Here is a 57,671-nt window from a genome sequence, read left to right as displayed (position 1 = left end):
TTCTTGTCGGTCGAGGCCCAATGCTCCGTAAATCTCAGCGTTATGTTGGCCAAGTTCGGGCGGCGGCATTACATCTTCACGCGGCTGCCCAGAAACCATGGGATTGCGCACCTGTTTCATTTTTGTCCCACCCTGAGTGGGAACATCTAAAAAAATCTTCCGTGCATTTGCATATTCTCCACTCAATACACTTTCCGCATCACTTATTACAGTTAGACAGCAATCCACCTTACCGGAAAATTCCTGCCATTGGGCTGTGGTCCGGGATAGGAATATATCCTTTACCTCCCTGTATACCTGATCTTCCTCTACCGCCCGCGACAAATGGCCTGTCACCAGATCATCCCGCCCAAGGCCAATGCAAAAATTCTTCCAAAATTTAGCTTCAAGGGCACCCAATGCCACATAGCCGCTGTCTTTGGTACGGTAAATGTTATAACAGGCAAGGGCACCAGACAACATCATGTCACCCCGGGCCGCCGGCGTACCTGTAGCCGCTAAATTGGCCAGGTGGATGGACATCATCGAGAACAAGCCATCGGTCATTGACACATCTAGATAATTTCCCCGACCATCCCTTTGCTTTTGCCAGAGGGCTGCCAGAATGCCGATTACGGAAAACATTCCTCCTGTTAAGTCTGCTACCTGAACTCCCGGCACTACCGGTTGGGCTCCCCTTAATCCGGTAATACCGAGAGCACCGCTAACCGACATATAATTGATGTCATGACCTGCCTTGTCCCGGTAGGGACCGTCCTGGCCGTACCCTGAGAGTGAGCAGTAGACAATACCGGGGTTAACTTTTTTCAGTTCTTGATAGCCCAACCCCAGCGCGTCCATCACGCCCGGCCTGAAACCTTCGAATATTACGTCGGTCCCTTTTACTAATGATAAGAAAATTTTTTGGCCCCGTTCTTTTTTTAAATTAAGCGTAATACTTTTTTTATTCCGGTTGACCGCTAAAAAAAACACACTGGTGTCACCAATCCGGGGCATAAATTGGCGCATATAATCTCCAGTGGCAGGTTCCTCAACTTTAATCACTTCGGCGCCAAGGTCTGCCAGCAGCATACTGGCGTATGGGCCGGGAAGAAGGCGCGTCAGGTCCAAAATACGGACATCTTTCAACATCTAGCATACCACCACCTATAGTTCTATTTCTTCTCCGGGTTTTAGAACCTCCACTTGGACTTCCGGAGCTTTTTCACCCGCAAGTTCGGCAAAGCCGGCACCATCCTGAACTAAGATGGGGAATGTCCCGTAATGGATTGGCACAACCACGCGCGGTTTTAATAAAGTCAGGCTAAAGGCGGCCTGTACCGGGTCCATGACAAACACGCTGCCAATAGGCAGCAGGGCCAGGTCGATGGGGTAAATTTTGCCGAGCAGCTCCATACTGGCAAAAATACCAGTATCACCGGCATGGTAAACAGTTTTGCCGTCTTCCAGGATTATAATATAACCAACTGCTTCTCCTGCTGTCCCCGAGTGAAAGGCCTGGGTCATGATCACTTTGAGCCCGGCTGCTTCAACCGTTCCCCCAATATTCATACCCATCCCATTAATGACATTTTCTGAACCAACCCCAGCCTTCTGCAGCGCACCGCAGAGTTCCGGCTGAGCAATTATAGTGGCACCGGTAGCTTTAACCAGATCCGGAATATCTGAGCCCATATGGTCAAAATGGTCATGGGTAACCAAAATAAGGTCCGCTTGATTTAGTTCTTCCTTCTTTACCGGGCAAGCTGGATTACCTGTAATCCAGGGATCAATAAGCACTACTTTGCCGCTTTGGGTTTTGATCATACATGCAGCGTGTCCCAACCATTTAATTTGATGAGGCATGTTATTCCCTCCCGACAGTTTTTTTAATTTTGTGCATATATTTTCTTCATTATCCAGTATAACCCTGCCGGAGCAAAAAGAAAAAACAAAATAATTATCCGGAGGGGAAGCCCCTCCGGCTTAAATATGTCGCAGTTAGCTTAAAAGTGTCTGCAGCCGCATAGCCAAAGACATGTCACCGGCTACTTTCAATTTACCGCTCATAAACGCGCCCATGCCGTCCAGCTTGCCGTCAACCATATCCTGAAAATCAGCTGCTTCCATGGAAATTGTGATACTGGGGTTGTCAGCTGTGCCTTCGTTTACTTGAGCCGCACCATTGTCGAACACAACAAAGTATTCTCCACCGCCGTCACCGGAAAGGCTAAACTGGTAAGTAGCTGTAAGGCCGGCCATCTTGGAAGGGTCAGCGTTCAGTTTTTCCTGGATTCCTGCAAAAACTTCTTTCATGCTCATTAATATAATCCTCCTTTAATATAGTCTTTATCTCGTTAACCGCCGCTAAGACTCCCGCCTCTACAGGCGGGAGTTAAGCGGCGATAAACTCGAAATAAGTGCGACTAAGGTCAGGTGGGGTCAAAACCCCGCCTGAACCAAGTCTTCTTTATCAGATCGGCGCGTTAAATGACACCGCATCTCTCACAAAAACAAATTAGTGAATGAATTTTCATTCACTAATGCTGCTATTACTTAAACAGCAATACCACGCAAGACTAAATTGATAATATGATTTAACCTTTCCTCCAATCGGACTGGTGAAACCATATCTTCCCGCCAAAGAGAATGCAATAATTCTTTTCTGGTGAGGTATACCAGGCAAAGTCCATGGATGCTAATTATCAGTTGGTTAACGTCAACATCGGGACGGATTTGCCCTTTGCTTACCCCGGCCTGAAAGATTTTGCTCAGACCGGGCATGGCGTTCTTTAGATACCCTGACAGCAGCCGTCTTGCGTGCCTACTGTCGTAGAGGTTCTCCCAGCTGAGTAAACGTATAAAATTTTCATTATTGGCCAGAAAGTAAAAATATTCCCGGATGATAATACACAGGTTATCCAGGGGATTGGCAACAGGGTCGAATACTTTTTCCCCCAAAGCATAAACCTTGCCAAAATTGTATTTTAGCACTTCAACATACAGGTTTTCTTTACTCTGGAAGTAATGGTAAATCATCCTTTTATTGACTTCCGCTTCGGCTGCTATTTCGTCCACCCGGGCACCGTCCAACCCTTTTTGGGCAAAGATTCTCTCTGCACAAAACAACAGCCGCTCTTTAGTATCTTCCTGCCTGTTACCTCTTTCCCCCATAGACACCTCACAGGTAACTGTTTAGTTACCACAAGTTTAACCTAAGATTCTTGATATTGTCAATATCCAGCTTGAATATTCTGAAAAAATAAAAGCAAAAACAAAGGGCCCCCGCGATAAGCGAAGACCCATTGAAACCGTTTTCCCCACCAAGCCGTAACCCGTAGCTTTTTATCAACCCACCTCTCCCAGGTGGGTGCCCGGCCGGTTGTTTCTGCCTTCCGCAAAGCATGGCGGTCTGACATAAGCACCCGGACCGAAACTCCCTTGTTACTTTTGTAGGTTAAAAAAACAAGGGGCTACGTACCAAGTAGGTAATATTATAATCTCATAAATTATAAGTTTTTTCAAGATTGTTTGACAATAACCTTATGGCATTAGTTGTCAATTATAAATAAACCGAAGCACGGCCGTAAGCGAGATTCTGTTTCGACAGTCATCTATCTAAGCAGACCATGGGTCTGCCTCCCCCGGACGGGGGCGCCCCTACCCGCGGCTCAAAGGCCGCCTATTTGGGTTGCACGCTGGCGGAGTTTACCCTTGCACTCACCGGTTACCCGGTGACATAGTTTCTGTGGCACTTTATGACTACTCAAAACCCGTTGGGTTTCTTTTGCCGTCGTCAGGTCGCCCTGCCCCGGCTTGCGCCGGGCACCGTACTACACCGGTCAAAGAATGCACCGGTGTGCGTGTCTCGACTTTCCTCTACCGTCCGTTTAAACGGACGGCAGCGACTGTCCGCCGTACTTCGATATATTTAAATGTTGACATTACGTAATTATAAACCATTCAGCGGTCTTATGCAAATGTAATGTATACCAACATTAATTCGTTGACTACATAGGTTTATAGTGATACATTTAAAAAAACACTCGCCAAAGGAACTGTCATTACGAGTGCAGCAAAGCAATCCCAGTATAGATTGCCACATCGTTACACTCCTTGCAATGACAGACTCCAGACTTTTCGACATTGAAAGGAGGATTTAAATGGAAGGATACTGGATGGATTTTTATATCATCATGGGTACCTTTGCAGTTGTTGGCATTGTCTCGGGGATATTTGCCAATTCGATTAAAAAAGCAATGAGTAAACTTGAATACCTGGCCAACGGCAAAGTAACCGATCATCACTCATATATCCCCTATGATTAATGAACTATTTGTTTATTAAAGATCTCCTTCAATATGCACGGAAGGAGATCTTTACGTTATGTATGGAAAAAATCCCGGTAAAATGGTATACTGTTATATATTTTCTGCTAATTAATATTAGCATTCTTAGTATTTACAAAGGAAGTGAAGTATTGCGGTTACGCTATAAAGTATTGTTCCTTTTAATTTTATCGCTAGTAATAGCCGTGGCGGGATGCAGCACCAGGGAACCTTCGGTGGTTGAGTCCGAGCAACCGGGCAATGCCAATGCGGAGCAAAAACAACAGGATGTAAACCTGGCACTTTATTTTGTTAAATTTACTGCAGATGATGCTTATTTGGTCAGAGAAGTTCGTTCCATACCTTATACTAAAGATGTAGCCACGACAGCCATGACAGAATTAATTAAGGATTCAAAGAGCATTTTTGCACCAGGAACCGAAGTGCTGGGCATAACTATTGAAAACGGTCTGGCAACGGTTAACTTCAATGATCAGGTACTGGCAGCCAACGTCGGTGCTGCCGGTGAGGAACTGGGCATTCAGAGTATCGTCAATACGCTGACTGAACTTCCCAACATTGAAAAAGTTGCTTTTCAGGTTGATGGAAAAACAGAAGGGCGCGCCATGGATTGGTGGGGACATGTAGGACTTTATGAACAGCCGTTTTCCAGGGATCTTTCCAAAGTATACGAACCTACCATCTGGGTAACCCACCCTACGCCCAACCAGGTTGCCAGTGTTCCCCTGCTGATTAAAGGCAGCGCCAGAGTATTTGAAGGAACGGTCAGCGCCAGATTGCTGGATGAGAAAGGTAATGTTCTGGCCGAAAGCAGCGCAACAGCCACGGCAGGCGCACCCGAACGAGGCAATTTTGAAATGAGCATTAAATTTGCTCCTCCGGCAGAAGGACACGGAGTCTTAGAGGTTTATTGGGCCAGCCCCAAGGACGGTAGTATGCTGGACACAGTTTCCATTCCGCTGCAATGGCCTTAATACAACAGGAGGTGTGCTTTATACCATGAGCAAGACAATTAACAACAAGCCAATAAACAGTTTTCCCACGGATAACAGAAACGCAGAAATAGTATCCAAGAGGGTAAAAAAGGATCTTGCCTGGGTTATTGTAAGCGTGGCTCTGGCATTGGCCGCAGCCGCGGCTACTTATATGTTAATAAAACCTGCCTAGCATGGCAGGTTTTTTCCTGCTAACGGTATTCAAAGTACCAAAGCACGGCTGCACCGGCCATTCCAAGTACTTTAATTAAACCAGATCTTTTATCTCCAATAATTCCCTTATACTTAAACCATTCCACCAGCCCCGTTGGAATGACAAATATTATAAACACAGCCCGGGCCAGCTGAGCTAAAGCCGGATTCCCGAGGGACAAGAACCATAGAATTAATGCCCACAGGACCATAGCCATAGTAATCCGTACCGGCTGCGAAATTCCCTTTCCTTTTTCCGTCAAAATATAACGCCCCCCTTTCCTTTGTAGTATTCATTTTTAGCCCGGTAATTCCTCCCGAATAAACAAGAAAAAAACTCCGTCCACCTGGACGGAGTAGCTGAGAGAGATTTAGGAGGCTGGTTACTGCTCACTGCAGTAATTATATTATTGCCTTGAATTTTTCTTTTTATCCCTGATTTTTTAAATCTTTTATCATATGCCTGGCTATGCCGTGAAATGACATGGCAAAAGAATTAAAATGTACTACCCATTGTTCCCCAAGAAAGGTTACGCTAAAAGGTTCAGTACTCCGCACCGTGCCGTCGGACATCGTATAAACAACCTCCACCAGAGCTTTGTCATTTCCTACCGGGCGTAGATCTTTTAACTGCCATGCAATCGGATGAAGCTGTTCCATTTCCTGCTGCAGTTCTGCCAAAGATATCTCACTACCGCTTTCATCAAGGTCAATCAGGCAGGTTTGGGCCTTACTCAAATCATTAATGATTAGGCTGTCAATTAGTATATTTAGTACTGACTTAACATCGGAAATATTTTTATTATATTGATCTGCTGTATATACCGTGCTTTCCTTTTGGCTTGGCAGAGATGTAGCCAAAGCTATATCCGAGGTTTTAGATTGGGGTTTATTTTCCTCCCCGCTTGCTGCCTGATCCACTGCAGGTTCTTTTTCCACCGCTGTTAATTTGGGCAGCGAACAACCTGCAAGAAGAATCACAAGTATCAACAAGGCCCCCAAACACCTTGGCACCATTTGCAAACTCCTTTCGGTTCCGCATCAGGTCTTATTGTTGCTGTAATTGCCAGAGCAATCCAGAAGCCGGCCCGGGTGCCCGGGTTAATAAACGGCTTCCCGGGCCAGAGTAAAATATTTATTCAATTACCTTGACTTCTGCCATCTTATCTCCTATTTCCAGTTCGTCAACCACATTCATTCCTTTAGTCACTTTGCCGAATACGGCATATTGTCCATCCAGCCAGCTGGCATCAGTTTTAAGAATATAAAATTGAGAACCAGCCGAATCGGGATTGGCAGACCTGGCCATGGCAAGCGCTCCGCGCAGGTTTTTTAAATCATTATGGGTTTCCAATTTAATCGTCCACCCTGGACCGCCTGTACCGTTCCCTTTGGGATCTCCTCCTTGAACCACCCATTGTTCTACCCGGTGAAAGGTCAGCCCGTTGTAAAAACCATCCTCTGTTAATTTTAGAAAGTTGCCAACTGTAATAGGCATCTTATCCGGGTATAATTCAAGTTCAATTTCGCCTTTGTTAGTGTTCAACATTATTTTTTTCATTTGTTCCAAGATACCAGCTCCCTGTTTCTTAAATTTAACACTCTTAGAAATAATATACCCTTTTGATGCCCGGAACAACCCTCAAAAACCACGTCATAAAAGAAGCGAACCCGGTCCATGACCGGGTTCACTCTGGCATTACGCCATTTTGGTAATGCCGTCTGATGTTTTTTGGTTAGATCCTTTGGGAACAAAAGTCTTACAGCAGGTAGCCATACAGGATTGAGCCGAAGTAGGGGTGAGTTGCTGGGCCATGGTAGCATCAATGGCGTCCGAACGGTTGTCTCCAAATTCGTCAGAGGCAACCAGAATCTCATTAGCGGAACACTTATTACCATTCACCCAATAGTGGCAGTTGTTAATAATGCAGTGAATGTGCTGGTTCAAACGCTAACCCCCCTTATTGGATTTTATCGTTCCCCAATTTATTATCCTTCAAAACGTTGTTTTTATGTACGTTTACATTAATCCATAAATATTAAAATTTTGTCATTCGCCTGACAGAGTTTTACTAAATAAAATGATAGTTTATAGGTATCCCATAAGAAATAAATCCTCTATCCCCAGAATCTCAAAAAAGCCCCTTTCGGGGCTTTTTGCCTTAAGTTGATTATATACAACACTTTATTCCGACAAAGCAAAAAAAATAATCGCTAAAATAAAGATTGCAACGATACCAAAAACAAAGTATAGCAACAGAGACATAATCGAAGACCACCTTAAAATATGGTTTTGACTAGGTTATCCCCGAATGTCCTCTTTTATATGTTTTATTTACACCGGATTTGATTAATGTAACAACATTTGTGGCAATATAGTGGCGATTTGTGGAAATATAATTAAAATAGTCAGGCAAATAAATAAAGCGAGCAAAAATGGCCAAATACCTTTAAAAATCACTTCCAGGGGTATGTCCGGGGCAACTCCCTTAATCACATAAACATTCATACCCACCGGCGGCGTAATGACTCCCATGGCAACTACCAATACGATAATTACCCCGAACCAAATCGGGTCATAATCCAAGATATTGACGGCGACCGGGTAAAAAATAGGAATGGTTAATAAAACCAACGCCAGCGCGTCAATAAAACAGCCTAAAACAAGGTAAATAAGTAATATTACAGCCATAACTACAAAGGGCGGAAACGGCAAGGCACCTGCCCAGTTGGCCAGTTCAAAGGGAACCCTGCTAACCGCCATAAAACGTCCGAAAATCACTGCTCCCGCCACCATTAGCATAATCATAGCCGTAGTTCTGGTGGTATCAAAAAGGGATTTTTTTAAGCCCTCCCAGCTGATGCGTTTTTCCAGAAGGGCAACTGCCAGTATTCCGGCGGCACCCACAGCCCCCGCTTCGGTGGGGGTAAACCAGCCGGCGAAAAGGCCGCCTATTGACAGGCAAAAAACCACCAATACTTCACCCAATCCACCACGCAGAGCAGAAATCCTTTCTTTCCAACTTGCTTTCGGTCCGGCAGGACCAAGCTGAGGATTTCGGGCAACTAAAAAAAAGATAACCGACATGTAAAGCAGCATCAACAGTATACCCGGTAAAATACCGGCCATAAATAATTCACCAATAGACTGTTCGGTAGACATCCCGTAAACAATAAAAATAACACTGGGGGGTATCAGCACCCCCAAAACCCCACCGGCCGCCACACTGGCGGTAGCCAGTGAAGTGTCGTACTTATATTTTTTCATTTCCGGCAGGGCAATAGCGCCCATGGTGGCAGCCGTAGCGGTATTGGAGCCGCATATTGCCCCAAACACCGCGCAGGCGGCCTGGGTTGCGATAGCCAGGCCGCCCGGTAAATGTCCGATCATTTTATAGGCAAAAACATATAATTTTGAGCCTATTCCCGAGTAATAAGCCAGAAATCCCATCCAAACAAACATGGCAATTACGCTAAGGGTATATGATGAAAAAGTCAAATATGTTTCTTTGGCCACCATACTAAAAGCCGCAGTCGTAGAAGTTAACATACTGAAACCGGCAAAGCCTACCAGTGCCATAGCAAAGGCGATCGGCATCCTTAATATGAGCAACGCAAAGAAAGCACAGATACCAATCAAACCAAGTGTTTCAGGGCTCATTTATTAATAGCCGCCTTTCTGATTGACTCAAGTAGTCTTAAAAGAAGCACCAGGCACAGGGCCAACAGCCCAAATGACACCATATAGATAAAGGGGTAAAAAGGTATCTGCGAGGTTGGCGATACTACTCCATTGGCATTCATGCTGCCTGCGTATTTAGCGATGTACCAGGCCGCTACCCCCCAGAAGGAAATAGCCAGTACATTAGTAAAAACATCAACGCAGGCCTGCAATCTCCTGGAAAATTTATCAACTACAAAGCTAACCGCGATATGGCCGTTTTGCAGGGCACATGAAGCCAGGGCCAGGCCGATCAATCCGGCGGTCAAATAACCCACGAACTCATAGGTGCCCAGGATAGGCCGGCCGGCCGCCGCACGCATGATAATATTAACAACAGCCAGCACCATTACCGCTACCGTGCAAAATGCGGCTATCGCATCCAATAATTTACTGAACCCGGCAACCATGCCCGACAATTTTTTCATGACTCTAACGACCTCCAAATTTACTTGAATTGTTGATTATACTTATCAGCCAAACTTTTAACCGTATCTAAAATTTCCTCACCGTTAAACCCTTTTTCATTCATATTAGCCACAAAATCATCTTGAATCGGTTTAACCAGGCTGATCCATTTGTCTTTTTCGTCACCCGGCAGTGTTATGACTTCCATACCCTTTTCATCAACCGCCCACTTAAGCGCCGGTTCGTTTTGTTGATCCCACAGTCCGGCACCAACTTCATTAAAGAACTTATTATTTACTTCTTCTATGGCCTTTTGATTTTCCGGACTCAAAGAATTCCATTTATCCAGATTCATCGTCACAAAGAATAAAGTGTTGTAAAGGAAAGGGGTCTGGGTCAAATAATTGGTCACCTCGGCCTGCTTCCAGCCTTTCAATACCTCAACAGGCCCCAGGTTGCCTTTAACAACCCCTTTGGATAATGCTTCATAGGCCTCTGATTGGGGCATCGCTACCGGGGTGGCCCCCAGCAATTCCAGCGTTTTGGCGCTAAGTCCGGTTGCCCGCACTTCCAGTCCCTTAAGATCGTTTAAAGTACGCACCGGAACCTTGGTATATAAGTCGCCAGGGCCGGTGGTAATCACCATCATCAACTTGGTATCCTGGACCTCTTGCGGATTTAATTCTTGAATACCCTCCCAGGCAACATTGCTGGCAACCTTGGAATTATTATAGGTAATGCCGGGTAATTCAAATGCTTCGAGAATCGGGAAACGGCCCCTGGTATAAGAGAAGCATGAGAGCCCCATGTCGGCAATACCATTAACTACACCGTCATAAACAGCATCTGCCTTAAGCAGTGTCTCACCGGGGTAACTTGTAATTTTAACCTGTCCGTTGGTTGCTTCCTCAATAGCCTTGGACCAGGGCTGGATTAAATCAGTCTCTGCAGGATGTGTGCTGGGGAAAAAGTGAGCCAGTTTGAGTTCCACAACTTGCTGTTCACCCTGTTCCGCCGGAGCATTGGCAGAGGAACAACCCGTTACAACAACCAATAGTGCCGCCGCTAAAAAAACCAGTAATGACAATAGCCGCCGTTTCTGCAACAAATTAAACACCTTTAACCATCCTCCCGTAAAATAATTATAAAGCAATAAAAAAAACCCCCGTAGGAGTTAAAAAGAACCGTCCCTGTAGCCGGGCATATTACATCAATAACATGCCGGAAAACAAGCATCCCTTTTTCCTACCGTTCTAGCCATCCTACCATTTAAAACCAACTACCCTAACCGTACTGCCTAACCTCACATAAGCCGGACTCACTAATTCCGGCAAGTGTCCTGCTTAAAGATTCCATACTGCATATAAATATCTTATTCAGCGAAAAAATAAAGTTTCCTGCAACATTAGTAATTTTTTTAGCTAAATTTTATATTTTTATACTATTCTTAAATACTATACCTTAAATTTTTTTACAAGGGCAGTCAGATCCGCTGCTAAATTATTTAATGATTCAGCAGAAGCTGATACTTCTTCCATCGAGGCTGTTTGCTCCTCAGTGGAAGCGACAGCCACCTGTATTCCGGAAGCCATTTGGCCCGCTGCGGTAGCTACTTCACTGATTTGCCCATTTAGTCCCTGCACCGCACCAATAATATCTTTAAAGTTTTGTCCGACCTCCTGTACAACCTTATCGCCTTCTGCTACGTTTTTACCACCTTGTGCCATTATATCTACAGCTTTTTGCGACTCTAACTGTATGGCGTTAACCAAGCCGTAAATCTCTTTAGCGGCATCGGCCGACTGTTCAGCCAATTTTCGGACCTCTTCCGCCACCACGGCAAACCCGCGCCCTTGCTCCCCTGCCCGGGCAGCTTCTATGGCAGCGTTAAGTGCCAGCAGATTTGTCTGCTCCGCAATATCGGTGATCAATTCAACTATCTGCCCAATCTCCCGGGACTTTACACTAAAACCATCAATTACCGCCGCTGCCTCGCCGGCTGAACCGGCAATGATTTGCATTTGACCGGTAAACCTGGAAATCCCTTCCGCTCCCTTAGCGGCAAAACCTGATGCCGAATCGGATGCTGCCTTTATTTGATTAATATTAGCAGAAACACGTTCCACAGTTGAAGATATTTGACTCATAGCGGCAGAAGATTCGTTGGCGCCGGCGGCTGTTTGCTGGGCACTGGCTGTCAACTGCCCGGCCGAACCGGCTACGGTATGAGCTTTCTCCATTATCTGGCCAACCAGGTCGCGCACCTGCACTACCATTTTTCTAAATGATTCAGCCAGTATGCCAACTTCATCCCTGCTTTTAACCGGAATATCCACGGTTAGATCACCGGAAGAAGCAAGATCAGCCGCACGGGCAAGCTGAGAAACCGGATGGCTGATACTGCGAGCAAAAATAAACGCAATGACTATCCCGATTAATATAATTACTCCCGCTACGCCAAACATAGTGTTACGGGCTTCATAAAAATTTTTGGCTTGTTGTGCATATTGCTCCTGAATATTTTTTTCTTCAATCCCAACTAATATTTCCAATTAATCCTGGATTTTTGTCATTAAAGGTTTTGACTGGGAGTTAAGTAATATTGTGCCTTGCTCAACATCGCCGGCCAAACCAAGCTGAGTAATTTTATTGTTATAGTCCACAGCCTTCTCCAGGTTATTTGCTATTAATGTGAGCAGCGCCAAACCTTCTTTATTTTCTTCCAGTTCTTTTAACTGATTAAAATATTTATGATACTCAGAGCGCGCTATTTCTATTTTATTAACATAATCAAGCTTCAGGGATTGGTCCTCCTCCAGCAGTACATCGCGCGTCAGCAAATCAATGGTTTGTATATCGGCAAGCATATGATAGGCCAGGTTAATCTTGTTGCTATTCAATTTATATGCATCATTGAGATCACTATTTAACCGTTCCATGATCCGAAAACCTGTAACCAGCAATCCAATTAACAGCACAAAAACAAGGACGAAACCCAGCCCCAGGCGCCCCGCAATTTTTAAACTTGCCATTATTGCCTCACCTTTCCAAGTTTATGGAATTAAATTCATAAAACAAATTTTCAACCAAGACTCCCAAAAACCTTTTGGCTTTTGTGTATTTTTTAATACTATTTAGATTATTTTAACAATTTCCAGGGAAGAAAACGTTCAGTAACTATTCTCTGGCAGTGAATTCAAATTTCACTTTACCGTTTTGAAGCACTAACATGGCCTCGAAGCTTTTGCCGGTTTTAGACTTGAATCATTATACTGTAAAATTCAAAACAAAAAGACGCTTTAAGCGCCTTTTTATTGGTTATTTCATAGTTCATTACAGCATTTTTTTGATATAATTATTTTTTTCCCTCCCTCTAAGATTTCACCTTTTAGCACGCCTGCGGCAAATTCCGCCTCCAACCAGGGTGGAACGTGGCTGCAGATTACTTCCAGTTCAAAAAAATTCTCCCGGCGCAGAAACGGCTGCAGTACCTGTTTGGAGGTAATGCCACCGCCGTCGTCCTGGATTTCTTTGATGGAAACGAGATAACGCCCTTCACCGATCTCCGCCGGCACCGGAATAACAACGGCGGTGCTTTTTTCAGCCAAGCTTTGCTCATTATCTTCACAGGATAGAATATAATCCAAAAAATCACCGGGTTTTCCCTGCATCTCCCAAACCGTACAATCGGATTTTTCCAATTCAAAATAGGGTATCCCGGTAACTGTATGCCCCACAAATATTTTGCAGCTGCCCATTACATCAGTCATTTCGTCCATCATCCGGCGCAGTCCGACCATTCCCTCAGCAGAATTTGGATTAAACCTTTTCTCCCGGCAAGTCTTCCAACTGCCTTGTCTTTTACGGTATACCACCAATTTACCCGGGACGTTTAAAGCTGCTGTTTCGCCATTCTCATTCTCGTAAACCGCTATATCAAAACCCATTATGAATCACCTCCGGGGTAGAACCTTTAACTATCCTGAAAAATTTTCACGTTACTTGTATCTGGCGCTCCGGCGGTTCCCTCCGTGCGCTACGCAATTTTCCTGGTATCTTTTATAGCTTCCAAATGAAGGTTACTTTAGGAGTAACCGCTCTACAACATTGCCACCCAAGATGTGCTCCTCCATGATTTCCTCCACATCGTCCGGAGTTACACCACCGTACCAGACATTATCCGGGTAAATTATCACCACGGGGCCGTGCTCACAGAGGCCCAGGCAACCGGTATTGGAGATAAAAATCTCCCCGGATAATCCCTGGTCTTCAATTTCTTCCAAAAAAGAGGCCAATATCTCTACGGAAGACTTGCCGTGACACAGGCCCTTTGGTTGGCTGCCGGTCCTGGTGCTGGTGCAAACGAATATATGGTGTTTCGGTTTATTCATCTAACTCCCCCCATCGCCACTTTTTGTTCCTGGCCACAGCCGCCGCAATTAGTATTAAGCTTTTTACCCGCAGTGCTGAATTCCCGGGACCGGTCTTCGTCCAGCAGTCCGATGGCGTCGGCCCGGCATTGCTTACAATGGCGCATCTGTCGCATATCTTGGCCGCAAATATCACGCATCCGGTTAAGTTCGGCCACATCAGTGGGCGCGAAATTCTCAAAGGCACTGCCCGGAGCGGGCACCAGCGGCATGATGTTGGTTATGAACGCGCCGAGGCCTTTTACCAACCGCACCACCTCGGGAATTCTTTCATCATTGATGCCCTTGACCATCACGATGTTAATTTTTACCAGCACCCCCTGCCGGGCCAGAAACTCAATACCCTTCTGCTGGTTTTGCAATAGTATTGCCGCCCCCGCCGCACCGCGGTAAACCCGGCCCTGATAATTCACGTGCTTATAAATCAACGACCCGGTATCAGGCTCAATGCAGTTAACGGTTACGGTTACATGCTTGACGCCCAGCTGCACGATCTCCCGGGCATAATCCGGCAACCTCAGGCCGTTGGTGGACAGGCAGAAAATAACTTCCCGGTCAACTTCCTTGATTAGTTTAATGGTTCTGCTGACACTGCCCCAGTTGGCCAGAGCGTCTCCCGGACCGGCTATGCCAACCACGCTAAGGTTGGCAACCTTATCCCGCACCAGCAGGTATTTATCCCTGGCGGCTTCCGGAGTCAACACCTCGCTGGTCACCCCGGGTCTGCTCTCATTAACACAGTCATACTTGCGATTACAGTAGTTGCAGCTAATATTGCACCGTGGCGCTACAGGCAGGTGCATCCGCGCGTAAGTCCGATGTGCTTTGAAAGAATAGCAGGGATGCCGGTCTGTCATTTCCAGGGTGCCGGCCTCTACCTGCGTCGCATGAGAATTGCTCGCACAGTTAAAGTTCAATGTATTCACTCACCTCTTTAGCGCAGTTCGTTCTGAGATTGTTTTCCGGTAAAATTTCCGGTACATGACGGCGCGGTAGTTTTTGTGTTTGTGTTCCAAAATGGTATTGGTAACCCGGTCCAGAAACATAGTGGTGCCGGTATAACCTACTGATAACAACCGCTGGCCACCCACCTGGTCGTGAATGGGAAAGCCTAGCCTGACCAGAGGTATACCTTCTTTTTCCGTCAGGAACTTACCGTCGGAATGCCCGATGGCTATATTCACCCCGGTCTCCCGGCATGCTTCTCGGATTTGTGTAAAATCAGTTTCCTTGAGCAAGCGCGCTTGCTGTGGACTGTCCGCCAGGACAGGCCCAAGCATTTTTTCCAGATTGGCAGTCCCGCTGCCGGTGGCCACCACCGCCGGGTACAAACCGTTTTCCGCACAAGTTCGCGCCGCGGCATAAACCAATTCCGGATCGCCAAAAACGGCTCCGCAGCCCTGGGCATTGTATTTATGCGAGTCCACCATGCAGTCCAGCAGGCGGCCTCTCTCCATATTCAGCGACTGGGGCGCGTTGTTTCCACTTAATTGCGCCAGCAGGTTTATCAAGCTATCCGTGGCCTCAACACCCATGGGCACCGGCAGGTTATATAGGGGCACCCCAAATTCTGTTTGCAAATAGTGGCCTGGAGATAATTTTTCCTCTACCGTCACGCCAAATTGAACGGTGGCCACTGCGCCGGGCATACGGCGAATGGACTCAATGGAAGTACCTCCCGGGGGAATTTTGGTGTAAGGTCTGGCAATGGGCCGGTCCAAAGTATCGGATATATCCGGCAACAGTGTATACCGGACTCCCATCAACTTCAGGATACGCTTGATTTCCCGGATATCGGCAGGACTGAGGTTGGGTACAATGACATTTATGCCGTCATGTTTTTCCGTATTCTCAGCCAGACCGGCCACAATTTTTTTCACCGCCAGCCAGTATCCCTCACTGTGAGTACCACCGTAGCCGGGAGTGGAAACGGCAATCAGGGAGATTCCCTCCAGATCCCGCTGTTTCAAATAAAACCGGGTGATCCCCTCCACATCCTCCCCAATGGTTTCCGCCAGGCAGGAGGTGAGTATACCGATTAGCCGGGGCTGGTAGACCTTACGGATATTGTCCAGAGCCTGAAACAGATTCTGGGCCCCACCGTAAATAGTTCCTTTTTCATTGATGGAGGAGGAACCCACATCGATGGGTTCATTATAGTGCTCGGCGATGTGCCGCCGCATATAGGTGCTGCAGCCCTGGGAGCCGTGGATGATCACCATGGCCTCCTCAATACCCTTGAAAGGCAGGATGCCACCCATGGGCATGCACATATTGCAGGGATTTTCATTAACCGATCGGTATGCTGTTGTTTCCCGCGTCATAGATTCCACCCCCTATTCCCCGGGCATATTTCCAAACCGGCGAACAAACCGTGGAATACACCTCCCGGGCAAAATTCACAGCACCCACATAACCGCTCAAAGGATGCTTGCGGTTGTGGTTATGGTCGATGAAGGCCACTCCTAATTTATAGGCCAAAGGCCTTTCTTTAACTCCGCCTACCAGCAGGTGAGCCCCTTTTTCAATCATAAAACGCTCCAGTTCGGAAGGGTTGGCATCATCCAGGATGACTGTCCCGTCATCGGCCAGATCATGTAGCGTCCGGTAATCTTCCTCCCTGCCGGTTTGGGTACCGACCATAACCACATCAATACCTATTTCCCTGAACTGTTTAATTAACGAAATGGCCTTAAAGCCGCCGCCCACGTAAACAGCCGCCTTTTTACCGCTAAGTATTTCCCGGTAACGCTCAATCTGCGGCCTGACCGCAGCGGTTTCCCGCTCTATCAGCTTCTCCGTCAGCTTCATCATCCCGGCATCATTGAAGAAAGCGGCAATTTTACGCAAAGACGCCGAGGTATCTTCCAGCCCCAGGAACGAGACCTGCAGGGAAGGTATGCCGTAAAGCTCCTCCATCCGCCGGGCCAGGTAAGCCATGGAACCGGCGCACTGGATGATATTCAGCGAGGCCTCGGGGGCTTTTTTCAAATTATGATAGTTACTGTCCCCAGTGAAAGCCACATTTACTTCCACGCCGATTTGCCTCAGGTAATCGGTGATAATCCAGGCCTCGCCGGCCAGATTAAAGTCTCCCAGATAATTAAGGGTTTTTTTGCGGCTTTTAACTCCACCCGGCGGCTCGATGAGTCGCAGCAGCGCATCGCAGGCCGCCCGGTAACCAGCTGATTTATTACCGATGAAACCACTGGATTGAACAGGTATAACTCTGATGCCGTGCTTGATAGCCGCGTTTTTACAAACTGCTTCCAGATCGTCACCAATTACTCCCACCACACAGGTGGCATATACAAAAACCAGTTCGGCCCGGTACTTTTGTACCAGTTCATCAATAGCCCTGGCCAGTTTTTTTTCACTGCCAAAGATGACATCGTTTTCTTTAAGATCAGTCGAAAAGCTGTTGCGGTAAAGTTCCGAACCACTGCTGAGGCTGCCCCGGATGTCCCAGGTATAACTGGCACAGCCGATGGGGCCGTGCACCAGGTGGATAGCGTCGGTAACCGGGTTCAAGACAACCCTGGCCCCGCAGTAAACGCAGGCCCGCTGGCTGACACAACCGGCAATACTGTCCGCATCGCACTTAAGCCGGTTTTTCCTCTGCCGCCCCTTTACCAGAATGGACGATTCCCTTTCCACGATTAAATTTTCATTTGATACAGCCCCCGCCATTTTTATCACCTCAACTTCAATATAGGAATTCAGAATTCAGGAGTCAGGAGTCAGAATTCAGAATAAAACAAGAAAAAAGAATTATCATTCTTCCTGACTCTCAGCACCTGGTCCCTGTCCCAAATTTTTAATTAGCTCTTTCCGCTGGCTCCTGTCTTCTGACTACTGTCTCCTGACTCCTGATTACTTAATCAAAGTACCAGTTCAAAGTCCTCATCCGCCGCATCACGGTCCTGGCGGTCCAACAGGGCATTGCCGATCATCTCCACCAGCCGCATAGCGCCCCGGTAACCAACGATGGGCTGATAAGGATGAACGCCCCGGTCCAGTATGGGGAACCCCACCCGCACGAAAGGAATGTCTTCCGCCCGTGCGATAAATTTGCCGTAAGTGTTGCCCATCAAAAGATCCACGGGCTCGTTTTTAATCCACTGGTGCAGTTCAAACAGGTCCCCGGGAGCCTTAACCCGTCCCTCCAGGCCAGCCGCCGCCAGCATGGCCTTAATTTCCTTCTCAAATATACCCGATTCGGTCAGAGTGCCACTGGGGGTACCGGTAAGCACGTACAGCGGCTGCATCCCCAGGCTTAAAACGAATTCCGTCAACCCGGTGAGGATATCGGGATCGCCGAAAATTGCCACTTTCTTTCCGTAAAAATGATGGTGGTTGTCGGTCATTACATCAACCAACTGGCCGCGCTCTTCCTCCAGTTCATAAGGTATTTCACGGACAAATTTGCCCCGTAGAGTCATTAGTAAATCATCGGTGGCCTTAATCCCAATCGGTGTTTTCAAGGTCAGGGCCGGCACCCGGCAGTTCCGCTCCAGCAGGTGGGCCGCAGAGCTGGAAGCATAATCACCGAGGGCAATGGTAAGCCTGGAATTGCCCGCATCTCTGATATCGTCCACCCGTGCTCCACCGGCAGGAAACATATGAAACTTACCCGTCATGGGCGAGTCCAAAACCCCGGAAGTATCCGGAAACATGATTAGCTTGACACCCATTTTCCCCACCAGCCGCTTAATTTCGCGCATGTCTCCCGGATTTACGAAACCGGGGATGATATTCACCTGCTCCTTTTTTTCGTCCGTATCAGCCTGGGCCAAGTAAGCCACCATGCCTTTAACCATGTTGGCAAAACCGGTAATATGTGAGCCCTGGTAACTTGGCGTATTGGCGTGAATTACTATCTTGCCTTCGGGAACCTCGGCGGTTTTAATAATCGTCGGAATGTCATCACCGATGGTCTCCGACAGGCAGGTAGTGTGCACCGCCATTACATCAGGATTATAGATGGAAAAAACGTTTTTAATGGCGGTTTTCAGGTTCCCGCCGCCCCCGAATACCGAGGCGCCCTCGGTAAAAGAGCTGGTGGTGGCCATTACCGGTTCTCTGAAGTGCCTGGTCAGGTGCGAGCGGTGATAAGCGCAGCAGCCCTGGGAACCGTGGCTGTGGGGCATGCAATTGTGAATGCCCAGGGCGGCGTACATAGCCCCGATGGGCTGGCAGGTCTTCGCAGGGTTAATCACCCCGCCTTTGCGTTTAATTAATTCCTTGGGCGTGCAGTCCAACATTTTATGTCGCTACCTCCTCAACGCATGTATTAGCCGTACAATTCTCTATGGTACCCTCCAGCAGCGGCTGATCTTTCCAGGGCGGAACGATAAAGTTCCACGTTGGAGTGGCGAATCCCATAGCTATGTCACGGGCGAAATTTACCGCACCCCGAAAACCTGCATAAGGACCGCTGTAATCATAATTGTGCAGCTGTTTGGTGGGGATGCCCATTTTTTGGGGAATATATTTATCCTTGATCCCCGAGGAGAAGATATCCGGCTTAAAGATTTTAATAAACTCCTCGGTCTCATAATGGTTCAAATCGTCAACTACAATGCTGCCGTCCGCCATGTCGTCAATCATGCCCTTATAGTTGTTTAACGGAATGTCTTGCTTAAGTTCCTCCATTCTCTCCACCGGTATTTTCAACCGGTAGCGCCGCTCGTCCGGGGCTACATGCAAGTCGGGAATATTTTTGCTGTCTGCGTCGGCTTTTATGTTGGGCAATATATCCCGGCCCTCGTAATCGTCCCGGTGGGCGAATTCGTAACCCGCCAGCACAGTGGTCACACCCAGTTCCTCGTATAAGCCCTGGTAATGGTGACCGCGCGAACCTCCAACGAAACAAAAGGCGGTTTTATTGGCGCAGATTTTCCGGTAAGGCTCCAGCTGCGGCTCAATCTCAGCCAGTTCCTTCTCAATTACTTCTTCGGTACGTTTGATCAGAGCCTCGTCCCCAAAGTACCGGGCCATGTTGCGCAGCGTTTCAATGGTGGCCCGAATGCCGATAAAGTTAACCTTCAGCCAGGGAGTACCATACTTGGTTTCCAGCATGGTGGCGATGTAGTTGATTGACCGATGGCACTGCACCAGATTCAGCTGCGCCACGTGGGCGTTTTTAAGTTTTTCATAAGAGCCGTTGCCGGTCATTACCACCTGGATTTCGTAGCCGATCTCGTTTAAAATCCGTTCAACTTCCCAGCTGTCGCCGCCGATATTGTATTCGCCCAGAATATTGATGGTATATTTGCTGGGCGGCTCCTCCCAGTCGCCCTCGCCGATAATATTCTCCATCAGCCCGTTATTGGCAATGTGGTGGCCGGCAGACTGGCTGACCCCTTTATACCCCTCACAACTGTAAGCCGTGATATTCAGGCCGTGTTTGGCCCGGGCCGCTCTGGCCACCGCCTGAATGTCATCGCCGATAAGGCCCACCGGACAGGTGGCGGAAATAGTGATAGCATTGGGCTTGAATATTTCCACCACTTCGTCGATCATACGAGCCAATTTCTTTTCGCCGCCGAAAACGATGTCGCTTTCCTGCATATCCGTTGATACACAGTAAGCCAGGAAATTTTGTTTCGGTTCATCAGCCCTGGCTTTGTTGCGCCGGGTCAGCCAACTATAGTAAGCGCAGCCGATGGGGCCGTGTACGATATGCACCATGTCTTTGAGCGGTCCCAGCACCACGCCCTTGCAGCCGGCGAAGGCACAGCCGCGGTTGGTGATGATCCCCGGAATGGTTCTGGTGTTGGCTTCTATCTCCTGAATTTCCTGGGCAGAGTCCCTGATCAAGATATGTTTTTTACGATTGCGCTTCACCTTGGCGGGATATTTATTGAGAATCTCTTCCAGCATTTTTTCATTGATAGCCAAAATTATCCACCTCACTTATTTGGAGACATTCCCCAACCCCACAGCCGGGCCTCACAAGGGAGGTATGTCCCCTTTCCTTTATATTGCCGCCTCGCCCCGTTCGCCGGTCCTAACCCGCGCGGCATCCAGAACGGGACAGATAAATATCTTGCCGTCACCCTTATTGCCTTCTTTGTTGACGTTTATGATGTTGTCTACAACTTTATCAACCTCGTTATCCTGAACCAGTATACTAAGCATACGTTTGGGAATCAGCCGGCTGCCTTTGGACAGGCTTTCGCTGACAATACCGGCTATTTCCTCGGTGGCGCCCATATCGCTCAATACCGACAGGTCCACGTGAATCTTACCCCGGCCCATTACCTTCATGGCGTGCAATCCGCAGACCCCGTTATCAGCCAGGGCTTTTTTGGTGACATTAACCTTGTTCATCCTGATAATAGCAATAATCTCTTTCATGACCATCCTCCTTTAATTGGGAACATACCTCAGACCCCGAAGCCCGACCCCAAAGGGGAGGCGTGTCCCCTTTGCTATAATCCCTTGGTGCCGCTGCTGATGGTATAAGCCTCATCAACCGGGGTAACAAAAATTTTACCGTCACCAAAGGCACCCTTTTCACCGGTCTTGGCGTATTTGGAAACGATGCTGATCACATCTTCCTTGTCCTTCTCGTCCTGTACCACCAGCATCAACATATCCTTGGGTATCTCGTCGTAAACCACTTCACCCACTTTCACACCCCGCTGCTTGCCGCGGCCCACCACGTCAATCCTGGTTACTGCGGGAAATCCGGCGCTGTTTAATTCGGCCAGGATGGTATTAGTTTTTTCAGGTCGTACAATGGCTCTGATCATAAACATTGGTGATCACTCCTATCAAAAGTATTATTTAGAGATGTGTCCCCTATCCGCTTAATCCATAATGCCGAATTCCATTAGCAATTCTTCCAGCCGGTCCGTGGTCATCGGTCTGGGAATGACAAACATATCGTTGCCGTCAATGTTCCGGGCCAGGGTCCGGTACTCGTCGGCCTGGGACTCTGTGGGATCATAATCAATAACGGTTTTCTTGTTGATTTCGGCCCGTTGCACGATGTTGTCCCGGGGCACGAAGTGGATTAGCTGTGAACCAAGTTCCTCGGCGAAAGCCTTTAACAGTTCATGCTCGTTATCCACCTTACGGCTGTTGCAGATGATCCCGCCCAGACGCACGACACCGGAATCAGCAAATTTTTTAATCCCTTTGGAAATGTTGTTGGCGGCGTACATGGCCATCATCTCACCCGAGGCCACGATGTAAATTTCCCGGGCCTTGCCTTCCCGGATGGGCATGGCAAAGCCGCCGCAAACCACGTCACCCAGCACGTCATAGAACACGTAATCCAGGTCCGGTGTATAAGCCCCCAGCGATTCCAGCATATTGATAGAGGTAATGATACCCCTGCCGGCGCAGCCCACGCCCGGCTCGGGACCGCCGGATTCCACGCACTTGCTGCTTCCGTAACCTTCACGCATGATATCTTCAAGGTCGATGTCTTCGCCTTCGTCCCGCAAGGTATCCAAAACGGTTTTCTGGTTCAGGCCGTGGAGCAGCAGCCTGGTGGAGTCAGCCTTGGGGTCGCAACCTACTACCAAAACCTTTTTGCCCAACTCGGCCAGGGCAGCCACGGTATTCTGAGTGGTGGTGGACTTGCCTATGCCACCCTTTCCGTAAATAGCAATTTGTCTCATTTTTTCATCCCCCCATCTTGTTATAAAAAAAGAGACACTTACAGCCAAAATGACTGTAAATGCCTCAATGCATAGTTTACCGCAATGTTAATTCAGGGAAAACGGCCAACAAAATATGAGGAATTTCCCCTAAAATGTTAAGGCGCCGGTAATTATACCGGCGCCATCGCCTAATCCCTTTCGGCACAACAACGTACCGCATATTGTTGTTATAGAATCAAATTTTGTGGATACTCCTCCACCACCTGTTTAGGGAAAATGTATCCCCTTTCAACAAAATAATAAAACACCGGTATCATTACCGGCGTCTTTGCCATCCATTTAATGTAGTACAACAACGTACCTTATTACATTAGTTATAATAACATTAAATCAAGCTAAAATCAAGTATAATTTTTAATAAACATATTTTGTTAAAATAAAAATTATCACAATATTTAACCATTAGATACACATAAAGCAATATTGCTTATTATTATAACATACTGCTAATCATTAATTTTAAATGAACGGTAAAGCATCTTTTTACCGATATTTAAAAATATCTTTTGTTACACAGTGTTTTTGGCCCTCTCCGGCCCAGATAATAACGCCGCCGGATAAAGCCGGTATGTTACAGAAGGCCTATTGGCCGCCTCTGCAACATACTTGCTCAATATTTTTAAAATACCCGGTCTGAATTCTCCATTGCGGGGACTTACGCACGCTTTAAACAACATAACCATGTCTTCAAGGCAGGTATTTCCAGCCCGCTCCCCCAACCCGCCAACAGTAGTACTGATATACTCGGCTCCCGCGGCAAAAGCAGCCATGCTGTTGGCCGTGGCCAGGCCGAAATCGTTATGCCCGTGGAATTCAACCGGAATAGCAAGTTTTTCTACCAGCATGCTTATCACCCTGCGGGTGTTAAACGGCTCCATCACGCCAACGGTATCAGCAAAGCGTAGCCTTTCCACCCCCGCTTCCTGGGCCAGCAGAGCGTATTCCAGCAAAAAACTGAAGTCAGCCCTAGAGGCGTCCTCGGCTCCCACGGAAACACGGCAGCCATAATCACGGGCATAACGTATAGCCCTTGCCAGGCAATCCATGATCCACTGCCTACTTTTGCCTAGTTTTTCTACAATGTGCAGTTCCGATACCGGCGCAGAAATATGGACATCCCGCATGCCACAGGCCAAGGAAGCCCTTAGATCCGCCAGCAAAAGCCTGTTCCATGCCGCTACACGCGCGTTTAAGTTTAGTTCGCCTATGGCCTTTATCGCTGCCTGTTCAAGGGTACCCATGGCAGGAACTCCTGCCTCAATAACCTCAACTCCAAGGAAATCCAGCAGTCTAGCTATGGTCACTTTTTCATGTAGGGTAAAGGCAACTCCCGGCGCCTGTTCGCCATCTCTAAGGGTGGTATCAACAATAGCCGGAGCTAGTTTAGAATATTGTTTCTTTATTTTATTTGGCATCTGATTACCCCCATAAAATATTAAAACCCCCGCACAGTGGTTTTATCCTCTGAACGGGGGCATCTTTGCCAAAAGGTACAACATTGTTAATATGTCTGATGTCTATGATAAAGATTATAAAGCTCAATTAATAAAAAATCAAGATGATAATTTTTTCCTAACCTTATTTTACAAAAACTTAACCCTGACTCAGCTTTGCCAATACGTCTGCGAAACTAACAATGGGCAAAGCCGGAATCCCCTCAGTCCGGCAGTATTCAAGCAGGCGTCCTTTGGCAAAGACAAGGCTGCTGTAGCCGGCGGGGCACGTATCGGAAAGGCCGTCCCCCACATAAACCGTCTGGCTGTTTGGTTCTGTTAAACGCTCGATGAGAGAACGTTTACAGGTACCGCATAAACCGCATTCCTGATTATAATAGGTACAGGTGATGCGAAACTCTTTTTCATACACCAATTTATTGGAATAATAAGGTAATTTAAAGCCGTGTTTATTTAAGATATATTCAATGCAAAAGTCATAGCCATCGCTGAGGATGTAAACAGGGTAGCCTTCTTTCTTGCAGAAATTGACGAAGGATCCGAAGGTATCGTCAATTTCTATCGTATCCAGCAGATTCCGCAGGTCATCCAAGGTGGCACGAAAGAGTTTAAAAGTCCTGTTGGCGCATTCCTCAGTTGAAATTTCCCTTTTCTCCCATAGCTCATTGATTTGCTGCCAGCCTTCGCCGGCGAAAGCCTTTACCATAGCATCACAGGTATCCCTTTTGGTAATGGTGCCATCAAAGTCAATGAAAATCGTCCTTTGCACCGGTTTCCCCCTTTCCCTAGCCCTGTTGCCAGGCCTCACACAGCTTCCGGGAAGTGCAGTCCGGGTCCAGGCTGCCGAGAATGCCTGAAACGATGGACACCCCGTCAGCGCCGGACTTTTTGACTTCCCTCACGTTGTCCAGGTTAATGCCGCCGATGCCCACAACAGGAATGGACACCGAATTCTTAATATTCCTCAGTCCTTCCACCCCCAGAGGCTGGATAGTGACAGCCTTGGTTGTGGTAGTGTAAACAGGACCCGCCCCCAGGTAATCGGCCCCGTATTTTTCCCCGTACACTGCTTCCTCAATGTTGGAAACAGAATAACCTATTATTTTTTCCGGTCCCAGGAGACACCGGGCTACCTGAAGAGGCAAATCCTCCTGCCCGATATGGATACCGTCGGCATCAACAGCCAAGGCGATATCCAGACGATCATTGATGATTAAAGGCACCTGATATTTGACGGCAAGATCTTTAAGAGCCAGGGCAATTTGATAAAAATCCCGGCTGGAGGTATCCTTCTCCCTGAGTTGCACCAGGGTTACCCCCCCGCGCAAGGCGTCCTCTACAGCTTGACCCAGGTCCCGGCCTCCAAGAATGGCCCGGTCGGTGACAAGGTATAAACTATAATCACATTTCATTGATTCCACCCCTCCCGTCACTATCCTGAAAAATTTTCTAAGTTACTTGTATCTGGCGCTCCGGTGGTTCCCTCCGTGCGCTGCGCAATTTTCACACCGGATCACCTTGCCTACGGTATCTATTTTTCATTATCTGTTGGTGTCGCGATAATATTGATAAAAATGGTGGGTAGGTCCCACCCCCCGGCCCAGCGGGAAAGAATGGGCAATCGCCCCGCCGATGTATTCCTTGGCCCTGGCCACAGCTTCTTCCACCGGACAACCCTTGGCCAGTGAGGCAGCGATTGCTGAGGAAAAAGTGCAGCCTGTACCGTGGGTGTGAGGGGTGGCTACCCTGCCGCTACCGAAATGGCGAAAAGCTTTTTCACTATAGAGAACATCAATAGCGTCGCCTTTTAGGTGCCCGCCCTTAACTACCACATTCTTCGCCCCCAGCTTATTAATAGCCACGGCTGCTTTTTCCATTTCATCCAGGGTTGCTATTTTTGTTTCGGTAATGACCTCGGCCTCAAAAAGGTTGGGAGTAACTACCTCCGCTAACGGCAAAAGCACTCTTATCAATGCTTCCCGCGCTTCCGGCTGTAAGAGGGCACAGCCGCTTTTGGAGACCATTACCGGATCAACAACGATATTTTGGGCCTTGTTTTTGAGCAAAGATTCGCCGATGGTTTCAATAATGGCGGCACTGGAAACCATGCCGATTTTAACGGCATCTACCTGAATATCTTCGAATATAGCGCTTATCTGATCCCTGATGATTTCCTGATCCAATTCCCGGACATTGAATACTCCCCTGGTGTTTTGAGCAGTCACCGCCGTAATTACACTCATACCGTAAGTGCCCAAAGCACTGAAAGTTTTCAGGTCAGCCTGAATTCCAGCTCCGCCGCAGGAATCAGAACCGGCTATGGTTAAAACCTTGATCACTATTTTCCCCCCTAATCCTATACAATAAAGAAGACTTGGTTCAGGTGGGGTTTTGACCCCACCTGAACCTTAGTCGCACTTATTTCGAGTTTATCGCCGCTTAACTCCCGCCTGTAGAGGCGGGGAGTCTTAGCGGCGGTTAACGAGATCAATATAATTCTGTTAACACCTAACCTTGAGCCAGTGCCCCGAAGAAAGCTTCCCAAAAGTGATCCACCCGGGGCGGCAGTAAGTCTTGTTCCCCGCCGTCGGCTTCAACCCAGCGCCGTCCTTCCGCTTTGGGCACCACTTTTCCGATAACGGCAGCCGGTATACCGGCTTTTTCATAAACTGTTAGTAAAGCCCCTGCCTGTTCCGGGTCGACAGTCAGTATCAGGGTGCCCTCGCTAATTACCTCGTAAGGGTTTAAATTAAAATGACCGCAGACAGCTTTTACATCTCGGGGAACCATAACTGAGGAGCGCTGAATACGCAAGCCGACGCCGGAGGCTTCAGCCACTTCCCAGAGGCCCCGGGCCAATCCGCCCTCTGTAGCATCATGCATAGCGTGAACCCCACCGCATTCAGCGGCCAAAAGAGCATCTTCCACCACAGTCATCTCCTTAATTCTACCGGAGGCCTGCGCTATCAGTTCTCCGGCAATGCCCGCCGCCCGCAGTCTGGCTCCCAGTTCACTACCCAACAGAGCCGCCGCCTCTATGGCCGCCCCCTTGGTGATGATAACCAGGTCACCTGCCCGAGCGCCGGCGGGTGTTACGTATTCCCGACCCATACCCCACACAGTGATACCGCCAATGGTCGGCACAGTAACCGCGCCGTAAAAACCGGTATGGCCGCCAACTATGGCAATCCCCAGTTCCCTGGCGGTCACGCTGATGCTGCGCACCAAGCGGGTTATGTATTCTTCGGAGGTTTCAGGCGGGATAAGCAACGAGTAGGTCATAAACCGGGGTTTAATACCTGTTACCGCCACATCGCTGGCACCAATATGAACGGTAATCCACCCAAAATCCTCCGGTGAGGTTGTCGGTCCGGGAAAGATAGGATCCTCGGCGATAGCCATGAACTGGTCCCCTATTTTTAAAATAGCCGCGTCCACTCCCATGCTCGGTCCGACTAGCACCTCGGGATTCAAAGCGCCAGTTTGCGGAAGAATAGCTTTTTTAAAATAATCATCATTAACCTTGCCGATCATCTTTATCACTCCTCATATGTGCTGTTTACCGGCCGTAAAAAAAATAAACACCCCTGCTCGGAGTGCACAAATAGCGTTGTTGCATTTCCCTTCGCTGGTATTACCCAGAGCAGGTTCAATGGGTTGGCACTGCCGCCTCTCAGCCTTTCGGCACCCCAAATGACTTCCTTTTATTATTTTACTGACTTAGCGTTACCCAATTATACTACTGGTGCAGCATATAATAAAGGGGGGAATGTAGTTATTTTTTTTACATCATTAAACGTGGATGGCAGAAACATACACCTTTAAATCAAGGATTAGTTGTTAAAATGTCTAATATAAGTACTATGCCTATCGCCTTAGGAGGTATAAACCTTGGCCAAAAGGATAGTGGTATACAGTTTCCTTATTGCCTTGATAGCGTCTTTTTCGTTTTTTCCCAAGCTATACAACAATGCCGAAGGCATAATGTTCAAGGAAGATATCAGCAAATTATTAAATAAGACTACCAATAAAACTGACAGCTCAATAACATTTGAAAGCCTGACTGCCAATTCAGAGACTTCAACCGATGAATATATTGATCTAGGCTATAAATGGGCCTATGGCCGCAGTGAATGGACCTATAACGCCCGTGTCTTGAAAGATCACTATGATTACTTTAAAGGCTTAAAACGGCCGGCAACCGACGACTATTCCGTGTATGTGACAAATCCGCTTAATCACCCTTATATATCAAATCTTGTTAAAACTTTTCAGGAAGGTGCCCAAAAGCATAATTATTCAGAATGGGATACAATTAATTATATAGTGGCTTTTGTGCAAAGCCTTAAATACGTCCCGGATGAAGTCAGCACCGAGTATGATGAGTACCCCAAATACCCTTTGGAAACGCTGGTTGATGGCGGAGGAGATTGTGAAGATACCAGTATTCTTATGGCTTCTATACTCCAGGAAATGGGTTATGGCGTAGTACTTCTTGGCATGCCCGATCATATGGCCATCGGGGTTAAAGGTGCTGATAATCTGCCCGGCTCTTATTACACCTATAACGGGGCACATTATTATTATCTTGAAACCACAGGTTCTAATTGGTCTATTGGAGCTTTACCCGACCAATTTAAAAATAAACAGGCTAAAATCTATCCCTTGACGCCGCGCCCTGTTATTACGCATTCCTGGCAAGCCAAAACAGTAAACGGTTTATCGACACAGATTAATGTTCAAATTAGTAATGAAGGAACGGCAACCTCTAAAAATACTGTAGTTTATGCCGCTTTCGATGCCGGAGATAATAACGTTTATGATCAGACATACTCGAAACCGTTTGATTTGGAACCCCAAACCAAAGCGGAGATTACTTTACACCTAAAATACCCGCGTAATGTCCAAAGCAGGTTAATAGTCAAGGTGATTAGTAATGATGTCTTAATGGACGAGAGCACCTCAAAATGGCAGCAGCTATAGGGCGTCCGCACTTTTAAATATAGGCTATTTTTATACCTGTTATTGAAGTTTAAATCGAACCAGGAAGGTTGTCCCGGATGAACCCGTCTCTATTTGTATGGTGGCATTTTGTCTGGCGGCAATGCTGTAACATGTTGCCAATCCCAAGCCAGTGCCCTGCTCTTTTGTTGTAAAAAAAGGCGTTCCAATCATATCCAGTACTTCCGGTTCAATCCCTTTTCCCTCATCTTGCACTGATAGAACGATATCGTCATCAGTGGCAAAAGTTTTAACAGTCAATGTTCCACCGGCTGACATTGCTTCTAGCCCGTTGCGAACAAGATTTAATATCAGCTGGCGTATTTCTTTTTCGTTAAGAGGTAAATCAGGAACTCGTTTTAATTCAAATGCAATATTATTACCGGCGTTCATGGCATCGGCTGTGATTAACGGATTCAGTGCTTTGATAATTTTGTTTAGATTTTGGTTTTTTAACTTCAGCGGCTTATTTTTAGCCAAAGATAAAAATTCTGAAATTATTGAATTTGCCCTATCCAGTTCCCCAATCATTAATTGATAATAATCTTTGTATTTCTGACACTCCGGTTTACTTTCAAGTATCTGCAGGAAACCACGTATAGAAGTCATTGGATTTCTGATTTCGTGGCCAATACCGGCAGCCATCTGCCTAACAATGTTTAACCGGTCAAGACGGGCCATCTCTTGTTCCATTTTTTTGCGTTCAGATATATCCCGAATGATTATAACGCTTAAATTCCCATTGTACCCCTTGAACATACCGAAAGAAATTTCACAGCTCAGCTTGGTACCATCTTTTTTGATCAAGGTTAGTTCACTTACCTCTTTTCCTGTGCGCGCTATTTCATCTATTCCGGCAGGCGATCCAATGTCTAAAGCATCAATAATACCATCACGGCCAATACGGCATATCTCTTCCTCCGTTCGCCCCAACATTTTGCATACTGCCGGGTTGGCAGTAAGAATAGTTCCATCCGGACGGACCATTAAAATACCATCTGCACTATTTTCAAAGATTAATCTGTATCTAGTTTCGGCCTCATGCAATTTTATCTCTGCTTTCTTCCGTTTAGTTACATCTTTTAGAGAAAAGAAAAGCAATTCCACTTCACCATTATTGTCCAACACCGGTACCAGAGTCCAGTCCCAGTAAGTTACACCCCGTTCAGGGTTTTTTGCATATACAAATGGTCTGGCAAAAACCTCATAAGGCTTTTTTGTTCTAACGACATCATTAAATATCTCCAGTGCGTCAGAGGGATAAAGTTCAAAATGATTCCGGCCGGGAAATTCTGATACATCACGATTATCTGCCTTTGCATAAGCTTCATTGACGCGTATAAAGTTGAAATTTCGATCAAGGATTGCCTGGGAAGAAAGTGTGTGTTTAAAGAATAATTCCAAAATCCTGGATTGTTCCGCCAAAATTTTTTCAGCGTTTTTATTTACTTGCTTGCGCAGCTTATCAATTTCTGCTATAAGTTGTTCTTTCGTTTTTTTATCGTCCTTCATTTTACAACCTCACAGAATATTTTTATTTTTTATAAAGAGTTATTTGACATAATCTACATCTTACCTTTGGTAGTCATTTACATAAAAATTCGATATTGACTTTTCCGGCAATATTGCAAAACTCCTTAATGGGATTCCTTAATTAGATAAAAAGGTTGACAACCGGTTTCAAATAGGCTATATTTTTTAAAAATAGACTCATATGGTATACTTTATACCTGCGGGAAGGCACAAACAATGACGCTCAATCAAGCAACGAGTTAGGCATTTCGCAGGTGGAGGAAAATAATTTTGAGACGTTAAGTAAATCCTAAGCTGCGTTGTTGTAATCAGAAAAATTTTTTTCCGCAATACTATACTTCTTTAGTGTAGTTTTTAAAATGCCGTATATCTCCAAATATTTAGTTGAAAAAGTAAATCTGTGTCATAGTCATGTCTTAAAGTATACCATTTGAGTCCATTATAAGAATTATTAACAGGAGGGAAAATAAATGAACATGTGTACTTCCGCGGACAGCAAATTAATCGATTTTATGCGTTCCAAACCCGAAGTGGAGACATCCTTCAACCGCGTGCCAGGGCAAGCCATCAAGTGCGGCTTTGGCATGCAGGGGGTTTGCTGCCGGCTGTGCTCCAACGGACCCTGCCGAATCACCCCCCAAACCCCCAAGGGTGTCTGCGGAGCCACCGCCGATACCATCGTGGCCCGGAACTTTTTACGAGCCGTGGCTGCCGGAGCGGCCTGCTACCTGCACATAGTGGAAAACACCGCCAATAACCTGCGTGCTGTCGGCCAGGGGAAAACCGGGTTGACCATTAAGGGACCGGAAACACTGCGTGAGTTGGCCGGGGTGCTGGAAATCAAGGAAACCGATCCGGCACAGCAAGCCGTCAAAGTGGCGGACCGGGTGCTGGAAGACCTGTATCTGCCCCGGGAACAGCAGATGGCCATGGTCGAAAAACTGGCTTACCAGCCAAGATTCCGGCGCTGGCAGGAACTGGGGATACTGCCAGGCGGCGCTAAATCCGAAGTGTTCGACGCCGTTGTCAAATCCAGCACCAACCTGTCCAGCGACCCGGTGGATATGCTGCTGCACGCTTTAAAACTGGGCATTGCCACGGGGTTATACGGGTTAACTTTAACCAATTATTTAAATGACATTATGTTGGGTGAACCCCAAATTGCCACCGCCAAAGTGGGTTTTTCCGTGGTGGAGCCGGATTACATCAACATTATGGTTACCGGTCACCAGCACGCTCTCATCGGGTCGCTACAGGAGCAGATAGTTACCCCCGGGGCAGTAGCTCTGGCCGGCCGGGGTGGGGCTAAAGGCTTCAAGATAGTGGGCTGCACCTGCGTGGGGCAGGACATGCAACTGCGCGGGGCGCACTGCCGGGAGGCCTTTGCCGGTCATGCCGGCAACAACTTTACCAGCGAAGCTCTGCTGGCCACCGGAGGCATCGACCTGGTAGTATCCGAGTTCAACTGCACGCTGCCAGGTATTGAGCCCATTTGCGAGCAGTTTCTGGTGAGGCAGATCTGCCTGGATGACGTGGCTAAAAAAGCCAACGCTGACTATGTACGGTTCGATAGCAGTGAGGGAGCGGCCATAGCGGAAAAAATTATGCACGCGGCCCTGGCAAGCTATACCCGGCGCCGGGACAAGGTGCAAGTGGATATACCCGTTCACGGCCACGACGACGCGGTCACCGGTATTAGTGAAAAATCATTGAAAAAATTCCTGGGCGGCAATTTTAAACCACTGATAGACCTGATTGCCAACGGTAAAATTAAGGGAGTCGCCGGCGTGGTGGGCTGCTCCAACCTCACAGCCAAGGGACATGATGTTTTTACCGTGGGGTTAACCGAAGAACTGATCAAGCGGGATATCATCGTATTATCCGCCGGCTGTACCAGCGGCGGTCTGGAAAACGCCGGTTTGACCTCCCCCGGTGCGGCGGAACTGGCCGGCGACAACCTTAAAGAGATTTGCCGGACGCTGGGTATACCGCCGGTGTTGAACTTTGGCCCCTGTCTGGCCATCGGGCGGCTGGAAATAGTGGCCGCCGAATTAGCCAACGCCCTTGATATTGACATCCCGCAGTTGCCTCTGGTTTTATCCGCTCCACAGTGGTTGGAAGAACAAGCTCTGGCTGACGGCGCATTCGGCCTGGCCCTGGGTTTGCCGCTGCACCTGGCCATCCCGCCCTTTGTTAGCGGCAGCAAGCTGGTGAGCAAAGTATTAACGGAGGATATGGAACAGCTAACCGGTGGCAAGGTCATCCTGGAAGGTGAAATCGTACCGGCGGCGGAAAAACTGGCGGAGATTATTGAACAGAAAAGAAAAGCCCTGGGATTATAAAGGGGGAATAACAGTGAAACGTATCCTCATCGACAAAGAACTTTGTCAGGGCTGCAGGAACTGCCAGCTGGCCTGCATGGCCGAGCATACTGCGGCCAAATCCGTTCTATGCCTGGACCTGGAGGACCAGGCCAACCAGGCCAGGAATTTTATCGAAGCCGACCCGCATGGGCAACCGGTACCCATCCTCTGCCGTCACTGCGATGAACCGGTCTGTGTCACCGCCTGCATGTCCGGAGCGTTAACGAAAAACCCCGTTACGGGAACCGTTGACCATGATCCGGAAAAATGCGCCGGGTGCTGGATGTGCGTGATGTCCTGTCCCTTTGGGATTATTCGCCCGGACAGCCGGGAAGGCAAGGTGGCGGTCAAGTGTGACTGCTGTCCCGACAGCCCCTTCCCCCGCTGTGTGGCAGCCTGTCCCACCGGCGCTATTACACTAATTGAGGTGGACGCGCAGGGCACAGTAAAAAAAATACATTTGTCAGGACCAGTTATGGACGAGACCGTACCGGAGGAGGGAGCGCACCAGTGAGATATCTTATTTTGGGAGCCAGTGCCACCGGAATCAATGCGGCCAAAACCATCCGCGAGTTGGATAGTGCCGGTGAGATTACCGTGATCTCCAGGGATGAGCAAATACATTCCCGCTGTATGCTGCACCATGTGATCAGCGGGGAGCGTTCCCCTGAAAAAACCAGTTTTGTGGAAGCAGATTTCTTTAAGCGCTATAACGTTCGCTGGCTGGCCGGCCGGGAAATAATCAGCCTGGATACGACAGGTAAAAAAGTCAGATTGTCCAATGGCGAAGAAGAGCGGTATGACCGTTTGTTGATTGCCACCGGCGCTTCCTCCGTGCTGCCGCCCGTAACCGGCCTGTCACGGGGCAAGCAGGTCCGGAGCCTGCGCGACCTGGCGGACGCCCGGGCCATTGCCGGGATGGCCGGAGAGACAGGAACCGCGGCAGTGATCGGCGCCGGGCTGGTGGGTATGGATGCCGCCTACGCCCTGGTCCGGTGCGGGGTCAAGGTGTCGGTTATCGAAGTGGCCGGGCAGCTTTTACCATTACAGCTGGACCAGCGGGCGGCGGAAAATTATGAGCAGCTATGCCGGCAGCATAATATGGAATTCTTTTTCAACGAGATGGTTGAATCAGTGATTTTGGACGCGCAGGACAATGTTCAGGGGCTTAAACTTAAAAGCGGTAAAACCATACCCTGTTGCATGGTTATTGTGGCGGCCGGGGTAAGGCCAAACATAGAATTCCTGGCAGGCACCCCCATTGAAACCGGGCGGGGGGTCAGGGTCAATGAATTCCAGGAAACCTCGTTGGCGGGTGTTTTCGCCGCAGGGGATGTTTGTGAATCACGGGAAACATTTACCGGCAAGGTAATGCTTACGCCAATTTGGCCGGCGGCAGTCAAACAGGGGCAGGTGGCCGGTTCTAACATGGCCGGCGTATCCAAGCGCCTGGAGGATAACTTCGCCTTCCGGAATGCCATGACCTTTTTCGGCCTTCCGACGGTATCCTTCGGCTTCATTAATCCACCGGATGAAAGTTACCGGGTGCTTATTGACGAAGATGCCAACGCTTATAAAAAAGTTATCCTTCAGGATGGGCGCATCAAGGGGGCCGTTTTACAGGGGGACATTACCGGCGCCGGTTTGCTGGCCGCCCTGATCAAAGAAGGAATAGATCTAACAAATTATCAGGAGCGGGTTTTCAGTCTTACCTATGCGGATTTCTTCGCCCAAAAAGAAAATGGGACCTTTTACTTTATCATTTAAGCTGCTAAAACTCTGCCGGATGGTCTTCTAAAATTCTAAGCTTGCGAAAAGCTAAAGAACGCAGTCGTTTTACTCCGCCGCTTCATTTTTGTCCTGGCGAATTTGAACCCCGAACCGCCATCCATCAACCTGGCGGCCGCTAATTCTAAAGATCATGGCTTTTATTTTCCATTATATACCTTATGCAAAAAATGCAATTTTTATCTCTTTCAGAAAAAACTTAACATAATATAAATAAATCAACATCACACTTCTCCCAAATTATTTAGCCCCAATCGGGGCCTTTTTTTATAAAATAGGGCCAAACTGGGGCATTTAATGCACAAATTTAAAAATTTACCATATCATGTTAATAAATGGGAGGAGGATCAATATGGCTGATGATGTGAAAAAGCAAGGTTGCATGCCTTCGTATTACCCGCCGTGTGCTACCGAACCACTTGATGTTATGTATCCGGATATCTACTACCAGGTATACCCGGTCGTTAAACAGTATTGCGAAATGTATGATAACCCCAGTAACCCAGGTTGCTACCCTTATCCTACAAGAATGACTATAGAACAAATGACTACTCAAATTTATCAAAAAGTTGTTGTAGTTACCGGTTATCAATTGGAAAGACAAGATGGCAGAGGGTTATTAAGATCTTTAGTATTAATATTGCTAATACGGGAATTATTAAGAAGAAGAGGCTCGTATTAAGCCTTATTTTCTGCAAATCATATCTGTCTAGAAAGATAATAGCACTTTCCATATCTTGGTTTAAAAAAAATAAAACCCGCAATCCTCTAATACATGAGGTATTGCGGTTTTTTCACGCAACTTATTTATTTTGCATTAACGGTATTATTCCTGCGCTCCTGGTATAAATATTCGAGATACCTTGAAAATTGTTCCCCTAGCTCAGTAGAATCAAGGGCATATTCAACAGTAGCTTTTAAATATCCAAGTTTATCCCCGGCATCATAACGTATGCCTTCAAACATACATGCATAAACAGGTTCAAGACCGGATTGAAGCCTCAATGCATCAGTTAACTGAATCTCCCCGCCGGCGCCGGTTGGAAGGTCTTCCAAACACTTAAAAATGGATGCATTTAGAACATATCGTCCCATAATAGCTAATTTGGAAGGAGCGTCTTCAAGTGTTGGTTTTTCTATTAAGTCTTCTACCCTGTAGATAGACCCTATGCCCTTTGCCGGCTTGATGATGCCATACTTACCGACATCGTTGATCGAAACTTCTCTTACACCTATTACACTGGAATTGTATTTCTCCGCGACTTTTATTAACTGTCTCAATGCCGGTACATGGGCTTTAACTATATCATCACCTAGCAAAACAGCAAATGGTTCTTCTCCAACAAAAGACTTGGCACAATAAACGGCATGCCCAAGGCCAAGGGGTTCGTTTTGTCTAATGTAGTGGATGTTGGCCAATTTAGTTAATTCAACAATGGTTTCCAGTTGTGAGGATTTTCCCTTCCCACCCAGTGCAGCTTCAAGCTCAGGGGAACGGTCAAAATAATCTACTATTGGCCACTTCCCCCTGCCGGTAATTATTAAAATGTCCTCTATACCAGAGTTTACAGCCTCTTCAATTATATATTGAATTGTAGGTTTGTCCACTATAGGCAGCATTTCTTTTGGTAAAGCTTTTGTTACCGGCAAAAATCTTGTCCCCAGACCTGCCGCCGGTATAACGGCTTTACGGACTTTCATGAAATTACCTCCCAATCACTTTCTGTACTATCCTTAATGTCGTTCCCAAATAAGTATGGCTAAATTTAATCGTCAATAATCGGTTAGTCAGTCGAGAGCTTCTATTTTGCCAATCTTAAGCGTCTTTAAAATGGCCGTTTAGCAGGTATCAGATGTCGGGATAAAATTAGTCCATCAGAAAACAAGGTTACGATTTATAACTTCCTGCGACCGCTGCCTGATGACCAGCGCCTGAATTGCATAGGAAAAGTTTTAGGCACGGCCCCCCAAATTATCTGCCCATCCATCATCCTTATATTCCTATCGCAACTTTCCGCCACCCGCTGGTCGTGGGTGGCCACCAGCACTGTTTTCCCCCGCTGGTTCAACTTCTTCAGCAAATCCATAATTCCCGCCCCGGTAGCCGAGTCCAAATTGCCCGTGGGCTCGTCAGCCAGTATCAAATCCGGATCCAGCAGAAGCGCCCGGGCAATGGCCACCCGCTGCTGCTCGCCACCGGAAAGGTCATCCGGCCTGCGTCCTTCCTTTCCCGCCAGGCCGACCTGCCCGAGCAGTTCCATTGCGCGCCTCTTGTATCCGCTCCCCAGAGGAAAAGCGGGCACCATTACATTCTTCAAAGCGCTTATAGTGGGAATCAAATGATAGGACTGAAAAATAAAGCCGATTTTCTGCCGGCGAAATCTACAAAGGAACGTCTCGCCTTGCCCGGAAATCTTTTTCCCTTCAAAAATAATATCTCCGCCGCTGGGCCTGTCCAGAGCCCCCAGGAGATTCAGCAGGGTGGTTTTACCGCAGCCGGAAGGGCCAGTCAGCGCGATCAATTCGCCCCGCCGGATTTCCAGGCTTTCCACGTCCAACACTTTAACCGCAAGCTTATGCTTCCCGTAAACTCTGGTCAGGTTTTTTACTGAAATCAACACATCAGGCTCCAAAAAACGCACCTCCGCAAGCTACATTCCCCGAAGTATCTGCGCCGGCGCCGCGCTCTTGGCGCGCCAGGCCGGATAAATACCTCCCGCTACACCGGTGAAGATACTGGCCAGGCATATATAAAACGCTGTCTGCCAGGAAAGGTTGGCAAAATCCAAAGCTATCAGATCTCTGGCCAAAACCAGGCCGGCGTAGCCCAGGGACACTCCCAGGGCAGCTCCAAGCATGCTCAAGACAAGAGACTCTACCAGCACCAGAAAAATGATATTGGCCGGGGTCCAGCCCAGCGCCTTCATGATACCGAACTCGCGCACCCGGTTGATAACGGATAAAAGCATCACCACCATGATGGTAAGCGCCCCGACCACCATAGCCACCACGGAAACCGCGATGAGAAACCTGCCAAAGAGGTCCAGTACGTCTTTAACCGGATTCAGCACTTCATTGGGCAACACTACCTGAACTTCCGGCTTTTGGCCGGACAGATCATTCCGGATGGACTGCGCTGCAGATTCCAAATTATCAATTTCATCCACTGTCACATTAATGGATGATACTTTTCCATCCGGTATATTGCCAATATCCATGGCCAGTTGTTCGGACCCGCTAAAAGCACTGTCCAAGACTTCGTTGCCGGTCTGATAAACGCCTACAACCTTCAACTCCAGCACCTTCGCCTGTCCTCGCTCCGGAACGATGAACTGATAAACATTTCCTATTGTATAAGGAGAATTAATAAACTTCATATACTTTTGGAGACTGGTCCCGATGATAATTTCATTATCAGCACCAGGAGCAGTTCCTTCTATAATTTTGTTGTGGGGTATGCCGGTAACAGTTGAAATATCTTGAGCGCCGTATCCATATAAAGGCATGTCGTATTCCATGTTAAAAGGACGCATAATCGCTGAAACCTGTGCATAGACCTTTGTCACGTGCGGTATGCCTTTTATAGTTTCCATATAAGAAGATGGTATCGGGGTTGTGCCCATACCCAGGAATAAACCACCGAAGATCGCATCTTTGCCGGAAATCATGATTTTATTTGAAAGATCACCAAGGGTACTCTCAGCCCGGTTTTCCATTCCTCCAACCAGAGATAAAAGGAAAGTCATTAGCGCGATACCAAAGGCTACTCCAAGAATGGCCAGGGCCACCACCGCTTTTTTGCGAAAGGCGTTTTGAATTGAAAAGAACAGTAAAGACAAACCCTCATCCCCATTTTTAATAACAATTATCTACATAGCATGCTCATATTTATATCCTCTTGCCATGTAATTTCCAATGGAGCTAATGCTCCCACTCAAAATCCTTCACTTCCGGGAACTCCTTCAAAGCCTCCTTCACTATGGAGCAAATGCGCTGCAGGTCTTCTTCAGCTTTTGCCTCGCAGCGGGCCACCAGCGCGGGCTGGGTGTTGGAAGCCCGCACCAGGCCCCACCCGTCGCCAAAAAGCACCCTTGCCCCGTCCACATCAACCACGGGATATTCCCGCTTAAAACGCTCAGCCAGCCTGCTAACCACCTTGAATTTATCCCGGTCCGGGCAGGGAACCCTGGTTTCAGCCGTAGAGTAATACTTGGGTATGCCTGCAAGCATTTTGGAGAGCGGCACATCGGAATTGGAGAGAATCCTCAAAAGACGGCCGGCAGCGTAAAAGGCATCGTCGAAACCGTAAAACTCGTCTGCAAAAAATATGTGCCCGGACATCTCCCCGGTGAACACCGCCCCGACTTCTTTCATCTTGGCTTTAATTAAGGAGTGACCCGTCTTATAGAAGAAAGGTTTTCCACCGAGACGCTCCACCTCGTCTACCAAAGACTGGGAACACTTCACTTCGATGATGGCCTCGGCTCCGGGATGTTTCGGCATGATTTCCCACCAGTAAAGACACATCAGCATATCTCCCCAGATAATATTCCCTGCCTCGTCCACCACTCCGATGCGGTCTGCATCGCCGTCAAAGGCTACGCCAAGATCCGCCCCCTCTTCCAACACCGCTCTTCTTAACTCCACCAAGTTGGCCGTCTTTACCGGGTCCGGCTGGTGGTTAGGGAAGGAGCCGTCGGATTCACAATATAACGGTATCACTTCGCAGCCCCAGTTCTCCAATATTTTTTCAGCAAACAAGGCGGCCGTGCCGTTGCCGCAGTCCACAGCAATCTTTAATTTTCGTGGACCTAGCTGTATTTTTTCCATGAGCATATTTAAGTACGGGGTGATGGCGTCTATCTTTTCAAAGCTTCCTGAAGCGGCTGAAAATTCCCCGGCCAGCATCAATTCCTTGAGCTCTCGAATGTCATCTCCGTAGATGGTTCCGTCGTGCAGGGCTATCTTGAATCCATTTTCATCCGGTGGATTGTGGCTGCCGGTAATCATCACCGCAGCGTTAATACCAAATTGGACTCTGGCGTAATAAAGCACCGGCGTGACTACCAGGCCTATATCCATCACGTCGCAGCCCACATACATAAGTCCCTTTACCAGGGCATCCCGCAGGCGCTCGGAGCTAAGGCGGTTGTCCCTCCCCACCACTACTTTAGATGAACCATTTTGTATAGCTACAGTTCCAAAAGCTTTACCCAATTGTGTTACAACCTCATCCGTAAGGTCCCTCTCAGCTACGCCCCGGATGTCATACTGGCGAAAAATATGTTCATTAACAGTTATCATATTGAAATGCCTCCTTTAAACTAAATCGGAAAGGGGACACACCTCTGTTTAGGGCCAGTCATTGGGGCTGAGGAATGTCCCCGATTGGAAGGGGTGAGGTATATCCCCAACGAAGTGTTTGGCATTACAGCGCTTCATCCAAGCCCTTCTCCTTTAAAGCCTGCACGACTTTTTTTATTTCCTTGGCCCGGTTCTTACGGCAAACCAGGATACTGTCGCGATCGTTTACCACGATTAGACTCTCTACTCCTATGATACCAACCGTCTTACCAGGGGAATAAATGAACGTATCACTTGTGTCCAGCAGTACTCCCCGTCCCTCAATGACATTTCCTCGCTCATCCTTTTCAGCGTAACGATCCAGGGCGGTCCAGGAACCGATGTCATCCCAACCGAAATCCCCCCGCATCACCAGAACGTTATCCTCCTTTTCCAGAATACCGTAGTCCACCGAAATCCCGGGCAGTTCCGCGTAGACTTCTTTCAGTACGGCCGGGTATTGTTCCGTCCCCATGGCCTGCCCAATTTTATTCAGACCCCGGGCAAGTTGCGGAATATATTTTTCAATAAGTTGACGAATTAAATTCACCCGCCAGATAAACATGCCGCTGTTCCACAAATAATTACCGCATGCGAGCAATCTGACAGCCTTTGCATAGCTGGGTTTCTCCAAAAACTGAAAAACTCTGTACAAGGGCACTCCGGCAATGGTATCCAGCATTTCACCCTGACAAATGTAGCCGTAGCCAGTCTCCGGCCTATGGGGGGCAATACCAATGGTAATAATCCCCTCTTCCCGCCAAGCCGCAGTCACCGCGTTCTTAAGCACTTCTTGGAAGCAGGGCACGTCGCCGATGTAATGGTCCGCCGGCAAAACAATCATAACCTCCCGGGGGTCTTTACGCTCCAAAATCAAAGTAGCCAGCCCAATGGCAGCCGCAGTATCCCGCCCGTAAGGTTCGATGATAATGTTTTCCTCCGGCAGATGCGGCACCTGCTCCATGATGATATCTTTAAAATCCAAACCGGCAACTATGTATGTGCCGGATATTCCTACCATTTCCTCCACCCGCTCCACAGTGAGCTGCAGCATGGTCTTTTCGCCGATAAGATTTAAAAATTGCTTGGGTACGGCCAGACGGCTGCGGGGCCAAAACCCCTCTCCCCTCCCGCCGGCCATAATCACTGCAAAAGGCATGTTTTCTCCATTCTCCCTCAATTATTCAAGCTCTATGCGTTAAGTACAGGATGCGTCAAAAGAACTGGTCAATTCTAATTGCTTAGTCTTAATTTCCGGCAGCAGCAACTTCTTTACATAGGAAGAACTTAGATCAGACCTGGCATCATCAGTTTCAGCCCGACCAAAGTCGTCATGAAATCTGATAATATCATCTTCCTCCAAATATTCGCCAAGCTGCACCTCGATTACTTCCAGCAAGACTTTCCCCGGGTTCTCCAACCGGTGCTTGTACCCCGATTTAACAAAGGTGCTCTCACCACTGCAGACAAAGTTTACCGAACTATTTACAGTAACCTTGGCCGTACCTTTGACTACTACCCAGTGCTCGCTGCGATGGTGGTGCAGCTGCAAGCTTAATTTCTTCCCGGGCAAAACACTGATCCGTTTTATCTTGTAAAAAAAGCCTTCCTCCAAAATAGTATAGGACCCCCACGGCCTGTAAGTGGTTAAATGAAAATCCGCCCTGGGATCGTTGTTTGACTTTAATTTATTAACCACATCCTTTACCTTTTCGGAATATCCCTTTTTACAGATAAGCAGGGCGTCTTTCTCGTCTACAACGATCAAATCCTCAGCGCCAATGACAGCCACCGCTTTATCTTGATCGGTATATAAGAGGTTATTGTCGGAGTTGATTAGCGTAACTTCATGAAAAGCTATATTTCCGTTTTCATCACCTGGAAACTCCTCATAAAAAGCATCAAAACTCCCCAGGTCACTCCATTTGATATCCACTGGAATAACAGCCGCCCTGCCGGACTTTTCCATGATGCCGTAATCAATGGAAATACTTATTGTCTTGTTGTAAACCTCATTGATATCGCTTAGCTGAAAAGCGTTGTAAACCTCGGGGCAGTGCTGTCTGACCTCTTCTATGAAAACATCCGTTTTAAACATGAACATGCCGCTGTTCCACAGGTAACCCTTTTCCACGTAAACCTGGGCAGTTTGTAAATCCGGCTTTTCTTTAAATTCCTCAACTGCATAGCCAATTGTCAAAGGTTCCTTGGGTCTGATATAACCATACCCTGTATGTGGTGTTCCGGGGTGTACGCCAAAGGTGATGATATAATCACCGGCCAGTTGCTCACCCTGTTTTATAACCCGGGTTAGCTCATCATCGTCCTCTATCAGGTGATCGGAGGGAAAGACCGCAACTATATCAGCGCCGCTTTTATGTATCTCAACTATCGCATAATATATTGCCGGCAATGTATTTTTACCTGACGGTTCCACCAGGATATGACCTTCATTAAATTTATAGCCAAGTTCCTCGATCTGCCCCAAAACCCAGAACTTATAATTAATGTTGGTTATAATATAAATTTCATCTAAACCGGTTAACTTAAGGCACCTTTCAAATGACATTTGAAATATAGACTTGTCCATATTCTTTAGTTTTAAAAATTGTTTGGGAAAGTTATCCCTACTGAGGGGCCACAACCTGGTTCCGCTACCGCCGGCCAGTATTATTGTTTTCATTATCATCACCTTACTTTTTTGTTTTAAATCTAATTAGACCAATATAAAAGGTTTTATAGGTAAACCATCTACTTAAAATCGCAGCTCCTTCAACTTCTCAACATAAGCATATGGCAATTTAATTTTTCCCATCAATATCTCACCCGTATTGCCCCCGTGGCAATCAGATCCGCCGGTAATAACCAGATTAAGACTTTCAGCAATAGCCTTGTACCGCTGCACATCTTCTTCCGTATGCTTGGTATGCCAAACCTCTACCCCCTGCAATCCCTTGCCGGCCAAGTACCTGATATCGGAATCTTCCATTTTGGCGTTTTTTTTAAAAAACCCGGGGTGAGCCAGTACGGCAACTCCACCAGCGTTTCTGATCACTTCTATAGCTTCATCGGGGCTGATCTCATACCTCTCCACGTAAGCCCTGCCGTTTTTCCCTATAAAAGCTTCGGTGAAGGCTTCCTTGATTTCACTGATGTATTTTTTACCCATAAGTACCTGCGCTATATGAAGCCTGCCTACAAAACTAGAGCCGGCGCGGCTTATTACTTCTTCCCAGGTGACATCCAAGCCCAACTTTCCCAGTTTATCCACCATCTGTCTGGCCCGTTCGATTCTGCAATCCATAATTTGTTTAAGCTTGTTGAGAAGTTTAGCGGAACGCCAGTCTATAAAGTAACCCAATATGTGGACTTCGCCGCCATTATACAGCGTGGAAAGCTCCACACACGGCAGCACCTCGACACCCTGTTCGTTGCCGGCGGCCAGGGCTTCTTCCAAGCCGCCCACACTATCATGATCGGCAAGGGCTAGGCACCGAAAACCCATTTCCTTCCCAAGTGCCACCACCTGACCGGGAGCCAGCTTCCCGTCCGAGGCGGTGGAGTGAATGTGCAAGTCGGCAAATCCTGTCAATTAAGACACCTCTTTTTTCTTTCTCAACGTCCGTTTGCAATGAATTTAACAAACTGCCGCCAGGAAACTATATTTTTTACAAAACAGAGCATGATGATGCCGCCAATCACCTCCGGTAACAAATAACGCGGCTCGGTTAATAGATTTAGCCATAGCTGAAGCCAGTTCTCCGGGTTTCCCTTTGGAAAAGCCCAGCCGTTGGCAGGCCACAGGAAAGTCCCGGGGTAAAGCCACATACCATCTAAAATATGGTGTACGATACAGCCTCCGGCTACCACCAACATACCAATCTTCCTGTATTTAGACCAAAAGTAGGCAGCCACAGCTAAAAGAAAAAGCAAAAAAAGCAACGTGTGGCTATATATACGCCCGTTTCCAATGGTTTCCTTAAAAATAACCCCGCCCAAGGGCTTGTCAATAATATCGGGAAGCATCGCCCCCAGGATAACAAGCCTGTAATCGATATTTTCAGCTAGTTCATTTCCCCGGTACTTCATTGTCTTTTTTATGCCCTTTGCTATTCCCAAGGTGATTCCAACATGAGCTAAAAGCAGCATTTTCGGCCTCTCATAACCTATTTAACTTAAATTCAATTCAATTAAAGTCACATTTAGATAATTTTTTGTTTTAATAGATACATAATTATATGATTAACTGACTCTTCAATTGTATTTTTATTTGTATCTACGGTTATTTCGGGATTTTCAGGCTCTTCATACGGCGCTGTTATTCCTGTAAATTCGGATATTTTACCTGCCCGCGCTCTTTTATATAAACCTTTGGGATCTCTTTTTTCGCATATATCCAAAGGGCACTTTGCGTATATTTCTATAAATTCTCCGCGTTCTACTAGTTGGCGAGCCATTTGCCTGTCCTCGCGGTAGGGAGAAATAAATGCGGTTATTACCATAATACCGGCATCCACAAAAAGCTTGGCCACTTCAGCTATGCGTCGTATATTTTCCCTGCGGTCCTCCGGGTTAAAACCCAAATCCTTATTCAAGCCGTGCCTTATATTGTCACCATCAAGTAGATATGTGTGTATCCCAATCTCGTGTAGCCGGCACTCCAATGCATTAGCAAGGGTAGATTTACCCGAAGCTGATAAACCGGTAATCCATAAAATGGTACTTTTATGAGTATTCAACTTACGCCTTAGCCCCTTATTTACGGTAGTTAAATGCCATACTACATTTGCCGGTTCACGAATCACAGCACACTCACCTCTTCAATATTTTTAAATTTATTGTAAACAGACAGTGAAAACAAGAAGAAACTCAAGAACAAAAATGATTATATTTTAGCTGAAGGAGCATAACTCTTTTCTTTCAGCGCAATCCATAACGGTCTAATTATGACTAAAGATAAAAACATGTGAGCGGTTAAATAAGCTATGCCTATCCCCGGCAGTCCTACACGTCCCAACAACCAGTAAGCGACACCCAGAGAAACGATTGCCAAAAAACTCGTTTGAGCAATAATCAGATACGTTTGTTTTTTGACCTGGTTTATCGTTATAAAGAGTGTGTTGATGCACTGAGGTATCATAGCAAGTACTAAATACCGCATCACGGTCGTACCGTTCTCAGCGTAGCCGGGACCGAAGAAATGAAGTAACCAACCACCGAAAAGCATCATGGAAACAACCGCCGGAATAGACATGCCCAGGGACAAGAGCAAAACCTTACGCCCGTCCCGGCCCATTTTTTTCGGGTTATGGGAACCTTCAGCCAACAGGGACTGAGAAATGCCACTGGGAATTATCGACAGCACCATGCTCATCATCCAGGCTATGTAAAAATAAGCGCTGTTCTCAGGACCCAGGATATTTAAAACCATGAGCGGATAGATATATTTAGGAGATAGGTTCAGCAGGTTTGCCGTGTAGTTAGCAAAAGAATACGGCAGGACTTTTTGCATGATATCTTTTGCAATCGCAGGCCGTGGGAAATATCCCTTATATACTTTCGGCAAAAAAAACAGCCACGCTATAAAAACACCTACAGCAATACCTGTCCCCACCCCGGCAAATATACCAAAACCCTTCAGGTGGGCAAATATTAGAATCGGCAAGGGCATCTTGAGAATGCTGGTGATCGTGTTTTTCCAAAATACATATTTTGCATCCCTTCCGGCTATTAAAGAGCCGTCGATTAGCACAGATAAAGCGTTAACCACGGTAAAAAACATGAATAGCAATAAAAACACGATATTTTCTCTGACAAACTCCAGGGCCGGTGACCAGTATTTTATTCCTGCAAGGTAGGTGATAGCCCCGATAAGAGACACCAAACCAACCAGAGTAAAAGAGGCATTAATCAAAAGCACTGCTCTTTCTCTGATTTCGGGAACAAAACGAATGAGGCCGATTCTGAGGCCCAAACCTGTCAATATACCCACAAGGCTTGAAGCTGAGACCAGAGCAGAACCGATACCCACCTGAGTCGGTACAAAAAAACGCGTCATCACGTTCCAAAAAACAAACCCAAGCAGACTAGTCGATAGGGTGTTTAACATTAAATAAAAAGCGTTATTGTATAGAGATGAATTCCTTGATTTTAGGTATATATCCAAAAATAGGCGAGAACCAGTCAAACAGGCCTCGCGAACATGGTTTGTCAACACAGATCAACCCTTTAAGAATGATTTAACTGATTAGCTTCTTGGATTTCAAGTAGCTAGCCTACCTCATCTTTTCTATTTCGGGCTTCCCCTGGCAGGCCTGCATCAGCAGCGGGATCAGATGCGTCTCCGGTTGGTTGATCCTCGCCGATGTCCCCTTCCGGGTCAGTCATGGCTGCTTTTCAATAACTCAGGGTAATGTGATGCAAAGCGGAACGCCCTATGGTACTAGCCCAGGATTTCTTCCAACATAAGCTTGGTACTGCCATACACATTTACTGGCTACGTCGGGTGCGCTACGTTAATGGGTGTGTACTCTGGATCGCCGTAAAACGCCTCCCCCCCGCTTATCCCAACCACTTTTTGGTGCTCTAATTCTATGCCCTACCCACTGAGCAAATGCAACAAAACTGACGACTGACGTAGTCATTAGCTTTCAGAGCCAGCCAATCTCAATCCCTTTGTAGTCAAAAGCCCTAGCATAGTGGTTCTCTGATAATTTTTAAAAGATGTGTTTCTGACAATATGTTCATTTCAATTTAACGCGAAGTACTTTTTCAAAGTTCATTGAGTTTTATAAGAAATATTCCTAATTCTAGTTAATCTATTAAAAATGTAATCATCTATTTTGTAAAGATTATTAATTTGTTCAATGTTACTAATCAATACTTGTTCCAACAGTCTTCGACTATTTACATCAAATATTCGTATCATATTTGGCGATTGGTTAGATTTTGGTATAACACTAAGATAACGTTTTCTCGTAGCAGATATCCCGGCATAAAAGTATACATCATTACAACAAGCTCCTCGCCCAAAACCACTAGTTTGCATCTTGTTCACTAAATTCCATCTTAAGTCATATACATTAATAAATGCATTGCAACTATCAAAAACCCAATAATGATCATTAACCTTTCTTACCGAATGAGGTGCTTTTAAATTAAGATTAATTACTTGACCTTTTTGAATATCTATAACCCCACCATCACCTTGCTTTTTAATTCCACTTTTAACTAAATAAAAAAGTTGTTTTCCATAAACATGATGTACCAAACACCAAGGTTTTCCATTATAATCAAAAAATATTTGATTGCAATGGAATCTATCAGTGTTGCCAATATAAATACCACTATTATTATCCTTTATAACTTCTGATATTTTGACTCTTTTTTCAACTTCTTGTTTTTCTACACAAAAAACTATAATTTCATCATAACCCGTATTGGATATCCATAATTTATCAGCCTCAAAATGCATTTCATGTATATCCTTAAGATTATCAACATCTAACTTGTCAAGGATATTACGTGCAATATCATACTTCCATAAGCTATTTCCAGGTGCTGGAGAAATATATATATCCTCCGGTCTATCTTCACGCCACGCAATTGAACTAATTCCTAACTCACCAAAACATTGAAAACAATCTACATTAAAGATCTGATTTCCGTTTAAGATTTGCATGGGATGTACCTGATCCCGTTCCAAGAATCGATCTTCTTTTTTGTGGTTCAATGAGCCAAGAATCATTATTTTTGACATATATAGAAAACCTCCCTTTATAATTCCTTATCATTAAATCAATATTATTATTGCTAAAATTTAATTTCCATAGAACTTCCTTAATGGAAACTATTTTAGGGAAAACTACGGTCTCTATATCCATACAAATACTATATGAGTTTTTGTTTAGTGAATTAGCAGGACTAGAAATATAATAGCAATGAAAGTACCTGAAAACGACTAAATACTCCGGGCAAAAAAGGAAGGCTCGAAAAGCAATAAACGCCTAATCTGATAAGCCAGATTATTCGATATAAAAATATCTTCATTTTTCTTTCGCAGTGAGGCTAAATTTTACTCATATGTATCGGACCATAAAAGTGGATTGTTTAAAATTGCTCTTAAGTTTGTAATTTCCTTTACATAAATATTATAAAGAAATTCTTTTGCTGACTTTTCCAGTTCAGGCTTACTTGCTTCACGATAGATTATCGTATTTATTATATTTTTACTCCATTGTGGCAATAATTTCATTGCAGGGTTAACAAGTGAAGAAATACTTAATAATCCACCTATAATTTTCCCCCTTGGTAAAGAAAATGTATTATGTTTTGTTTGAAAATCAATGTCCTCTAACGGCAATAGGCTAACATCAAGAAAGGTAAATACTTTTTTTAACACTTTTTTCGTATCATTCTTTAACTCTTCAAAATATAATATTAGAATTTGACTGGAACTAAAAACATCTAAGTAACGAGCTATTTGCTCATAATATAAACCTAACTCTACATATAAATGTGAAACACCCCATTCCTTGCTTCTAAGTGCATAATCCTCAGCCAAAGCATCAGCAAAACTTTTTCTCTGAATACCTGCCCGAACATCCATCAAATAATGAGAGAATGCACGTTCAATGGGCTCACGTAGTAAAATTATTATCCTCGCTTTAGGGTTGGCTTCCTTTATTCGATGAGGAGAATTTTTATCCCATAAATAAGATGGACTGGCTTCCCCAACTATTGAGTAATCACGCGCACCTTTAAAAAGTGCATAATAACGGCTTTCATCCCAAACAACTTGCCTCCTCGATCGAGCCTGTGAAAAGAAATTGGGTTCCTTAATACGTGACATATAAACACCCGGATGTTGGCTTAAATATTTATATAAAGAAGTTGTACCTGCTTTTGCCGCTCCAACAATAAATAAATTAGGCATTATTTTTGGTAACAATCTTATTCATCTCCTTTAATGAGACAATAAGCATTTAGTTTTAATAAAAGCTATGCTTGAAGCTGAAATACCCTATGCGTGTTCCTTCCAATGCCAAAGCATTTAAACCCTATCTCTTTAATTAACCTTGGTTGTAATACATTACGCCCGTCAATAATGATATGAGGCGATTGAGTATACTTAAATACCTCAAACCAATCTAAATTAACAAATTCATCCCATTCAGTAGTAAGAATTATGGCATGTGCTTCATGTATGGCTTCCCATATATTTTTTGTAAAAACTGCTTCCTGACAATAGCAGTTCTTCTCCGTACCATCAACTATGGGATCATACGCTTTAACAGATGCTCCTTCTCCTATAAGCAAGTTGATTATTTCAATACTCGGAGCTTCTCTGATATCATCCGTATTGGGCTTAAAAGCCAGACCTAAAACGGCTATTTTTTTCCCAGATAACAAACCCATCTCTCTCTTGAGAATTTGAATTGGAATAAAGCGCTGGCGATTATTAACGTTAATAACAGCCTTTAAAAGCTCAAAGCTGTGTCCGTTAATTGTCGAAATAAAATCTAATGCTCTTACATCCTTTGGAAAACATGACCCTCCGTAACCAATGCCGGCGCGTAAAAAACTACCACCGATTCTAGGATCATGAGATACCCCTTGCACAACACCATCAATATTAGCACCCGTCAAATCACATAAATTCGCTATTTCGTTTATAAAACTAATTTTGGTAGCTAAGAACGCATTAGAAGCATATTTAATCATTTCCGCAGTAGTAACATCAGTAATAACAATTGGAGCATTAATGTCTTTATATAAATGACTAATTAAGGTAGTTGCTTCCCTGTCATCACCACCAATTACAATTCGATCAGGATAAAACCAATCTTTTAAAGCTTGTCCTTCCCTGAGAAACTCTGGATTTGATACATATGAATGACTAAAACTTGCCTTTTCCAGGTAGATTTCCTTAATTTTCTTTCCAGTTCCCGGCGGTACGGTAGATTTTACTACAATAGTAAGAGGATTACTGGCTCTATCCACTACATATTCTAAAGCGTTATTCAACTGGCTTAGATCTGCTGAACCATTACTTTGAGATGGTGTTCCAACAGCAACAAAAACGATTTCCGAATCAATGCAACTTACATTTTCTAAAGTATCGAATGTGAGGTTGCCTTTTTTAGCATTTTCTTTGACAAATTCATCCAGCCCCGGCTCATAAATATAAATATTTTCATTTTGAAGCATTTGGATTTTTCTTATATCTACATCCAAACCAATAATCTCATAACCAGAATTAGCCAAACCTACTGCCGTTAGTAAGCCAACGTACCCGAGACCCAAAACAGTTATTTTCATAACCAACCTCCATATAAATAATGGACCTTATGTTAACTACGGATATCTTTATTAAATAAAGAATTATTTCTACATTTTCACTATCTATTTTTTGTTACCCAATCAAAACCGATTGCCGGGTCATCCCAGGGAATCCTTTTTTCATCCGGCTTTTCCCTGTTATAGGACAGAGTAGTGAAATATATGATTACCGCAGGCTCTTGGCCAAGCACCCTGTAACCATGTGCCACCATCTTTGGAATAACCAGCAGGATCGGGTTGTCCTCACCCAAGTAAAACACATTGGTCTCGCCTTTAGTTAGCGAATCATCCCGCAAGTCGTAAAGGACTACCTGGGCGTTTCCAACCGGAAAAAACCACAGGTCGTCCTGGTGTTCATGATAGTGAAATGCCTTGATTACACCGGGGTATGCCTTTGACATTGAAGCCTGCCCGAAACGTGATAAGAGTTCATCGTCATCACGAAGTATTTCCATAAAAAAGCCGCGGTCGTCGCAGTGTTTAACAAATTTTTTTACCTGAACCCCTTCTATCACTGGCTAATCGCTCCTTTTACCTTTGGTTTGATAAGTATTCATGCAAAGCTTCTTCCCACGGCCTCAAATCAGGCAGCCCTTCCAGCCGGATGCAATAATGGTCAAGTATAGAATAGGCAGGGCGCGGGGCAGGCCGGTTTAATTCAGAAGTGGTGATAGGATTTACTTTAATATGACTCAAGCCGGATATTTGGAAAATCGTTTCAGCAAATTGGAACCACGAACAAGAACCGGTATTGGTCGCATGGTATATACCATAAAGATCGGTGCGCAACAATACTGCTATAAACCGCGCGAGGTCTTTCGTGTATGTAGGTGAGCCTACCTGGTCATCCACCACGTTCAATTCGGTTTTTTCTTTTGCCAGTCTCAACATGGTTTTTACGAAGTTATTTCCATGTTCTCCATATAGCCAGGATGTACGTACTATGAAGTATTTACTTGAAAACCCCGCTACATATCTTTCCCCGGCCAGCTTTGATTTACCGTAGATACTTATTGGATTAGTTTTGTCAAACTCTGTGTATGGGCGCTGGCTGGTGCCGTCGAAAACATAGTCGGTGCTTACATAAACAAGTTTTGCCCCGACCATTTCCGAGGCCACCGCAATGTTCCGGGAACCCAGTGCGTTTACACAGTAAGCGCTGTCGGGCTCCAGCTCACAGCTGTCCACATTGGTGTTCGCCGCCGAATGTATTACTACATCAGGAGTATTTGCGGCAACCAATTCCTGTACATTAGTTGACTGAGTAACATCCATTTCCTCGCGCCCGAAAGAAACTACCTGGCAACCCTCTATTTTGAAGAAATTATGTTCCAGGTCACACCCCAGTTGTCCCCGTGCTCCGGTTATTAATATTTTCAAATCAACCACTACCTTTGTAAGTACATTCTTTCATAGTACTCTTGGTATTCCCCACTCTTGATTTGATCCCACCATTCCCGGTTCCGGCAGTACCAGTCAATAGTTTTTCTCAAACCCTCTGCAAAGTCAGTGTCGGGCTGCCAGCCAAGTCCATTTTTTATTTTTGAAGCTTCAATGGCGTAGCGCCGGTCATGCCCGGGCCTGTCCTTTACAAAAGTGATCAAAGACTCCGGTTTGCCCAATTCCAAAAGTATTTTGCGGACTATATCAATATTTGTCCATTCGTTATTACCGCCTATGTTGTACACTTCCCCCGGCTCGCCCTTTTTTAACACCAGATCCAGCGCCGCACAGTGATCCCATACGTAAAGCCAGTCCCGCACATTTAAGCCGTCCCCGTATACTGGCAGAGGCTTGTCTTCTAAGGCATTGGATATAATTAAAGGAATAAGTTTCTCCGGAAACTGGTAAGGGCCATAATTATTTGAACAACGGGTTACATTTACAGATAAACCGTAGGTCCGGTGATAGGCCTGCACCAGCAGGTCAGCAGCCGCCTTACTGACTGAGTAAGGACTGCTAGGGTCAAGAGGAGTATCCTCTTTAAAATAACCGCTTGGGCCAAGGGAACCGTATACCTCGTCGGTGGACACTTGAATGAATTTGTTAACACCATGCCTACGGGACGCTTCCAGCAATACCCTCGTACCCTCAACATTTGTCCGGATAAAAACACCTGAATCCTCGATGCTTCGGTCCACATGTGATTCCGCGGCAAAGTTGACAATGGCGTCAAAACCCTGTGAACTAATCTCTTCCACGCAGTTACTATCGGCAATATCACCACGCACAAATGTATATCTAGGGTCATCTTTAATATCAGATAGGTTCTCCAGATTACCGGCGTATGTTAAAAGATCGAGATTTAGAACCCTGCAGTTATCATGATTCTTCAATATATACCTTATAAAGTTGCTTCCGATGAAACCGGCCCCGCCTGTAACCAGTACTTTCATAATTTACCTCCTATATTGCTACGTCCGAGTCATCGCCGATAAACAAGCGGCAGGCGCGCCTCTTGGTATTAGAACTGGTTACCCGGGTGTTACACCCAATGAGGCTATCCTCAACCCTCTCCACATCAGAAAGCCAGCAGTTTTCCAGCATTACGGAGTGTTCAATGCTAACTCGTTCCAAAACTGTACCTTTGCCGATAGCCGTATAAGGTCCGATAAAGGAATCTTTAACCTGTGTCCCCTCCCCAATTACCACCGGGCCACGTATAACACTGTTAGTTACAGTTGCTCCATGGGCAATATTTACTCGTCCAACAACATCACTTAAGTCATCAACCTGTCCGTTTATCTCCCTGATGGCATATTCGTCTAAAACCACCCTGTTAGCTTCCAGAATATCATCCTTTTTACCGGTATCCAGCCACCAGCCGTCTAAGATTCTTGCTTCTACTCTTAAACCCATGTTTAACATTTCTTGTATAGCGTCTGTTATTTCTAGTTCCCCCCGCCAGGACGGCTTAATACGGTCTATAGCAGCATGTACAGCCGAACTGAAAAGATATATTCCTACCAGCGCCAGGTCACTGGGCGGTTCCTTAGGTTTTTCCATTAACCTTAAAACTTGCTGTTCAGACCCTAAAACGGCTACTCCAAATTGTCTGGGATCTTTAACTCTTTTTAGTTGGATAATTGATTCGCTATAACCATTATTAAAGTCATGCACTAATTCCCTTACGCCACCCTGGATTAAGTTGTCACCTAGAAACATTAGAAAAGAAGAATCCCCCAAAAAATCCTGGGCTGTCTTTACGGCATGGGCTAGACCGGCAGGCTTATCTTGAATAACATAAGTAATCGAAGCATTCCACCTTGAACCGTCACCCACCAATTCATTTATATTGTTACCTGTTTCAGGTGATATAATGATGCCTATATCTTTAATTCCTGCATTTATGATCTGCTCCAGTACAAAATAAATAATAGGTTTATTTGCCACGGGAATTAATTGTTTAGCTGTGGTATAGGTCAAAGGGCGTAAGCGGGTTCCCCGACCACCTGCCAAAATTAGCGCTTTCGATTCAATCACCCCATTTTTAACATTTACACTTTATACTTAGTTCCGATAAGTATAACCCAATATTCAAGTATCAAATTTACAGTTAATACCTCCAAAAGCAACATCGTTCATTGACCTACCTCTTTATAATCAGAAATAGTCTTAATAATAATATTTTCAATGCGTCCGGCATAATTTTTAGCTAAATATTTATCCTCCACCTCTTTCATCCCTTGTTCGCCAATTTTTTTTCTAAAATCTTCACTTTTTGAGATCAACAAAATTTTCTGAGCAATCTCAGCGTGATTCCCTGGTGAAACTAAAAAACCAGTTATACCATTTTTTATTATTTCTCTTGGTCCACCACTATTAGATGCAATAACCGGCAAACCTACTGCCATAGCTTCTATAATAACTCTACCAAATGGTTCCTCTAATGAAGGCATCAATAATACTTTGCAAATTGGAAGTATGTTTGGAACATCATTACGATACCCAGCAAAAACAATACTATCACTTAATCCCATAGATTTAGCTAGTTGTTGAAGATATGTTTTATATTTATTATCACCACTCCCAATCAAAAGAAGTTTTATATTCGGCATTTTATCTTTAATCATAGCAATAGCACGTATCGCTATATCTTGCGCTTTTCTCCTTCGAAGAGATCCAATTACAACAACTACCCAATCACCTTTCTCTATTCCATTAATGTTAACATTAGCACCACGGTTAAAGCTTGTATCAAAATCTATAGCATTAGGCACCACAACAATCTTTTTGTTATTATTATAATTATATGTATTAAATTGTTGAGATACAGCCTGAGATATTGTAACAACTTGATAGCTTAGATTATATACATACTTAAAAAGAAATCTCTCCGGAATAATAGACTTGAGGCCAGGATTTCCCGGTATTATTTCTCTAATATGCCATATATGGGGCTTTTTAAAGAAAAATGATGAGATTGCACCAGAAAAAACTACAATCGTATTTGTATAAACTAAATCAATTGACTCTTTTTTATAAATATATCCCAGAAAGAACAATAAAAACAATTCCCTTATTAAAGAAAAAGGCAATTCAGCAACCTTAAGTACTCTTTTCCCAAACCACCAAGGGCTTTTTAATATATAATTTTTTATTTTAAGACTTTCAATTTCTTCTTTTAATGGCCCATAACTCGGTATAACAACAATTGGCTCTATTATTTTTTTATCAATCTCTTTTAATAAAAGAAGAAGACTTCTCTCCGCTCCAGATAGTTTTGCAGAATGTGAAACAAAAAGCACTTTTATTTTTTTATCCATTATAAATAACCACCATTAACAATTTATAATTATCAACTTTCGCAAAGGCTATTTATCTCTTAGGCAAAAAATTGATAGATATAACCTTAATTGCATTATCCTTTTTTTGATTCTCAGCCGTTACAATTATTTTATTGACTCCTTCGACAAGATCAACGGAACCATGAAAGTATCCGTTTTCTGCTACTACAACAGGCGTGCCATTTATATCTACTTTAGCTAAAGAATTAGAAACGAATCCATATACTGGCATAGGGCTTTTTAAAATCCTATTACCATCATAAGGATATGTAACTTCAATAGTTAATTCATTGTAATGAGAAGTGACTAGTGCTAAGCATATTAGTGGACTAATGTTTAATATAATTACCAATGCAATAATCTTCAATAATTTAATCGCCACTCACCCTCTTCGTCAATATCTTAGCACCTCCGTTTACATAGATTGCATTACTATGGTTAAGCCTTTTAGAAAATAAAGGTCTATTCATTAGATTGACATTCACATAAACATGATTAACTCCTTGAAAGGCCGGTACCAATATTTCATTATAGTTTATATTCCAAGACCTAAGAAATATATAAGCATCATCCGGCACTTTTCCGGAAGCAGGAATTTTATACGTATTTCCATAATGACGTTGATTAATTAACAAAGCCCCTGTAGAATCAGCGTAAACCTTCGCATCATTTGATAAATCTGCCCATAGCCATAAGGCAGCATTAACTTCCAGCTGATTATATAAAGCATAATAATCCTTTTTATATGGTCCAAGTGCCCTTGATGATGAGTGCTTACTAAAAGCAAAAACAAACCCACTAGTAAAAAGGAAATACGGTATTATTATGACTAAAGCTAAAAATGGAAGATAAATTGACTGCCGGCTTGATAAATTTAGCATTTTAGGTCCTGTAGTTCGAATGGCACGGTCAAGCAATCCAGAGCAGCCGCGCCAAATTGCCTCACCTCCTATAATAAAAAGTGGTGCTAACATAAATGATACAATATGATAAAACCTTTCAAATCCTAGATAAGCACCAAAACGAGGCAATGCTATACAGGAGAAAAGGACTACAAAAGCTATAATATCAAGAGCAATAAATTCAATCCTCAATTTAAACCGTCTAATATCAAATAACATCACAAAAAAACCAATAATAATTAATAATTGAGTCAAGTATTGAAACACCCTATATACTTTGGTCAAAATTGGTAGTTGAAAAAACTTTAAACCAAGTCCAGATTCAACCATACTTTCTCTTACCCCAGGTTTAAAAAATTCACCTAATGCGTCATAAATACCTTTACCTATTATAACAATACGATTAAACATAGAGCTATTGCTTATATGAAGATGCCAAGTTAAAGTAAAGATTATTAGCACTAAAATGAATGACATATTTAGAACTGACCGAGATGTTGTTTTTATTGGCCCAATATCTGGAGATAAGTCCGCTGCTAACCCAGAAAAATTAGGTAATTTATTCCATAAAACTAATATCCATGGATGTTTTGCCATTAAAATCAAAATATAGCCTAATCCCCAAAGCAGTATGGATATATACGCTAATGCATAGTGGGAAAGTATCAAGGATATGCAACTAATCATAGATAAAACGGATTTTTGAAGACTGTTAAATCTTTTCTCTACCATTAATAAAATTATCACAGCAAAATATATTTCCGCAATCATCTGCCGGGCGTGGCTAATCATAACAGGAATAACCATAGGTATTGCCAAAAAGAAGAAAATCGCCATAAAACTATTTTCTGGACCAAATTGCTTTTTAAATGTCTGATAAAGTGCTAAAGGTACTAAGGAATATAAGAGCGGGTAGATAATCTTGAAAACCCATAAACTATCCATAGATAAAATTAAGGAATATATAGGACAAAGCAATACGATACTGAGGCAGTTATTATAATTATGAGATACAGAAAAATCCCAAAATTTATTATTAAGCACTAGGTTCTGGAGGTAGTACTCTATAGAAATATCTGAACCATAAATCGATGGCGATATAAACGATTGATGGAATAAAAGGCCAACAGCAATCATAATTATAACTAATGGATACAATTTTTCTGTTATTAGATTAAAAGAAACTAAACCAACAATACAAGCAATTAAACCGAGTAAAATTAGTAAAATGGTATTATCTTCATAAACATTAACAAATTGTGCTCCAAGAATAGCAAGAATAGGCAATAAGAGCACCAACAAACAAATCGGATAAAGCAATTCTTTAACATTAAATCGTAGATCCATAGATGGCGGGGTAAAATCTTTATCTCTTAAATAAGCAATTGAACAAAGCAGAAGGATGAA

Annotated in this window: 57 protein-coding genes, 2 other RNA genes, 1 pseudogene and 1 riboswitch (2 of these 61 cut by a window edge); of the genes and pseudogenes, 8 read left to right on the top strand and 52 right to left on the bottom strand. The window is 45.2% G+C overall.

Annotated elements, in window-relative coordinates:
* From BM056_RS05320 to rnpB, 6 genes are all read right to left on the bottom strand, one after another.
* Nucleotides 1-1,131, bottom strand: partial view of a CaiB/BaiF CoA transferase family protein gene (locus BM056_RS05320; protein WP_092469457.1) — the 5' portion only. The gene continues 33 nt to the left of window position 1, outside the view; the window shows 1,131 of its 1,164 coding nt (coding positions 1-1,131); it begins with the start codon at nt 1,129-1,131; its stop codon lies off the left edge, out of view.
* A 15-nt stretch (nt 1,132-1,146) separates the two neighbouring features.
* Nucleotides 1,147-1,845, bottom strand: a complete 699-nt coding sequence (locus tag BM056_RS05315; RefSeq protein ID WP_092469455.1) for a metal-dependent hydrolase — start codon at nt 1,843-1,845, stop codon at nt 1,147-1,149.
* 135 nt (nt 1,846-1,980) lie between these two features.
* Nucleotides 1,981-2,301: an SCP2 sterol-binding domain-containing protein gene (locus BM056_RS05310; protein ID WP_092469453.1), complete on the bottom strand. Its 321-nt coding sequence runs from the start codon at nt 2,299-2,301 to the stop codon at nt 1,981-1,983.
* 234 nt (nt 2,302-2,535) lie between these two features.
* The gene (locus BM056_RS05305; RefSeq protein WP_092469451.1) at nt 2,536-3,153 is read right to left on the bottom strand and encodes a TetR/AcrR family transcriptional regulator; all 618 of its coding nucleotides are present in this window, start codon (nt 3,151-3,153) and stop codon (nt 2,536-2,538) included.
* A 139-nt stretch (nt 3,154-3,292) separates the two neighbouring features.
* Nucleotides 3,293-3,473: non-coding RNA, 6S RNA (gene ssrS / locus BM056_RS05300), on the bottom strand.
* 88 nt (nt 3,474-3,561) lie between these two features.
* Nucleotides 3,562-3,899: RNase P RNA component class B (gene rnpB / locus BM056_RS05295), an RNA gene on the bottom strand.
* A gap of 243 nt (nt 3,900-4,142) precedes the next feature.
* Between rnpB and BM056_RS26080 the strand changes: the two genes are divergently transcribed.
* The 3 genes from BM056_RS26080 to BM056_RS26075 all read left to right on the top strand — a co-directional run bounded on the left by BM056_RS26080 (nt 4,143) and on the right by BM056_RS26075 (nt 5,495).
* Entirely contained in the window at nt 4,143-4,307 is a 165-nt protein-coding gene (locus BM056_RS26080; RefSeq protein WP_165613390.1) for a hypothetical protein, read from the top strand.
* A 152-nt stretch (nt 4,308-4,459) separates the two neighbouring features.
* A complete protein-coding gene (locus BM056_RS05290; RefSeq protein WP_238456319.1) occupies nt 4,460-5,302 on the top strand; it encodes a Gmad2 immunoglobulin-like domain-containing protein in 843 nt (280 codons plus the stop codon).
* Between the two features lie 25 nt (nt 5,303-5,327).
* A complete protein-coding gene (locus BM056_RS26075) occupies nt 5,328-5,495 on the top strand; it encodes a hypothetical protein (RefSeq protein WP_165613388.1) in 168 nt (55 codons plus the stop codon).
* A 19-nt stretch (nt 5,496-5,514) separates the two neighbouring features.
* On the opposite strand, the gene BM056_RS05285 is transcribed toward BM056_RS26075, so the two are convergent.
* From BM056_RS05285 to BM056_RS05170, 25 genes and pseudogenes are all read right to left on the bottom strand, one after another.
* The gene (locus BM056_RS05285) at nt 5,515-5,778 is read right to left on the bottom strand and encodes a hypothetical protein (protein WP_092469449.1); all 264 of its coding nucleotides are present in this window, start codon (nt 5,776-5,778) and stop codon (nt 5,515-5,517) included.
* Nucleotides 5,779-5,944: 166 nt separating this feature from the next.
* Nucleotides 5,945-6,532, bottom strand: a complete 588-nt coding sequence (locus tag BM056_RS05280) for a hypothetical protein (protein WP_092469447.1) — start codon at nt 6,530-6,532, stop codon at nt 5,945-5,947.
* Nucleotides 6,533-6,650: 118 nt separating this feature from the next.
* Entirely contained in the window at nt 6,651-7,076 is a 426-nt protein-coding gene (locus BM056_RS05275) for a peptidylprolyl isomerase (RefSeq protein WP_092469932.1), read from the bottom strand.
* Between the two features lie 138 nt (nt 7,077-7,214).
* A complete protein-coding gene (locus BM056_RS05270; RefSeq protein WP_092469446.1) occupies nt 7,215-7,463 on the bottom strand; it encodes a DUF1540 domain-containing protein in 249 nt (82 codons plus the stop codon).
* A gap of 402 nt (nt 7,464-7,865) precedes the next feature.
* Nucleotides 7,866-9,176, bottom strand: a complete 1,311-nt coding sequence (locus BM056_RS05265) for a TRAP transporter large permease (protein ID WP_092469444.1) — start codon at nt 9,174-9,176, stop codon at nt 7,866-7,868.
* Nucleotides 9,173-9,664: a TRAP transporter small permease gene (locus BM056_RS05260; RefSeq protein WP_092469442.1), complete on the bottom strand. Its 492-nt coding sequence runs from the start codon at nt 9,662-9,664 to the stop codon at nt 9,173-9,175. Before BM056_RS05260 ends, BM056_RS05265 begins: the two co-directional genes overlap by 4 nt.
* A 20-nt stretch (nt 9,665-9,684) precedes the next feature.
* Nucleotides 9,685-10,761 carry a TRAP transporter substrate-binding protein gene (locus BM056_RS05255; RefSeq protein WP_092469930.1) on the bottom strand — a complete coding sequence of 359 codons (1,077 nt, stop codon included), beginning with the start codon at nt 10,759-10,761 and terminating at the stop codon, nt 9,685-9,687.
* 337 nt (nt 10,762-11,098) lie between these two features.
* Complete coding sequence (locus BM056_RS05250) at nt 11,099-12,196, bottom strand: methyl-accepting chemotaxis protein (protein ID WP_092469440.1); 1,098 nt, start codon at nt 12,194-12,196, stop codon at nt 11,099-11,101.
* Nucleotides 12,197-12,676 (bottom strand): MCP four helix bundle domain-containing protein, encoded by a 480-nt coding sequence (locus BM056_RS05245; protein WP_092469438.1) that lies wholly within the window; start codon nt 12,674-12,676, stop codon nt 12,197-12,199.
* A gap of 145 nt (nt 12,677-12,821) precedes the next feature.
* A pseudogene (locus tag BM056_RS27585) lies at nt 12,822-12,899 on the bottom strand (hypothetical protein); the annotation flags it as partial.
* A gap of 68 nt (nt 12,900-12,967) precedes the next feature.
* Nucleotides 12,968-13,591 (bottom strand): Fe-only nitrogenase accessory AnfO family protein, encoded by a 624-nt coding sequence (locus BM056_RS05240; RefSeq protein WP_092469436.1) that lies wholly within the window; start codon nt 13,589-13,591, stop codon nt 12,968-12,970.
* A gap of 132 nt (nt 13,592-13,723) precedes the next feature.
* Complete coding sequence (locus BM056_RS05235) at nt 13,724-14,035, bottom strand: (2Fe-2S) ferredoxin domain-containing protein (RefSeq protein ID WP_092469435.1); 312 nt, start codon at nt 14,033-14,035, stop codon at nt 13,724-13,726.
* Nucleotides 14,032-14,991, bottom strand: coding sequence for a nitrogenase cofactor biosynthesis protein NifB (gene nifB / locus BM056_RS05230; RefSeq protein ID WP_435050950.1), 960 nt, complete (start codon nt 14,989-14,991; stop codon nt 14,032-14,034). Before nifB ends, BM056_RS05235 begins: the two co-directional genes overlap by 4 nt.
* 9 nt (nt 14,992-15,000) lie before the next feature.
* Nucleotides 15,001-16,398 (bottom strand): nitrogenase component 1, encoded by a 1,398-nt coding sequence (locus tag BM056_RS05225; RefSeq protein WP_092469433.1) that lies wholly within the window; start codon nt 16,396-16,398, stop codon nt 15,001-15,003.
* Nucleotides 16,364-17,764 (bottom strand): nitrogenase iron-molybdenum cofactor biosynthesis protein NifE, encoded by a 1,401-nt coding sequence (nifE, locus tag BM056_RS05220; RefSeq protein ID WP_092469431.1) that lies wholly within the window; start codon nt 17,762-17,764, stop codon nt 16,364-16,366. Before nifE ends, BM056_RS05225 begins: the two co-directional genes overlap by 35 nt.
* A gap of 191 nt (nt 17,765-17,955) precedes the next feature.
* Nucleotides 17,956-19,338, bottom strand: coding sequence for a nitrogenase molybdenum-iron protein subunit beta (gene nifK / locus BM056_RS05215; protein WP_092469429.1), 1,383 nt, complete (start codon nt 19,336-19,338; stop codon nt 17,956-17,958).
* Nucleotide 19,339: 1 nt separating this feature from the next.
* On the bottom strand, nt 19,340-20,977 hold the full coding sequence (gene nifD, locus BM056_RS05210; protein ID WP_092469427.1) for a nitrogenase molybdenum-iron protein alpha chain: 1,638 nt from the start codon (nt 20,975-20,977) through the stop codon (nt 19,340-19,342).
* A 78-nt stretch (nt 20,978-21,055) separates the two neighbouring features.
* Nucleotides 21,056-21,436: a P-II family nitrogen regulator gene (locus BM056_RS05205; RefSeq protein ID WP_092469425.1), complete on the bottom strand. Its 381-nt coding sequence runs from the start codon at nt 21,434-21,436 to the stop codon at nt 21,056-21,058.
* 74 nt (nt 21,437-21,510) lie between these two features.
* Nucleotides 21,511-21,840, bottom strand: coding sequence for a P-II family nitrogen regulator (locus BM056_RS05200; RefSeq protein WP_092469423.1), 330 nt, complete (start codon nt 21,838-21,840; stop codon nt 21,511-21,513).
* A 51-nt stretch (nt 21,841-21,891) separates the two neighbouring features.
* Nucleotides 21,892-22,710 (bottom strand): nitrogenase iron protein, encoded by an 819-nt coding sequence (nifH, locus tag BM056_RS05195; protein WP_092469421.1) that lies wholly within the window; start codon nt 22,708-22,710, stop codon nt 21,892-21,894.
* 551 nt (nt 22,711-23,261) lie between these two features.
* A complete protein-coding gene (locus BM056_RS05190) occupies nt 23,262-24,167 on the bottom strand; it encodes a hydroxymethylglutaryl-CoA lyase-like TIM-barrel protein (RefSeq protein WP_092469419.1) in 906 nt (301 codons plus the stop codon).
* A gap of 178 nt (nt 24,168-24,345) precedes the next feature.
* Complete coding sequence (locus tag BM056_RS05185) at nt 24,346-24,975, bottom strand: MtnX-like HAD-IB family phosphatase (protein WP_092469417.1); 630 nt, start codon at nt 24,973-24,975, stop codon at nt 24,346-24,348.
* Nucleotides 24,976-24,991: 16 nt separating this feature from the next.
* Entirely contained in the window at nt 24,992-25,618 is a 627-nt protein-coding gene (gene thiE, locus BM056_RS05180; RefSeq protein ID WP_092469415.1) for a thiamine phosphate synthase, read from the bottom strand.
* Between the two features lie 129 nt (nt 25,619-25,747).
* Complete coding sequence (gene thiD, locus BM056_RS05175; protein ID WP_092469413.1) at nt 25,748-26,545, bottom strand: bifunctional hydroxymethylpyrimidine kinase/phosphomethylpyrimidine kinase; 798 nt, start codon at nt 26,543-26,545, stop codon at nt 25,748-25,750.
* Between the two features lie 169 nt (nt 26,546-26,714).
* A complete protein-coding gene (locus tag BM056_RS05170; RefSeq protein WP_092469411.1) occupies nt 26,715-27,740 on the bottom strand; it encodes an AIR synthase family protein in 1,026 nt (341 codons plus the stop codon).
* A gap of 69 nt (nt 27,741-27,809) precedes the next feature.
* Nucleotides 27,810-27,908, bottom strand: a riboswitch (TPP riboswitch).
* Nucleotides 27,909-28,097: 189 nt separating this feature from the next.
* Here BM056_RS05170 and BM056_RS05165 point away from each other — a divergent pair.
* A complete protein-coding gene (locus BM056_RS05165) occupies nt 28,098-29,189 on the top strand; it encodes a transglutaminase-like domain-containing protein (RefSeq protein WP_092469409.1) in 1,092 nt (363 codons plus the stop codon).
* Nucleotides 29,190-29,228: 39 nt separating this feature from the next.
* Here the strand turns inward: BM056_RS05165 and BM056_RS05160 are convergent, their stop codons facing one another.
* Nucleotides 29,229-30,719: a PAS domain S-box protein gene (locus tag BM056_RS05160; protein WP_092469407.1), complete on the bottom strand. Its 1,491-nt coding sequence runs from the start codon at nt 30,717-30,719 to the stop codon at nt 29,229-29,231.
* A gap of 491 nt (nt 30,720-31,210) precedes the next feature.
* Between BM056_RS05160 and cooS the strand changes: the two genes are divergently transcribed.
* The 4 genes from cooS (at nt 31,211) to BM056_RS05140 (ending at nt 35,573) form a co-directional block, all read left to right on the top strand.
* Nucleotides 31,211-33,082, top strand: a complete 1,872-nt coding sequence (cooS, locus tag BM056_RS05155; RefSeq protein ID WP_092469405.1) for an anaerobic carbon-monoxide dehydrogenase catalytic subunit — start codon at nt 31,211-31,213, stop codon at nt 33,080-33,082.
* A 13-nt stretch (nt 33,083-33,095) separates the two neighbouring features.
* Nucleotides 33,096-33,617: a 4Fe-4S dicluster domain-containing protein gene (locus BM056_RS05150; RefSeq protein WP_092469403.1), complete on the top strand. Its 522-nt coding sequence runs from the start codon at nt 33,096-33,098 to the stop codon at nt 33,615-33,617.
* Nucleotides 33,614-34,870, top strand: coding sequence for an NAD(P)/FAD-dependent oxidoreductase (locus tag BM056_RS05145; RefSeq protein ID WP_092469401.1), 1,257 nt, complete (start codon nt 33,614-33,616; stop codon nt 34,868-34,870). The genes BM056_RS05150 and BM056_RS05145 overlap by 4 nt, the downstream gene beginning before the upstream one ends.
* 373 nt (nt 34,871-35,243) lie before the next feature.
* The gene (locus BM056_RS05140; protein ID WP_092469399.1) at nt 35,244-35,573 is read left to right on the top strand and encodes a hypothetical protein; all 330 of its coding nucleotides are present in this window, start codon (nt 35,244-35,246) and stop codon (nt 35,571-35,573) included.
* A gap of 125 nt (nt 35,574-35,698) precedes the next feature.
* Here the strand turns inward: BM056_RS05140 and galU are convergent, their stop codons facing one another.
* The 20 genes from galU to BM056_RS05040 all read right to left on the bottom strand — a co-directional run.
* Nucleotides 35,699-36,592, bottom strand: coding sequence for a UTP--glucose-1-phosphate uridylyltransferase GalU (gene galU / locus BM056_RS05135; protein WP_092469397.1), 894 nt, complete (start codon nt 36,590-36,592; stop codon nt 35,699-35,701).
* Between the two features lie 194 nt (nt 36,593-36,786).
* Entirely contained in the window at nt 36,787-37,524 is a 738-nt protein-coding gene (locus BM056_RS05130; RefSeq protein ID WP_238456318.1) for an ABC transporter ATP-binding protein, read from the bottom strand.
* An 18-nt stretch (nt 37,525-37,542) separates the two neighbouring features.
* Nucleotides 37,543-38,730: an ABC transporter permease gene (locus BM056_RS05125; protein ID WP_092469395.1), complete on the bottom strand. Its 1,188-nt coding sequence runs from the start codon at nt 38,728-38,730 to the stop codon at nt 37,543-37,545.
* An 82-nt stretch (nt 38,731-38,812) separates the two neighbouring features.
* Complete coding sequence (locus BM056_RS05120; RefSeq protein WP_207648141.1) at nt 38,813-40,195, bottom strand: phosphomannomutase/phosphoglucomutase; 1,383 nt, start codon at nt 40,193-40,195, stop codon at nt 38,813-38,815.
* A 124-nt stretch (nt 40,196-40,319) separates the two neighbouring features.
* On the bottom strand, nt 40,320-41,393 hold the full coding sequence (locus tag BM056_RS05115; RefSeq protein ID WP_092469393.1) for a mannose-1-phosphate guanylyltransferase: 1,074 nt from the start codon (nt 41,391-41,393) through the stop codon (nt 40,320-40,322).
* Nucleotides 41,394-41,432: 39 nt separating this feature from the next.
* Nucleotides 41,433-42,917 (bottom strand): mannose-1-phosphate guanylyltransferase/mannose-6-phosphate isomerase, encoded by a 1,485-nt coding sequence (locus tag BM056_RS05110; protein WP_092469391.1) that lies wholly within the window; start codon nt 42,915-42,917, stop codon nt 41,433-41,435.
* Nucleotides 42,918-42,989: 72 nt separating this feature from the next.
* A complete protein-coding gene (locus tag BM056_RS05105; RefSeq protein ID WP_092469389.1) occupies nt 42,990-43,826 on the bottom strand; it encodes a PHP domain-containing protein in 837 nt (278 codons plus the stop codon).
* A 23-nt stretch (nt 43,827-43,849) separates the two neighbouring features.
* The gene (locus tag BM056_RS05100) at nt 43,850-44,383 is read right to left on the bottom strand and encodes a metal-dependent hydrolase (RefSeq protein WP_092469388.1); all 534 of its coding nucleotides are present in this window, start codon (nt 44,381-44,383) and stop codon (nt 43,850-43,852) included.
* Between the two features lie 53 nt (nt 44,384-44,436).
* On the bottom strand, nt 44,437-45,039 hold the full coding sequence (gene cysC, locus BM056_RS05095; RefSeq protein ID WP_092469386.1) for an adenylyl-sulfate kinase: 603 nt from the start codon (nt 45,037-45,039) through the stop codon (nt 44,437-44,439).
* Between the two features lie 80 nt (nt 45,040-45,119).
* Nucleotides 45,120-46,451 carry a lipopolysaccharide biosynthesis protein gene (locus tag BM056_RS05090; RefSeq protein WP_274377521.1) on the bottom strand — a complete coding sequence of 444 codons (1,332 nt, stop codon included), beginning with the start codon at nt 46,449-46,451 and terminating at the stop codon, nt 45,120-45,122.
* Between the two features lie 561 nt (nt 46,452-47,012).
* On the bottom strand, nt 47,013-47,993 hold the full coding sequence (locus tag BM056_RS05085; RefSeq protein ID WP_092469382.1) for a DUF4915 domain-containing protein: 981 nt from the start codon (nt 47,991-47,993) through the stop codon (nt 47,013-47,015).
* A gap of 315 nt (nt 47,994-48,308) precedes the next feature.
* Nucleotides 48,309-49,184: a sulfotransferase family protein gene (locus BM056_RS05080; protein WP_092469380.1), complete on the bottom strand. Its 876-nt coding sequence runs from the start codon at nt 49,182-49,184 to the stop codon at nt 48,309-48,311.
* Between the two features lie 50 nt (nt 49,185-49,234).
* A complete protein-coding gene (locus BM056_RS05075) occupies nt 49,235-50,554 on the bottom strand; it encodes a UDP-glucose dehydrogenase family protein (protein WP_092469378.1) in 1,320 nt (439 codons plus the stop codon).
* A gap of 80 nt (nt 50,555-50,634) precedes the next feature.
* Entirely contained in the window at nt 50,635-51,090 is a 456-nt protein-coding gene (locus tag BM056_RS05070) for a dTDP-4-dehydrorhamnose 3,5-epimerase family protein (protein ID WP_092469376.1), read from the bottom strand.
* Between the two features lie 16 nt (nt 51,091-51,106).
* Nucleotides 51,107-51,955, bottom strand: a complete 849-nt coding sequence (gene rfbD / locus BM056_RS05065) for a dTDP-4-dehydrorhamnose reductase (RefSeq protein ID WP_092469925.1) — start codon at nt 51,953-51,955, stop codon at nt 51,107-51,109.
* Nucleotides 51,956-51,963: 8 nt separating this feature from the next.
* Complete coding sequence (gene rfbB, locus BM056_RS05060) at nt 51,964-52,971, bottom strand: dTDP-glucose 4,6-dehydratase (protein ID WP_092469374.1); 1,008 nt, start codon at nt 52,969-52,971, stop codon at nt 51,964-51,966.
* Nucleotides 52,972-52,981: 10 nt separating this feature from the next.
* On the bottom strand, nt 52,982-54,034 hold the full coding sequence (locus BM056_RS05055) for a glucose-1-phosphate thymidylyltransferase (protein WP_238456317.1): 1,053 nt from the start codon (nt 54,032-54,034) through the stop codon (nt 52,982-52,984).
* A 122-nt stretch (nt 54,035-54,156) separates the two neighbouring features.
* Nucleotides 54,157-55,341 (bottom strand): glycosyltransferase family 4 protein, encoded by a 1,185-nt coding sequence (locus tag BM056_RS05050; RefSeq protein WP_092469373.1) that lies wholly within the window; start codon nt 55,339-55,341, stop codon nt 54,157-54,159.
* A 52-nt stretch (nt 55,342-55,393) separates the two neighbouring features.
* Nucleotides 55,394-55,744 carry a hypothetical protein gene (locus tag BM056_RS05045; protein ID WP_092469371.1) on the bottom strand — a complete coding sequence of 117 codons (351 nt, stop codon included), beginning with the start codon at nt 55,742-55,744 and terminating at the stop codon, nt 55,394-55,396.
* Nucleotides 55,734-57,671, bottom strand: partial view of a DUF2206 domain-containing protein gene (locus tag BM056_RS05040; protein ID WP_092469369.1) — the 3' portion only. The gene runs 342 nt beyond the window's last position; 1,938 of the gene's 2,280 nt are visible here — the last part of the coding sequence; its start codon lies off the right edge, out of view — the gene reads right to left on this strand; its stop codon occupies nt 55,734-55,736. Before BM056_RS05040 ends, BM056_RS05045 begins: the two co-directional genes overlap by 11 nt.

This window comes from Desulfotruncus arcticus DSM 17038 (assembly GCF_900113335.1).
In the GTDB taxonomy this organism is placed as follows: Bacteria; Bacillota; Desulfotomaculia; order Desulfotomaculales; family Desulfallaceae; genus Desulfotruncus; species Desulfotruncus arcticus.
Note: the sequence above shows the minus strand (reverse complement) of the source record. Positions and strands in the feature narration are given on the sequence as shown.

Bases quoted from the DNA above. Each gene is read 5' to 3' on its own strand.
- BM056_RS05205 (WP_092469425.1), bottom strand. From the start codon at position 21,436: ATGAAAGAGATTATTGCTATTATCAGGATGAACAAGGTTAATGTCACC.
- BM056_RS26075 (WP_165613388.1), top strand. From the start codon at position 5,328: ATGAGCAAGACAATTAACAACAAGCCAATAAACAGTTTTCCCACGGAT.
- BM056_RS05225 (WP_092469433.1), bottom strand. From the start codon at position 16,398: ATGACGCGGGAAACAACAGCATACCGATCGGTTAATGAAAATCCCTGC.
- BM056_RS05100 (WP_092469388.1), bottom strand. From the start codon at position 44,383: ATGCTGCTTTTAGCTCATGTTGGAATCACCTTGGGAATAGCAAAGGGC.
- BM056_RS05160 (WP_092469407.1), bottom strand. From the start codon at position 30,719: ATGAAGGACGATAAAAAAACGAAAGAACAACTTATAGCAGAAATTGAT.
- BM056_RS05245 (WP_092469438.1), bottom strand. From the start codon at position 12,676: ATGGCAAGTTTAAAAATTGCGGGGCGCCTGGGGCTGGGTTTCGTCCTT.
- thiE (WP_092469415.1), bottom strand. From the start codon at position 25,618: ATGAAATGTGATTATAGTTTATACCTTGTCACCGACCGGGCCATTCTT.
- BM056_RS05315 (WP_092469455.1), bottom strand. From the start codon at position 1,845: ATGCCTCATCAAATTAAATGGTTGGGACACGCTGCATGTATGATCAAA.
- rfbB (WP_092469374.1), bottom strand. From the start codon at position 52,971: ATGAAAGTACTGGTTACAGGCGGGGCCGGTTTCATCGGAAGCAACTTT.
- BM056_RS05200 (WP_092469423.1), bottom strand. From the start codon at position 21,840: ATGTTTATGATCAGAGCCATTGTACGACCTGAAAAAACTAATACCATC.
- BM056_RS05275 (WP_092469932.1), bottom strand. From the start codon at position 7,076: ATGAAAAAAATAATGTTGAACACTAACAAAGGCGAAATTGAACTTGAA.
- nifH (WP_092469421.1), bottom strand. From the start codon at position 22,710: ATGAGACAAATTGCTATTTACGGAAAGGGTGGCATAGGCAAGTCCACC.
- BM056_RS05110 (WP_092469391.1), bottom strand. From the start codon at position 42,917: ATGAAAACAATAATACTGGCCGGCGGTAGCGGAACCAGGTTGTGGCCC.
- BM056_RS05280 (WP_092469447.1), bottom strand. From the start codon at position 6,532: ATGGTGCCAAGGTGTTTGGGGGCCTTGTTGATACTTGTGATTCTTCTT.
- galU (WP_092469397.1), bottom strand. From the start codon at position 36,592: ATGAAAGTCCGTAAAGCCGTTATACCGGCGGCAGGTCTGGGGACAAGA.
- BM056_RS05115 (WP_092469393.1), bottom strand. From the start codon at position 41,393: ATGCCTTTTGCAGTGATTATGGCCGGCGGGAGGGGAGAGGGGTTTTGG.
- BM056_RS05265 (WP_092469444.1), bottom strand. From the start codon at position 9,176: ATGAGCCCTGAAACACTTGGTTTGATTGGTATCTGTGCTTTCTTTGCG.
- BM056_RS05170 (WP_092469411.1), bottom strand. From the start codon at position 27,740: ATGATCGGCAAGGTTAATGATGATTATTTTAAAAAAGCTATTCTTCCG.
- cooS (WP_092469405.1), top strand. From the start codon at position 31,211: ATGAACATGTGTACTTCCGCGGACAGCAAATTAATCGATTTTATGCGT.
- BM056_RS05240 (WP_092469436.1), bottom strand. From the start codon at position 13,591: ATGGGTTTTGATATAGCGGTTTACGAGAATGAGAATGGCGAAACAGCA.
- BM056_RS05260 (WP_092469442.1), bottom strand. From the start codon at position 9,664: ATGAAAAAATTGTCGGGCATGGTTGCCGGGTTCAGTAAATTATTGGAT.
- nifE (WP_092469431.1), bottom strand. From the start codon at position 17,764: ATGGCGGGGGCTGTATCAAATGAAAATTTAATCGTGGAAAGGGAATCG.
- nifK (WP_092469429.1), bottom strand. From the start codon at position 19,338: ATGTTGGACTGCACGCCCAAGGAATTAATTAAACGCAAAGGCGGGGTG.
- BM056_RS05305 (WP_092469451.1), bottom strand. From the start codon at position 3,153: ATGGGGGAAAGAGGTAACAGGCAGGAAGATACTAAAGAGCGGCTGTTG.
- BM056_RS05190 (WP_092469419.1), bottom strand. From the start codon at position 24,167: ATGCCAAATAAAATAAAGAAACAATATTCTAAACTAGCTCCGGCTATT.
- BM056_RS05310 (WP_092469453.1), bottom strand. From the start codon at position 2,301: ATGAGCATGAAAGAAGTTTTTGCAGGAATCCAGGAAAAACTGAACGCT.
- BM056_RS05140 (WP_092469399.1), top strand. From the start codon at position 35,244: ATGGCTGATGATGTGAAAAAGCAAGGTTGCATGCCTTCGTATTACCCG.
- BM056_RS05085 (WP_092469382.1), bottom strand. From the start codon at position 47,993: ATGTCAAAAATAATGATTCTTGGCTCATTGAACCACAAAAAAGAAGAT.
- BM056_RS05050 (WP_092469373.1), bottom strand. From the start codon at position 55,341: ATGGATAAAAAAATAAAAGTGCTTTTTGTTTCACATTCTGCAAAACTA.
- BM056_RS26080 (WP_165613390.1), top strand. From the start codon at position 4,143: ATGGAAGGATACTGGATGGATTTTTATATCATCATGGGTACCTTTGCA.
- BM056_RS05235 (WP_092469435.1), bottom strand. From the start codon at position 14,035: ATGAATAAACCGAAACACCATATATTCGTTTGCACCAGCACCAGGACC.
- BM056_RS05120 (WP_207648141.1), bottom strand. From the start codon at position 40,195: ATGATAACTGTTAATGAACATATTTTTCGCCAGTATGACATCCGGGGC.
- BM056_RS05075 (WP_092469378.1), bottom strand. From the start codon at position 50,554: ATGAAAATAACTGTTTTGGGTCTCGGGTACGTTGGCTTACTAACGGCA.